Below are 57,142 nucleotides of genomic sequence, written 5' to 3'. Positions count from 1 at the left end.
TTCTCAAGGAACGGACGCTTCCTTTGTACTCACCCGAGAGACTCTCTCAGGCTTTCCTCCGGGCGCTTCCCTTCGGTGTTTCCAACACTATCAGGCTTTCCCGGTGCCTCATGACCACCGTCCTGCGAGCACGCAGAAGGCGATCCAGCGATAGGATCTGATGAGTTGGGTCTGCCGGGGCGAGGGCGTCTGCTTCACATCGCTCAGCCCCGTGCAGGAATAACGACTGTACACGGAGTCGCGGAACGGGTGCAAATCCGTGGGGACTGTGGTCTAGACCTCTAATCGGAACACTCATGCGGAACCGGTACTTCCTATGACATACCCTGCTCGTCAGTGCGCCGTCCGGGACAGGCAGTGACGGCCCGTACACACCACCGCCCCGGGAGGCTTCCCATGACCACCGTCTCGTCCCCGCTCGCAGGACGTGCCATCGGACTGGCCGCTGTGCCCGATCCCGTCTTCTCCGGCGCCATGGTCGGCCCGGGTACCGCCATCGATCCCGTTCGGGAGCCTTCCGAGGCGGTCGCCCCCGTGGACGGGGTCATCGTGTCCCTGCACCCGCACGCCTTCGTCGTGGTCGACGACAGCGGGCACGGTGTGCTGACTCATCTCGGCATCGACACCGTGCAGCTCAACGGTGAGGGTTTCGAGCTGCTGGTGAACAAGGGCGACACCGTCGTGCGTGGGCAGGGCGTGGTCCGCTGGGACCCGGCCGCCGTCGAGGCCGCGGGCAAGTCGCCGGTCTGTCCGGTCGTGGCCCTGGAGGCGACGGCCGAGGCCCTCACCGATCTCCGTGAGAACGGCGAAGTGAAGACCGGCGAGAGCCTCTTCCTCTGGAAGTGACATCGGCGCCGTCGTATGACGGCTGGTAGGACAACCACCGCGGCGGCGGGACCCGCCGCATTATCGGGACGGGTGAGATGGAGACAACGCTGCGAGGCGTCGGTGTGAGCCACGGTGTGGCGATCGGCGAGGTTCGGCACATGGGGACGGCGGTGCTCGAACCGCCGGCCAAGCAGATCCCGGCCGAGGACGCGGAGCGCGAGCAGGGGCGCGCCCGCAAGGCCGTGGAGGCTGTGGCGGCCGACCTGATGGCACGCGGCAATCTGGCGGGGGGCGAAGCCCAGGCGGTGCTCGAGGCGCAGGCCATGATGGCCCAGGACCCCGAGCTGATGTCGGACGTGGAGCGGCGGATCGCCGTCGGCAGCACGGCCGAGCGCGCGGTGTACGACGCCTTCGCCGCTTACCGCGCCCTGCTGGCCGGTGCCGGTGAGTACCTGGCCGGCCGCGTGGCCGACCTCGACGATGTGCGGAATCGTATCGTCGCCCGTCTGCTCGGGGTGCCGATGCCGGGCGTCCCGGACAGCGACGAGCCGTACGTTCTCATCGCGCGGGATCTGGCACCCGCGGACACGGCGCTGCTGGACCCGACGCTGGTCCTCGGTTTCGTCACCGAGGAGGGTGGGCCGACCAGTCACAGTGCGATTCTCGCGCGGGCACTCGGCGTGCCGGCCGTGGTGGCGCTGCCGGGCGCCGGGGAACTGCCCGAGGGCACGGTCGTCGCCGTGGACGGCAGCACCGGTGAGATCTTCGTGAATCCCAGCGAGGAGAAGAAGGCGCGGCTGCGGGAGGAGGCTGCCGCGCGCAAGGCCGCGCTGGCCGCGTCGACGGGGCCGGGTGCGACCTCGGACGGTCACAAGGTGCCGCTGCTCGCGAACATCGGCGGGCCCGCGGACGTGGCCGCGGCGGTCGAGGCCGGCGCGGAGGGTGTCGGTCTCTTCCGTACCGAGTTCCTCTTCCTCGACGACAGCGAGAAGGCGCCGTCGGAGGAGAAGCAGGTCGCCGCCTACCGGCAGGTGCTGGAGGCGTTCCCCGAGGGGCGCGTCGTCGTGCGGGTGCTGGACGCCGGCGCCGACAAGCCGCTGGACTTCCTGACCCCCGGCGACGAGCCGAATCCGGCATTGGGCGTGCGTGGTCTGCGGACGCTGCTCGACCACCCGGACGTGCTGCGCACGCAGCTGACGGCGCTGGCCAAGGCGGCGGAGGGACTGCCCGTCTACCTCGAGGTCATGGCCCCGATGGTGGCGGACCGGGCCGATGCCAAGGCGTTCGCGGACGCGTGCCGTGAGGCCGGGCTGCGGGCGAAGTTCGGCGCGATGGTGGAGATCCCGTCGGCCGCGCTGCGGGCGCGCTCGGTGCTGCAGGAGGTCGAGTTCCTGTCGCTGGGGACGAACGACCTCGCGCAGTACACCTTCGCGGCCGACCGTCAGGTGGGCGCGGTGTCCCGGTTGCAGGACCCGTGGCAGCCGGCGCTGCTCGACCTCGTGGCGTTGTCCGCCGAGGCGGCGAAGGCCGAGGGCAAGAGCTGTGGTGTCTGCGGTGAGGCCGCTTCGGACCCGCTGCTGGCGTGTGTGCTGACCGGTCTGGGCGTCACCTCGCTCTCCATGGGTGCGGCGTCTCTTCCCTACGTCCGCGCGACTCTGGCGAAGTTCACGTTGGCGCAGTGCGAGCGTGCCGCGGCGGCCGCCCGGGCGGCGGACAGCGCCGATGAGGCGCGCAACGCCGCCCAGGCGGTGCTGTCCGGCGAGTAGGTGCCGGACGAGGCTGTGGTGCGGGGCGTTCCACCTTCGGGTGGGGCGCCCCGCACGCGTTCAGTGGTGGTGTCCCGGTGGCAGGTGGTCGTCTCCGAGGTCGGGGGGCGCGCAGTAGTCGACGTTGGATTCCGGGGAGATGAGGTCCCCGGAGTCGGCGTCGGTGCAGTACGCGTCGAAGACCTCACCGGCGGTGAGGGGTTCGAGGCCGTATCCCCGCAGGCGCCAGCCGTGGATGCGGTCCGGGCCGCCCGGGGTGCTGATCCGCATGACGAGTCCGCCGGGGCTGTGGGTGGCGAGGCCGAGGGCGAGGACGCTGGTGAATTCCAGGGTTTCGGCCTCGTCGATGTGCGGGGTGCCGTCGATGTCCTCGTCGGCGTACAGGACGGCGACGAGGGTTTCCGGGGAGCCCGAGACGCTGCAGACCAGGTGCCGGTTGCCCGGTGGAGCCGTTTCGAGGATGCGGACGAGGAGGCGCGTGGCCCGGGTGAAGGCGGCCCGGCCGAGATCCTCGCCGCAGGTGGCGCAGTTGCCGAGGCGGGCGAGCAGGGTGGACGCGTACTCCCGGGTGGCCTGGCGGACGGCTTCGTCGACGAGGTCCGGCAGGAGGTCGGCGAGGGGCTGGCCCTCGTACGGGACGGTGGGTCCGCTGGCGGCGAGTTCGGCGGTGAACCGGGTACGGCTGGCGGCGGCGTCGGGGTCGAGTCCCGTCGCCGAGCAGAAGTCGGCGTATTCCTCCGGGTCGAACAGGGCGACGCTGGTGTGGGTGCCCTGTGAGGCGCGTGACCTGAGCAGGGCTTCCACCTGGTGGAGATAGGCGGCGTGGTCGTCGAAGGTGAAGCTGCGGTAGCGCCGCATGGCGCGGAAGTCGTGTTCGTCGGTGAGCAGTCCGATGGTGCCGGCGATTTCGCGGCGCAGGACGCGTCGCCCGGTCTGGTCGGTGTGCGCCATGTTTCCCCCTGTGCGCAGTCGATCAATGCTCACTCACAGTAACTGGCGGCACTGACAACGGCCTCGGGGCGGCGTCGTGGGCCGGCCGCCGTTCTGGGCGGCCGGCCCGTCGAGGGGCTCTCAGGCGCGCTTGCGGGCGAGGTCCTCGTAGAAGCGGAGCAGGTCCGGGTTGTCGATGGAGCCGGGGTTGACGGCCTTCTCCAGCGGGGTGCCCTGGAGGAGGCGCTTGACCGGGACCTCGATGCGCTTGCCGGTCAGGGTGTGCGGGATACCGGGCACCTCGATGACCTCGTCGGGGACATGACGCGGAGAGAGCTGTTCACGAATGGTCTGTGTGATGCGGTTCAGCAGGGTCTCGTCGAGCAAGGCGCCGGAGGCCAGGTGCACGAACAGGGGCATCCAGTAGCCGCCGTCGGGCTGCTCGACGCCGATGACGAGGGATTCGGTGATTTCGGGAAGGCGCTCGACGGCCTCGTAGATGTCGGCCGAGCCCATGCGGACGCCCTGCCGGTTGAGGGTGGAGTCGGAACGGCCGTGGATGACGACGGATCCACGGGAGGTGAGGGTGATCCAGTCGCCGTGCCGCCACACGCCGGGGTAGGTGTCGAAGTAGCTGTCGTGGTAGCGGCTGCCGTCCGGGTCGTTCCAGAAGCGGATCGGCATCGAGGGCATCGGGTTGGTGACGACCAGCTCGCCGACCTCGTCGGTCAGGGGTGCGCCCCCGGGGTCCCAGGACTGCAGGTCGGTCCCCAGGGCGGGGGCCTGGAGTTCGCCGATGTACACCGGCAGGGTGGGGACGGCGCCCGCGAAGCACGAGCACACGTCGGTGCCGCCGCTGACCGAGGCGATCCACAGGTCCGCGCCGCTCGCGGCGAACTCGTCGTGCAGCCAGCGGAAGCCGTCGGGCGGGAGCGGAGAGCCCGTGGTGGCGACGCACGTGACCCGGGAGAGGTCGTGGTCGCGGGCGGGGCGCACGCCGGCCTTGCGGCAGGCCATGACGTAGGCGGCGGAGGTGCCGAAGAGGGTGGCGCCGGTGCGTTCGGCGATACGCCACTGGGCGCCCGCGTCCGGGTAGCCCGGGCTGCCGTCGTAGAGGACGACCGTGGTGCCGGTGAGGAGGCCGGAGACGAGGAAGTTCCACATCATCCAGCCGGTCGAGGTGTACCAGAAGAAGCGGTCCTCGGGGCCGAGGTCGCAGTGCAGGCCGAGCTGTTTGAGGTGTTCGACCAGGATGCCGCCCTGGGACTGGACGATGGCCTTGGGCAGGCCGGTGGTGCCGGAGGAGTAGAGCACCCACAGGGGGTGGTCGAAGGGCACCTGCTCGAAGACGGGGTCCGCGTCCGCGGCCGTCAGGGTCTGCCAGTCCAGCGCGCCCTCGGGGGTCTCGGTGCCGAGGAGCGGGATGTGGACGACGGCGCGCAGGGTGGGCAGTTCGCGGCGGAGTTCGGTGACGGTGTCGCGGCGGTCGTGTTCCTTGCCGCCGTAGCGGTAGCCGTCGACGGTGAACAGGACGACCGGTTCGACCTGCTGGAAGCGGTCCAGGACGCTGCGGGCGCCGAAGTCGGGGGCGCAGGAGGTCCAGACGCCGCCCACGGCCGCGGTGGCGAGGAGGGCCACCACGGCCTGCGGGATGTTCGGCAGGTAACCGCTGACGCGGTCACCGGGGCGTACGCCGAGGGCGCGCAGTTCGGCGGCGAGCGAGCCGACCTGGCGGCGCAGCTCGGCCCAGGTGACGGGGCTCGGCTCGTGGGTCTCGTCGACGTACAGGAGGGCCGGTTCGTCCGCTCGGGTGGCCGCCGCGCGCAGGGCGTGCTCGGCGTAGTTGAGGGTGGCGCCGGGGAACCACTGGGCGCCGGGCATCGAGCGGTCGCCCAGTACGCGCGCGTAGGGGGTCGAGAAGCGTACGTCGAACCATTGCGTGACGGCCTTCCAGAAGGCGGTCGGCTCGTCGACGGACCAGCGGTGCAGGGCGGCGTATCCGCCCTCGGCGGGGGCGTCGTGGTGTTCTGCGGCCCAGGTCTGGAACCTGGTGATCCGTGCCTGGTCGATGCGGTGCGGATCTGGCTGCCAGAGCGGCTGGGGGTTCACGGTCGGCATGGGGCGGCTCCCGGACTGTGCGCGTCGTGTGCGTCCTCCGCGCACGGGCTGGGGTGTGCGCGTGACGCGGCTGACACGGACGATGCCACCTGATCGATTTCCGCACCAGGGCGCGCGCCACATAGTCGGCGCCGTGAAGATGTGGTCCCGTCACGGGTGAACGGCAGTTGAACGAGGCCCGCGCGGGAGGCCGTCGATGGCAGGGTGAGCGGCATGGACGGTCGTGACCTGGTGCGTTCGGTGAAAATGGTCGGCTCTGCGGGAGCGGCGCAGGGGTTGCGTACCGTACGGGCGGCGTGGCGCAGGCGGCGTGCCGACGCCGCGGGGCTGCCGCCGCGGGGGGCGGAGCGTGCGCGGGTGCCGGGGCCGATGCAGGAGGTGGAGCCCGGGCCCGGGGGCGGTGTCGTCCGGTTCAGCCGCTCGGAGCTGCGCGTCCTCGTCGCGGTGAACGGGGCCGTGTTCTGGGGCTGGGACGGGGCCGGGCCGGAGCCGTCGTACGCGTTGGCGGGCCGGTGTCCGGAGCCGGATCCGCGGGCGGTGCTGGAGCCGGACAAGGACGGCGGCTGGCGGGTGGTGGCCGAGCGGGCGACCGTGGCCGTGTCCCGGCACGGCGCGATCGAGGTGCGTACGCCGGGGGGCGTGGTGCTGCGCCGTGAGCTGCCGCCCCGCTGGTGGGAACCGGTCGGCGGTGGTGCGGCGCGCTGGACGCAGCGTTCGGAGGTGGCGGCGGACGCCCGGTTCTTCGGGCTCGGCGGGCGGGCCACGGGTCTCCGGCTGGGGCACGGCACGTACCGGCTGTGGAACACGGCGGTGGGACCGGCCTTCTCCCCGGTGGAGGATGCGTCGTCCGTCACGATGCCGGTGCAGTTGGTGGTGGCCGACGCGGGGACGCATCTGGTGTTCCACGACAGTTCGTGGGACGGCACGGTGGCGTTGCGGGAGGGCGAGGAGGGGTCGGGGTCCGGGCACGACCGGCCGGGGCGGAGTGTGCTGCGGATGGAGGGCGGTCCGCTGCGGTGCTGGGTGATGGTCGGTACCCCCGCGCGCGTGCTGCTCGCCTGGGCGTCGCTCACCGGGGCGCCGGCGCTGCCTCCGGCGTGGGCGCTCGGTCACCATCACCTGCGGTCGGGTCTCGGTGACGAGCAGGAGGTGCGGCGGATCGTCGCCGGCTACCAGGAGCGTGACCTGCCGCTCGACGCCGTGCATCTGGACGTCGGCCATCTCGATGCCCGGCAGGTGTTCACCGTGGACGAGGAGCGGTTTCCCAAGCTGCCCGTCCTCGCCGACGAGCTGCGGCGGGACGGTGTCCGGCTGGTGTCGGTCGTGGGGCCCGTGGTCCCCGCCGCGCCCGGCAACGCCGTGTACGACAGCGGGACGGGCGAGGACGTGTTCGTACGGGACGCCTCGGGGCCGGTCGTCCGGGGGGTGGCGTGGCCCGGGGACGTGGTCTTCCCGGATTTCACGCACGCGCGTGTGCGCGAGTGGTGGGGCAGGCTCTACGAGGAGGGGCTGAGGCAGGGGTTCACCGGGTTCTGGCACGATCTGGACGCGCCCACCTCGTTGGCCGCGTTCGGGGAGCCGACGCTGCCCCGTTCGGCCCGGCACTCGCTGGAGGGCGGGGGCGGCGATCACCGGGAGGCGCACAACGTGTACGCGCTGTGCATGGCCCGGGCCGGATACGAGGGGCTGCGGAGCCTGGTGCCCGAGGAGCGGCCGTTCGTGCTCTCGCGGTCCGGCTGGGCCGGGATGCAGCGTTACGGCGGCACGTGGTCCGGTGACGTCGCCGCGGGCTGGCCCGGACTGCGCGCGTCGCTGGCGCTGGTGATGGGGCTCGGGCTGTGCGGAGTGCCGTACGCGGGGCCGGATGTGGGCGAGGCCGGCGGGAGCCGGTCGCCCGAGCTGTACCTGCGGTGGTTCCAGCTGGCTGCCTATCTGCCGCTGTTCCGCACGCGCGGCGGTGCGCGGGCGGGCCGCGGGGAACCGTGGGCGCTGGGTGCCGAGGTGCTGGAGCACACGCGGACGGCGCTCGTCGAACGGCGGCGGTTGCTGCCCTACTTCATGACACTGGCGCATCTGGCCCGGCGTACGGGCGCGCCGTACGTGCGTCCGCTGTGGTGGTCGGCGCCGGAGGAGCGGGCGCTGCGGGACTGCGAGGACGCCTTTCTGCTGGGTGACTGTCTGCTGGTGGCTCCGGTGCTTGATCCGGGGGCGGACCGGCGGGCCGTGCAACTGCCGCGGGGACGCTGGTACGACGTGGTGACGGAGCAGGCGTACGAAGGGCCCGCGCAGGTTCTCGTCGATGCTCCTCTGGCGCGGATTCCGGTGTTCGCGCGCGCAGGAGCCGTGCTTCCGGTGCGCGGGGAGGACGGCGGGACGGAGCTGGAGGTGTGGGCGCCCGCGCGGGGGCGGACCGGCGGCGGGCTGGTCGTGCCGGACGCGGGCGACGGCTGGGCGGAACCGGAGATCGAACGGTACGTGTCCCGTTGGAGGGCGCGGCGGGTCGTCGTGGAGAGGGAGGGCGAGGACGGCGTGAGCGAACCGTCCCGACCGGTGCGCGTCCGTGGGCTCGAGGAGCGCTCGGCTCAGATGTAGCGGCCCTCGAACCAGGCGCGCACCGCCCGGGTGTGGAGGGGGAAGGCGAGCTCCTCCGCCCTGCGCAGCAGGTGCCATCCCTCGGTCTCGTCCGTGGTGACGGACGTGGGGAGGTTCTCGGCCGGCCGCTCGGGGAGGAGCCCGAAGAGGAGCAGGTGGCCGTCGGGCGAGCTCATGGCGTCGGCGAGTCGTACGTCGCGGCTCGCCGCGTCGATGCCCGTCTCCTCCTTGAGCTCACGGACGACCGCCTGCCGCCAGTCCTCCCGGTCGTCGACGTAGCCGCCGGGCAGTGCGACGCCCCCGCGCGCGGGGTGCACGGTGCGGGTGATGACGACCAGGGCGGTGCCCCGCGTGTCGTACACGGGCTGGAGGGCGACCGCGACCGGCAGCGGGTTGCGGTAGGCCGTGGTGTCGCAGGCGGGGCAGGTACGGGGCCAGCCGGAGACGCCCGCTCCGAAGGGTGTGCCGCAGCTCGAACAGTGGGAGCCCGGTGCGGAGTTGGGAACAGAGGTTTCGGTTTCGGACACGCGGCGGACTGTATCCGATCGTGGAGGGGGCGGCTCCGGCGGGCGGCTCAGTGGCGGCCGGCGAGCGACTTCGCGGAGACCGGGAAGTCGAAGTAGGTGTCCGGGTACGGCTCGGGCTTGTAGGTGAAGTGCCACCACTCCTCGGGGAGGTTCACCAGGCCGACGTCCTCCAAGGTGTTCTTGAGCAGCAGCCGGTTGGCCCGCTGGGCGCCCTGGACGCGGGGGTCGAGGGTGTGTGAGCGGGTGTCGAAGCAGTCGTAGCCGGTGCCCATGTCGACGGAGTTGTCGGGGAAGCGTTCGTCCTGGGGGGCGAAGCAGGGGACCAGGGGCTGTCCGGGGTGGTACGGCCGGGTGGGCTTCGCCGGGAGCTTCACGATCGTGAGGTCGACGGTGGAGCCGCGGCTGTGGCCGGACTTCTCCGCGATGTAACCGTCCGCGAACAGACGGGTCTTGTCGACGTCCGGGTAGAACTCGGCCTTCATGTCCTGGTCGTCGAGGTCCTCGGCCCAGCGGACGAAGTGGTCGACGGCGCGCTGCGGCCGGTAGCAGTCGTACACCTTGAGGGAATAGCCCTGGCGCAGCAGCCGGGTCTGGGCGTCGCGGAGGGCTTCGGCCGCGGGGCGGGTGAGGATGCACAGGGGCTGCCGGTAGCCGTCGATGCGCTCGCCGACGAAGTTGTGCGGGGTGACGTAGCGCATCTCCTGGATGATCGTCGGGTCGACGCTCCTGAGGGCGACGAAGTCCTCCGGGGCCCTCGGTCCGGGGGCTGCCGCCCGGGCGGCGGCGGGAACGGTCGTGGCGGCGAGCAGGGCGGCGAGGGTGGTGGCCAGACCGCGGAGCGCGGTGGAGAGTCGTGTCATGTTCCCTGCATCTATCAGGTGCGCGTTCCGTGGGGGAAGGGGGCGGGCCGGCGACTCGTCGTTCGTACGCTTCGCGGGCGTGCCGGAATCCTGCGTGAACGTCACGTGAACTGGGCCCGTGGGGCTGCCCGCGGCGCCATCCTGCTCCCGTGCGCTCCTGGACGGACACTCTCCGCTTCGCCTTCCAACCGGTGGTCAACCTGATGACCGGCGGGGTCACGGCGCTGGAGATACTCGTCCGCCCGGAGACCGGCGACGTCCTGGCCGAGGCCCGGCGCGACCCGGAACTCGACGGCCGGCTGGCGGTGGCGGCGTTCCGCGCGGCGGTCCGCAAGGAGACGCTGCTGCCGCTGCACGTGAACGTGTTCGCGGGCACGCTCGCCGACCTCGGTGGCCTGGAGGAGCTGCACGGCGCCGTACGCGAGGCGGGACGGATGCCGTGGGAGGTGACGGTCGACGTCTGTCCTCCGTACACGCATGTTCCGCGTCGGGCCCTGCTGGAGGCGGTGACCGCGTTGCGGGGCCAGGGGTTCCGGGTGTGCGCGGACGGCGTCGGCGACGGGGACGCGCCGCTGCGGCTGCTCACGGACCTGGCGCCGGAGCTGGTGAAGCTCGACGCGTCGCTGCTGGCTCGGCCGGCGGCCGTACGGGCGATGCGGGTGCTGTGCGACGAGTTGGGGGCACTGCTGTCCGTGGAGGGCGTGGAGACGGAGTCGCAGTGCGCTGCCGCGCGGTCGGCCGGGGCGCAGTTGGCGCAGGGTGAGCTGTTCGGGCCGCCGACGCGGTTGCCCGCGGCGGACGTGTATGTTCCGGCCGGTTCCGCCGGCGTCGTACCGGCACCGCGCTCGGGGCCGTCGGTACGGCAGTTCGTGCGGCCGGCCGCGCTGCTGCCCGCGACGGCTTCGGCGGGGCAGGTGCGGGCGCTGCTGACCGGGTCGCCCGACGTGTCCGGGGTGCTGCTCGTGGACCGGGAGGGGGTTCCGGTGCGGTCGGTGCACCGCTCCCGCTTCCTGCTGTCGATGTCGGGGCGCTACGGGCATGCCCTGTACGCCGACCGGCCCGCCGCGAAGCTCGGTGACCTGCCGCGGACGGTGGGGGTCGACGCGACGGCCTGGGAGGTGCTGGACGTGGTGGCGGTCGGCGGCCCGGGCCGTACGTCGGACGACGTGGCCGTGGTCGACGCGTGCGGCCGGTGCGTGGGCGTCGTGCGGCTTGCGGATCTTGTGCGGGCGCTGGCCGAGAGCCGGGTCGAGGAGGCGGCCGGGCTCAATCCGCTGACGCGGCTGCCCGGTTCGGACGCGATCACGGGCGAGGTGGACCGGCGGATCGCGGACGGGCGGGCGTTCGCGCTGAGCTGGCTCGACGTGGATCACTTCAAGCAGGTCAACGACGGGGCCGGCTTCGCGGCGGGTGACGAACTGATCCGGGCGATCGGGCGCGCGCTGCTGCAGAAGGCGGCGGGCTCCACGCGCGTGGGGCACATCGGCGGTGACGACTTCCTGGTGCTCACCGACCCGGAAGGGCTGGATCCGCTGGCCACCTCCGTGCTGGACGTGCAGTGGTCGGCCGGCGGGCGGCCCGTGACGCTCTCCTTGGCGACGGTTCTGTGCCCGCCGGGCGGCGTGCCGGACCACCGGCAGGCGGCGGCCTGCCTGGCCCCGCTGAAGAAGGCCGCGAAGGCGCTGCACGGGGCGAGTTGGGTGCTGGGCCGGGCGGGCGTGCCGGGGTACGAGGTCCGGCGCGGCTCGGACCGGGCGGCGGCACCTGCCGGGTGAACCAGGCCGGCCCCGGGGGCACCGATGCGCGACCGTGCGGCCGTCGTCGGCCAGGTCGGCGTGTACGCCGGGAGGGCCGGTGTCCACGCGCGTCGGTGGCCGTCGGCCCGCGCTCGCGGTGCCGTGGCGGTCGGTACTCGTCCCGCGGGCCGCGAACCGTTGCGGCCGGTGCTCGTCCCCTCGGGTTGCGAACCCGTGCGGTCGGCGGGTGTCGTCTCCGTGTCCCCGGCCGTCACGTCATGACGACCCGGCGGCGGTCCGCCGCCTGGACCATGGCGTGCTGGACCACACCGACGAGTGTCTCCTTGACCGACTCCCGGTCACGGGCGTCGCACATCACCAAGGGCACGTCGGCGTCGAGGTCGAGGGCCTGGCGTACGGTTTCCGCCGGGTAGCGGGCCGCCCCCTCGAAGCAGTTGACCCCGACCACGAACGGGATGGAACGGCGTTCGAAGTAGTCGACGGCGGCGAAGCAGTCCTCCAGACGGCGGGTGTCGGCCAGCACGACGGCACCGAGCGCGCCCTCGGAGAGCTCGTCCCACATGAACCAGAACCGCTCCTGGCCGGGCGTGCCGAAGAGGTACAGCACCAGGTCCTCGCGGAGCGTGATCCGCCCGAAGTCCATGGCCACCGTGGTGGTGTGCTTGCCCTCCACACCGCTGACGTCGTCGACGGGCCGCCCTGCCTCGGTGAGCAGTTCCTCGGTACGCAGCGGCCGGATCTCACTGACCGCGCCGACGAGGGTGGTCTTGCCGACGCCGAAGCCGCCGGCCACCAGGATCTTGAGCGTGACGGGCTCGACCGGCGGCTTGCCGCGCTGAGAACGCCCGAAGATCATCGATCTCTTCTCCTTAACGTGCCGCTTGACGTGCCGCTTGCCGTGCGCCTTACCCTGCCCCGAGGCCGCTTCACAGTGCCCTCAGCCCGCTGATCACGTCGCGCAGGATGCTCTCGTCCGGCAGCTCGGCCGGGGGCACGGGCCGGTTCACGTGGACGAGTTCGGCGTCCACGAGGTCTCCGACCAGTACCCGTACCACGCCGACGGGCAGGTCGAGTTCGGCGGCGAGTTCGGCGACCGACTGCGGGGTGTCCCGGCACAGTCCGACGATGTCCACGTGCTCCGGGGAGAGCGTGACGTCCGCCTCCGGATCGTCCGCGTGGGGTTCCGTGACCACCACCGCGATCAGGTCGAGGCGGTGCTGGGCCGCACTGGTGGTGCGGCCGCGCGTCATGGCGTACGGACGGACGACGGGCCCGGCCTCGTCGTCGAACCAGTGGTCTCTTGCCTGACCGTCTGCGCTCATGTCATCCCACTTACCCGCCCGAGGGCAGATCGGTGCGCGGAGCGGTGCCGAGATGCACGCCGACCCGCTTGACGAGCAAGGTCATCTCGTAGGCGACCTGGCCGACGTCGGAGTCGGCGTCCGACAGGACGGCGAGGCAGCTGCCGTCGCCGGCGGCGGTGACGAACAGGAAGGCGTCGTCGAGCTCGACGACCGTCTGCCGGACGCTGCCCGCCTCGAAGTGCCGGCCCACGCCCTTGGCGAGACTGTGGAAACCGGACGCCACGGCGGCCAGGTGTTCGCTGTCCTCCCTGGTCAGGTCCTTGGAGGCCCCGGTCGCCAGACCGTCGCCGGACAGGACGACGGCCTTGCGGATGCTCGCGACACGGTCCACCAGGTCGTCGAGGAGCCAGTTGAGCTCCCCGGCCTGGGTCGTGGTGTGGCCGGTCGCCTTCGGTGCGGTCATCGACCGTCCCCCTTAGTCGTTCCTTGTGGTGCTTGTGGTGCTTGTGGTGCCGTGCCACCGGGGACGTCGTCCCCCGCGGCGTTCTCCTCGCGGCCGCGCTGCCAGCCGCGTTGGAGCGAGGCCATACGGCTGCGCACTTCCTCGGCGTCCCGGTCGGCGGGATCCGAGCGGTCCTCGGCGGGCGGTCCGGAACTCTGTCTGAGCTGGGGTGCCAGGTTCGCCTGCCGCACGCGCCGGGGCAGCGTGCCCGTACCGGGTGCGGAGGCGTCCGGGATTCCTCTCTGGACGCCGGGGGCGCGGTCGGCGTGCCGCGTGCGGTCCTCGCCGTTGCCGGACACGGAGCCCCTGCCCGCGGCGGACGCGACGCGGCGGCGAGCGGGGAGGGACGGCAGCGCGTCGGGCTCCGGGCGGGCGGTGTCACGACCGCTGGTGCCTCCGTCGCCGCGGTCGTCGGTGCGGTCGTCGCGACGGCGGCGGGCCGGCAGCGCGGGCGGCTCACCCGTTCGTGCCTGGGGCCCTGTCCGGGCTCCCGTGTGCTCCGGGTCGGCCGGCACCGGCTCGTCCGCGTTCCGGGCGGCCCGTTCGGAGACGGGGCGCCCGTGTGAACTGACCAGCTTGGGGGTCCGGCGGCGGGGCAGCGCGACCGGCGCGCTCGTCCCGTCCTCGCCCCGGGGCGGCTCGCCTTCGACGGCGGGCTCCTGGCGTCGCCGTTCGGCGCGGCGGGCCACCCGGTCGTCGTCCGCCGCGACGAGCGAGCGGTGCGGGCGGAACAGGCCGCCCTGCGCGCTGTCCCGGTCGTCGAGGGCGTCCAGGTCGACGGGCGCCTCCAGTTCGACCGGGCCGTCCAGCAGCGGGGCCGACCGGTCCGGCAGCCGTGCGGGCACGTGGGAGAGGGCTGACCGGCGGCTCTCCGCCCCCTCCTTCTTCTTGACGTGCTGGGGACGGTCGAGACGGAAACCGACGCCGTTGGTGTCCGGGGCGTCGTCCGTGAGCAGCGCGTCGGGCATGAAGACGACCGCGGTGGTACCGCCGTACGGCGAGGGCTGCAGGGACACCCGGACGTTCTGCCGCTGGGCGAGCCGGCTGACGACGAAGAGACCGAGCCGGTCGGTGTCGGACAGCTCGAACTCCGGTGTCTCGGCGAGCCTGAGATTGGCGTCGAGAAGGGTGTCGGCCGCCATGCCGAGGCCTCGGTCGTGGATCTCCAGGGTGAAACCGTTGGCGACGCGCTCGCCGAGGACCTGCACCGCGGTGTGCGGCGGCGAGAACACCGTGGCGTTCTCGAGGAGTTCGGCCACCAGGTGGGTGAGGTCGGCGACCGCCGGTCCGGTGACGGCGATGCGGGGCAGCCGGCGGACCTCGATGCGCTCGTAGTCCTCGACCTCGGCGACGGCGGCACGCACGACGTCCATGAGCTGGACGGGCTTGCGCCACTGCCTGGACGGGGCGGCGCCGGACAGGATGACCAGGCCCTCGGCGTGCCGGCGCATACGGGTGGTCAGGTGGTCCAGGCGGAACAGGTCGGCGAGTTCCTCGGTGTCCTCGGTACGGCGCTCCATGGTGTCGAGCAGGGTGAGCTGCTTGTGCAGCAGCACCTGGCTGCGGCGCGCGAGGTTGACGAACACCTCGGAGACGCCGGCGCGGAGTTCGGCCTGTTTGACGGCTGCTTCCACCGCGGCCCGCTGGAGGGTGTTCAGTGCCTGGCCGACCTCGCCCATCTCATTCCTGTCGTACTCCAGGAGCGGCACCTCGGTCTCCACGTCCACCTCCTCGCCGGCCGAGAGGCGGCGCATCACGCTGGGCAGGCGTACGCCGGACGCCTCGTGGGCCTCCATGCGCAGCTGCCTGAGGTCGCGGATGAGGGAACGGCCGACGCGTACGGACAGGAAGAGGGAGTACAGCAGGGCGATCAGGCCGAGCGCTCCGGCGATCACCACCTTGGCGATGACGTTCGTCGCGACCGGGTCGACGCGGTCCTGGTAGCGGTCGGCGGCGTGATCGTCGAGGGCGCCGAGTTCGTCGAGCACGCGGCCCGCGGCGGTGTCCCAGCTCTTGGCGGTGACGCCGCGTGGCATGCCGGCCTCGGTGGAGACGGCCGCCTCCTCGGCGACGCGCAGGGGTGCGGAGGAGGCGTTCTTCCAGAAGCGCTGGTACCGCCCTCGTTCGGCTGCGGGCAGCAGCGGCAGGTTGATGTCGTACATCATGGTGCGCTGGGCCACGAGGTCGGAGACGTCCCGCGTCTCGCCGCGGGTGAGCCGGCCGGTGACCAGGGCGGAGCCGAGGAGGGCGTCCTCGCGGGAGAGCAGTTCGCGGGCGCGGGAGACGTTGACGAGGGCTCGGTACTGCTTGTCCAGGCCCACGTTGTCGACGACGTGCAGGTTGGCGAGCAGTTCGTGGCAGGAGTCGACCAGCCGGTTGTAGAGGCCGAGCGCCTGCGCGCGCTCGACGGTGCCGTCCTCCACGCTGCGGCGCAGCGAGCCGATGCCGTCGAGGGCGTCCAGTACGGCGGTGAGCCGTTCCTCCTCGGCCTCGCGCAGCGCGTCGCGTACGTCGGCGTCCGCGGCGTTGCGGCGGATCTCGCCGAGGGCCTCGTCGGTGGCGGCGCGGCTGCGCCGCAGGGCGGAGAGCCCGTCGGAGGCGCGCGGGTCGGCGAGGTGTACCAGGGTCTGGCGGCGTTCCTGCTGGAGGACGCGGACGGCGTCCTCGACCGGGTAGCCGATCTCCTCGACGACGGTCGAGACACTGAACAGCCGGCTCGCCTCACGTCCCGTGAGCACCGTGGCGAAGGCCCAGATCGCGGTCAGGGACACCAGCGGCACGAGAAGCAGCGCCACGATCTTCCGGCGGATCGACTTCCCGCGAAAGCGCATGGCCTCCCCCAGCTCGACCCCCACCGGCAGGGGGTGCACATGTACGTCAACAAACGGCGCGAGCCTACTACTGACGCGCAGGCAACTCGAAGACCCGTCCGGAGCGCGAATCTCCGCGCCCGCGGCCGGTGATGGTCAGTTGTCCGGTCATTGGGGGAGATTGCCTCCCGGGATCCGGTGGCGGTCGGGGAGGGGCTTCCTCGGGGCATGGCGGGCGGATTGGCCGAAATTCTTCGACTGCGCGGGATTTCCGGGAATCTTGGAGGCTTCTCGTTCGTCCTTCATTACGGGAAATCGAGGCGGAATCGGCCGCGGGGGCCGCATCCCGCCCCCGAGCGGCGTAAAGCAGCACGAGCAGGGCAGCCAGAGGGGAGCCGTGCTTCGTACACGGGAGAGCTGTCTGCTGGCGGTGGGGAGTGACATGTCGATGGGCACGGCTGAGCGGCGCAAGGGGCCGGAGGGCGGCAGTGCGGCCGAGTTGACGGCCCGCTCGGTCCCCGAGGTGCCGGATGACGGCATCCCGGCGGCGGGGCCGGACGCGACGGCGCGTGAGCGGTCGGGCCGGCCGGAGGCACGGGAGCAGCAGTCGGCCTACCGGCCGTTGTGGACCGAGGAGCCCGCGCGGCGGCGTCGCCTGCCGGACCCGGTGCGTACGGCGGCCGTCCGCGCGGTGCTGGTCGTCGCCGTCACGTTGATCATGGCCATGGTGGCCTTCCTGTGCACGATGGCGGAGTCCTGGCTCGCGTTCCCCATGGTGATCGGCAGTGTGGCGGGTACGGTGGTGGCCACCTGGGGCGTGCTGGACGTATGGGTGACGAGGCAGGTCTGGCACCAGCGGCACGGCGTGGTGTCGATGCCGAGCAGCACCGCGCGGGCCATGCGGCGCGAGCGTCGCCGTGCCAGGCGGCAGGCCCGGTCGGCGGAGCGGGCCCAGGAACGGATACGCCGGCAGGGCGGCGCGGGGCGGTTGTCGCACGGATGAACGGCCGGGTTCCGGAACATCCCTGAGTGAACGGGCTACGGCGGGGGCGGTGTCTCACGGCGCGGCCGGCCGCACGCGGTCGGCCGTCGGTCGGACTCGGCCGGCCGCGGGCCGGTGCTCCCCGGCCTCACGGGCGATGTCGCGTCGGGCCCGCATGAAGGGGCGTGGCCGGTCCACGGCGAGCACCGCGGTCGTACGACCGTCGCGCTCGTACCGGACGAGAAGGCCGCCCTCGGCCGGCGCTCCGTCGGCGACCTCGCCTTCGGCGACGCGGGCGGTGTCGCCCTCCAGGCGTCGGCCGGCGAACTGAAGGCGGGCACCGTACTGGTCGGACCAGAAGTACGGCAGCGTTCTCGCGCTCTCCACGGTGCGTCCGGCGAGCAGGTTGGCCACGGCGGCCCGCGGCTGTCGCGTGGCGGAGGTCCAGTGCTCCGCGCGCGTGCCGCCGACGCGGGCGACATCGCCGACGGCGACCACCTGCGGCAGGGACGTCACGCAGCCCTCGTCGCACAGGACGCCGTCGTTCAGGTCCAGTGCCGACCCCGCCAGCCAGGCGGTGTTGGGCGTGGCCCCGATACCGACGACCACGACGTCCGCGGGCAGGGTACGGCCGTCGGCGAGTGCCACCGAGGTGACGGCGGCCGTGCCGTGCAGTGCGGCCACCGACGCGCCGGTGAGCAGTTCCACACCACTGCGGCGGTGCAGCGCGGCGCAGACGGCGGCCGTCTCGGCGCCGAGTTGGGGCACGAGCGGGAGCGGAGCGGCCTCGACGACGGTGACCGTGTGACCGAGGGCGGCGCACGAGGAGGCGGTCTCCGCGCCGATGAAGCCGCCACCGATGACGACGACTCTGCGGGGGCCCCGGGTGAGTTCCGCGCGCAGGGCACGGGCGTCGTCCAGCGTACGCAGGGTGTGGACGCCGTCCAGGCCGCCGCCGGTCAGGCGCCGGGCCGAGGCGCCGGTGGCCACGACGACGCCGTCGGTGGGCACCCTGCGGCCGTCGCCGAGCACCACCGTACGGCCGCGGGCGTCCAGGCCGAGGGCGCGGACGCCGAGCAGCCACTCGGCGTCCAGTTCGGCGGTCTCCTCCGCATCGGTGAGGGCCAGTCGGTCCTCGTCCGCCCGGCCGGTGAGGAAGTCCTTGGAGAGGGGAGGACGGTCGTAGGGGCGGTGGGGTTCGTCGCCGACCACCACCAGCCGGCCGTCGAAACCCTGGGCACGCAGTTCCCGGACGGCGTACAGACCGGACAGCGAGGCGCCGACGACCGTCACGGTCCTCATGCGGCACTTCCCTCCTCCACGGCGAGGCGCACGTGGACGATGCCGTCGCGGACGGTGACGTGGTGGGTGCGGACGGGCCTGCGGGCCGGAAGGCAGGTCGGCCGGCCCGTACGGAGATCGAACGAGGCGGCGTGCAGCGGGCATTCGACGAGGCAGCCCTCCAGCCAGCCCTCGGACAGGGAGGCGTCCTGGTGGGTGCATGTGTCGTCGATGGCGTAGAGATCGCCGTCGTCGGTGTGGAAGACGGCGATCGGCGGGCTCGTCCCCACGCGGGCGGACTCCCCCTTGGGGAGGTCTTCGAGGCGGCAGACGGGAATCACGGGTCCCCCTCTCGGTCCGGAGCGCGTGTCCCCGGCGGTGCGGGCGCGTACTCTTCCGGGATCCGGACGCTTCGGTAACATGATGTTTCACATGGCGCATTGAATAGCGCCATGCGCAACAGAATCCGGGCGGGCGCCCGTGGCGTCAAGGGCTTCCCGCAGATGCGGTCCGAACGGGGCCGCCAGGTGGTGGGAGTTGAGCCATGACCCGCACACAGAACCAGCCCGACCGTGGTGAGGAGCACGTGGAGAACGCGGAGGACGCGACGCACTCGGCCCCCTCGGGCAGGCAGACCGGCAGAGGGACGGCGAGCGCCGTGCAGTCGGTCGACCGCGCGGTGAGCGTGCTGGAGATCCTCGCCCGGCACGGGGAGGCGGGCGTCACCGAGATCGCCGACGAGCTGGACGTGCACAAGTCCACCGCGTTCCGGCTGCTCGGCGTGCTGGAGAACCGCGGCCTGGTGGCCCAGGAGAAGGAGCGGGGCAAGTACTACCTGGGTGCCGGCGTACTGCGCCTCGCGGGGGCGGCGGCAGTGCGCCTGGACATCTCGCAGGAAGGCGTGCCCGTATGCCGCGAACTCGCCGACGAACTCGGGGAGACGTCGAACATCGCGGTGCTGGACGACGACGCGGCGGTCAACGTCATGCAGGCCCGCGGCACCGCCTCCGTGACCGCGCAGAACTGGCTCGGCCGGCGCACTCCGCTGCACGCCACCGCCAGCGGCAAGGTGCTGCTCGCCCACCTGCCGCCCACCCTGCGCGAGGGCCTGCTGGCCCGCCCGCTGCACCGGTTCACCGAGCACACCGTCACCGGCGCGGCGGTGCTGCGGGGCGAGTTGGAGGCCGTGGCCGGGCAGGGTTACGCGATCACGCAGGAGGAACTGGAGATCGGGCTCGCCGCCGTGGCGGCGCCCGTCCGTTCCCACGACGGCAAGGTGATCGCCTCGATCAGCGTCTCGGGGCCGGTGTACCGGCTGACGCCGGACCGGCTGCCCGGCCTCGCGAAGCGTGTCCTGGCCGCGGGGGTCGAGCTGTCCCGCCGCATGGGGTACGGCTCCTGAGCCGACGACGGGAGGCACCGGGCGGGCCGGGCCCGGCCGACGGGGCTGGCCCGGCCGAAGCAGACAACCGCGGCGCGGGACCGGATCCCCCGAGGGTTCCTCCGGCCTCGCGCCGTGGCCGGTCCGATGTGTTCCGGCCCTGGTTCGTCTGACCATCCGGCATGCGTTCCGGCCCCCGTTCCTCTCGCCAAGGGTCGCCCGGTCCTCTTGACGGCCACTCGATGCCCTTCTCACTATGTTCCTCAGCGCGCAACCCATCGTGCAATGCGCAACAGCAGAGGAGCTTGTCGTGCCACACGAGGTCCGTGCCGTAGTCGCTGTGAAGAAGGGCGCACCGGTGGAGGTGCAGACGATCGTCGTCCCGGATCCGGGACCCGGCGAGGTTCTCGTCGCGGTACAGGCCTGCGGGGTCTGCCACACCGACCTGCACTACCGGGAGGGCGCGATCACGGACGGCTTCCCGTTCCTGCTGGGCCATGAGGCGGCCGGCACGATCGAGGCCGTCGGAACGGATGTCCACGGTCTGCGGCGGGGCGACTACGTGGTCCTCGCCTGGCGGGCGCCCTGCGGCGGCTGCCGCTCCTGCCGGCGGGGCCGCCCCTGGTACTGCTTCGACTCCCGCAACGCCGCCCAGCCGATGACCCTGCTCGACGGCACCGCGCTGACCGCCGCCCTCGGCATCGGTGCCTTCGCCGAATTGACGCTGGTCGCGGCGGGTCAGGCGGTGAGGGTCGACCCGGCCGCCCGGCCCGAGGCGGCCGGCCTGATCGGCTGCGGGGTGATGGCCGGTTACGGAGCCGCGGTCCACACCGGCGGCGTCGAACGCGGCGACTCGGTCGCCGTCATCGGCTGCGGTGGCGTCGGCAACGCGGCGATCGCGGGCGCCGCCCTCAACGGCGCCACGAAGATCATCGCGGTGGACGTGGACAGCGGGAAACTGGACCGGGCGGAACGGTTCGGCGCCACACACACCGTCGACTCCCGCGGCACGGACCCGGTGGAGGCGGTCCGCGCCCTCACCGACGGCCACGGCGTGGACCTCGCGATCGACGCGGTGGGGCGTCCGGAGACGTTCCGCCAGGCCTTCTACATGCGCGACCACGCGGGCGTACTGGTCCAGGTCGGTGTGCCCGCACCGGAGACGACGGTCGAACTCCCGCTCATCGACGTGTTCTCGCGCGGTGGCGCGGTCAAGTCGTCCTGGTACGGCGACTGCCTGCCGAGCCGGGATTTCCCGTTCCTCGTCGACCAGTACCTGCACGGGCTGCTGGACCTGGGTGCCTTCGTGTCGGAGACGACCTCGATGGACCGGGTGGAGGAAGCGTTCGCCACGATGCGGCGCGGTGAGGTGCTGCGCTCGGTGGTGGTCCTGTGAGCGCCCGCGGCACCCGCCCCGGGAGCCCCCGCGTGGTCGTCATCGGCGCCGGCGTCGTCGGCTGCTCCCTCGCCGACGAGCTGACCGCCCGCGGGTGGCGGGACGTCACCGTCCTCGAACAGGGGCCGCTGCCGGCCCCCGGCGGTTCCACCTCCCACGCGCCCGGCCTCGTCTTCCGGACCAGCCCGTCCCGGACCCTGACGGCCTTCGCCCAGTACACGGTCGACAAGTTCAGCTCCCTCGAAGCGGACGGGTCGCGGTGCTTCGTCCCGGTCGGCGGTCTGGAGCTCGCCACCACCTCGGAACGCCTCGCCGACCTGCACCGCAGGGCCGGTCATGCCGCCGCCTGGGGGGTGCGCGGCGAGGTCGTCGACACCGCCCGCTGCAAGGAACTCTGGCCGCTCCTCGACGCGTCGGTGGTGCTCGGCGGCTTCCACACCCCCGAGGACGGCCTGGCCCGCGCCCTGCACGCGTCCCGTGCCCAGCTCGACCGGGCCACCGCGCGGGGTGCCCGCTTCCTCGACCGGCACACGGTCACCGGCATCGAGCGGCGGGACGGCAGGGTCACCGGTGTCGTCACCGACCGGGGCGCGTTCCCCGCCGACCACGTCGTCTCCGCCGCCGGTTTCTGGGGGCCGGTCGTCGGCCGCATGGCCGGCGTCGACGTCCCCCTGCAACCGCTCGCGCACCAGTACGCGAGGACCGGGCCGCTGCCCCAGCTGAGCGGCGCCACGGCGGAGGCCTCGAAGCCGATCCTCCGCTTCCAGGACCGCGACCTGTACGTCCGGGAGCACACCGACCGGCTCGGCATCGGCTCCTACGCCCACCGCCCGCTGCCCGTGGACCCCTTCGCCGTCCTCGCCTACGACGAGGCCCGCGCCCGAAACATGGACATGCCCTCGTCCTACCCCTTCACCCCCGGCGACTGGGCGCCGAGCTGGGAGGACTGCCGCCGGCTGATGCCCGCCCTGCGCGAGACGGAGATCGAGTCGGGGTTCAACGGCGTCTTCTCCTTCACCCCGGACGGCATGCCCGTCCTCGGCGAGTCGCGCACGCTGCGGGGATTCTGGCTGGCGGAGGCCGTCTGGGTCACCCACTCGGCCGGTGCCGCCAAGGCCGTCGCCGAGTGGATGGTGAACGGGCGGCCGTCGCTCGACGTGCACGAGTGCGACCTCACGCGTTTCGAGGAAGCGCAGCGTTCACCGGCGTACATCCGTGAGCGCGGTTCACAGCAGTTCGTCGAGGTGTACGACGTCGTCCACCCGCTTCAGCCGACGGGGCGGCCGCGCCCCCTGAGGGTCAGCCCCTTCCACGCCCGGCAGCAGCAACTCGGCGCGTACTTCCTGGAGGGCGGAGGCTGGGAACGTCCGCACTGGTACGAGGCCAACGCCGGCCTCGCCGCGGAGCTGCGACTCCCCGCCCGCGACGCCTGGTCGGCCCGGCACTGGTCCCCCATCGCCGCGGCGGAGGCCCGGGCGACCCGCCGGAAGGCCGCCCTGTACGACATGACCCCGCTGCGCCGCCTGGAGGTCACCGGCCCCCGAGCCCTGGACTTCCTGGACCGCATGACCACCAACAACCTCCGCAGGAAGCCGGGCGCGGTCACCTACACCCTGCTCCTCGACGAGACCGGAGGCATCCGCTCCGACCTCACCGTCGCCCGCCTCGCCCCCGACCGCTTCCAGGTCGGCGCCAACTCCCCCGCCGATCTCGACCACCTCCTGCGCCACGCACCCGACGGAGTGCACATCAGGGACATCACCTCCGGCACCTGCTGCATCGGCGTCTGGGGCCCGCTCGCCCGCGACCTCGTCCAGCCACTGGTCCCGGACGACTTCTCGCACGAGGCGTTCGGTTACTTCCGCGCGAAGGAGACGTACGTCGGCCATGTCCCGGTCACGGCCATGCGCCTGAGTTACGTCGGTGAACTCGGCTGGGAGCTCTACACCACCGCCGACCTGGGGCTCAGGCTCTGGGACACGCTGTGGGAGGCCGGCCGGAGCCTGGGGGTGGTCGCGGCCGGGCGTTCCGCCTTCGACTCCCTGCGCCTGGAGAAGGGGTACCGGGCCTGGGGCACGGACATGACCGACGAGCACAACCCGTACGAGGCGGGCGTCGGCTTCGCGGTCCGGATGGACAAGGCGGACTTCGTCGGCAGGGCAGCGCTGGAGCGCGCGGGCGCGCCGGCCCGGCGTCTGACGCCCCTCCTCCTCGACGACCCGGCCGCCGTGGTCATGGGCAAGGAGCCCGTCCACGTGGACGGCACGCCCGCCGGATACGTGACCAGCGCCTCGTACGGCTACACGCTCGGCCGCTGCGTCGCCTACGCCTGGCTCCCCGCCGGTCTGACCACCGGCACCGGTGTGCACGTGGAGTACTTCGGACAGAAGGTGCCCGCCACGGTCGCCGACGAGCCGCTGTTCGACCCGCAGATGTCCCGTATCCGCCGCTGAGGTTCCAGGAGGCTCGCCTTTGTCCCCCACCCACGACGTGATCGTCATCGGTCTCGGCGGCATGGGCAGCGCCGCCGCCCACCACCTGTCCGCGCGGGGCGCCCGTGTGCTGGGCCTGGAGAAGTTCGGCCCGGTGCACAACCGCGGCTCCAGCCACGGCGGTTCCCGGATCACCCGGCAGTCGTACTTCGAGGACCCGGCGTACGTCCCCCTGCTGCTGCGCGCCTACGAGCTGTACGAGGAGTTGGAGCGGGCCACCGGCCGGGACATCGCCCTGCTGTGCGGCGGGGTGATGATCGGCCGCCCCGACTCCCGGACCGTCTCCGGATCGCTGCGCTCGGCACGCGAGTGGGACCTGCCGCACGAGATGCTGGACGCCCGGGAGATCCGCCGCCGGTTCCCCACGCTCGCCCCGCAGGACGACGAGGTCGCGCTGTACGAGGCCAGGGCCGGTCTCCTGCGTCCGGAGAACACCGTCGCCGCCCACCTCCAGCTCGCCACCCGGCAGGGCGCCGAGCTGCACTTCGACGAGCCGATGACCCGCTGGGAGCCGTACCGGGACGGCGTGCGGGTGCACACCGCCGAGAACACCTACACCGCCTCCCGGCTGGTGGTCTGCCCGGGCGCGTGGGCACCGCGGCTGCTCACCGACCTGGAGGTGCCGTTCACGGTCGAACGGCAGGTCATGTACTGGTTCCGGCCGCGGAACGGCACCCGGCCCTTCCACCCCGACACCCACCCGATCTACGTCTGGGAGGACGCGGCCGGCGTCCAGATCTACGGCTTCCCCGCCATCGACGGCCCCGGCCACGGTGCCAAGGTCGCCTTCTTCCGCAAGGGGCGGGCCACCACCCCGGAGACCATCGACCGGACGGTCCACGACCACGAGGTGGAGGCGATGGCCGCCCACCTGTCCGGTTGCGTCCCCGACCTGCCCGGAACCCTCCTCAAGGCCGCGACCTGCATGTACACCACCACGGCGGACGAGCACTTCGTGATCGCCCGGCATCCCGCGCACCCCGACTTGGTGGTTGTGGCCTGCGGCTTCTCGGGGCACGGCTTCAAGTTCGTGCCCGTGGTGGGCGAGATCCTCGCCGACCTGGCCCTGACCGGCACCACCGCCCACCCCATCGGTCTGTTCGACCCCGCCCGCCTCCGCTCCCGGCTTCGCCCGAGCGGGGGGCCCCACACCGCCGCCCCGCCCGCCCGAGGAGCACGCACATGACGACGACTCCCCCGTCCCCCAGTCTCCTCCCGACCCTGCCGGGCCCCTACTACACCGACCCGGAGATCTTCCGTCAGGAGCAGCGGCACGTCTTCGAGTCGATGTGGTTCTGCGCCGTCCGCGGGGCCGACCTCGACCGGCCCGGCACCTTCCGCACCGTGCAGGTCGGCCGCGAGAACGTCGTCGTCACCCGCACCCGCGCGGGCGAACTGCGCGCCTTCCTCAACATCTGCCGGCACCGCGGGGCCCGGCTGTGCCTGGAGGAGTCCGGCCAGGTACGCCGCGGCCTCCAGTGTCCGTACCACGCGTGGACGTACGACCTCGACGGCAGGCTGGTCGCGGCGCCCGGCCTGACGAAGATGCCGGACGTCGACCGGACCGCGTACGGCCTGGTCGCGGTCGCCCTGCGCGAGTGGCTCGGCTACGCGTGGGTGTGCCTGGCCGAAGCGCCGCCCTCCTTCGAGGAAACGGTGCGGGGCGCGGCCGTCGAACGGCTCGGCGACCCGGCCGCGATCGAGCGGTACACAACCGAGGACCTCGCACTCGGGCGACGCGTCAGGTACGACGTGCGGGCCAACTGGAAGCTGATCGTCGAGAACTTCATGGAGTGCTACCACTGCGCGACCATCCACCCCGAACTGACCGACGTCCTGCCGGAGTTTGCCGACGGGTACGCGGCCCAGTACTACGTGGGCCACGGCGCCGAGTTCGGCGAGGAGGTGAAGGGCTTCACGGTCGACGGCGGCGAGGGCTTCGGCACGCTGCCCGAGTTGTCACAGGGCCAGGACCGTCGTTACTACGCCATCACCGTCAAGCCGACGGTGTTCGTCAACCTCGTACCGGACCATGTGATCCTGCACCGCATGTTCCCGCTCGCCGAGGACCGCACGGTCGTCGAGTGCGACTGGCTGTACGCCCCGGACGTCGTGGCGTCCGGGGCGGACCTGTCCCGGTCGGTGGAGCTGTTCCACCGGGTCAACACGCAGGACTTCGCGGCCTGCGAGCGGACCCAGCCGGCCATGTCGTCCCGGGCGTACCGTGCGGGCGGGGTGCTGGTCCCGACCGAGCACCACATCGGGGTGTTCCACGCGTGGCTGCTGGAGCGGCTAGGCGGGTGACTGGGCCGGCCGTTTGAACATCCGGGTCGCCGTGATCTCGCTGTGCACCGCCTCGCCGCCGCCCTCACCGGCCGGGGCCGGCTGGGGCAGTCCCGGCCGCAGGTGCTCCTCCACGCTGATGTACTTCAGGCCCGCCCGGAGGTCGGCGTCGTTGCGCAACCGGATGACCAGGGGGAACTCCGCCAGCGCGGTCGTGTCGAACAGGCCGGTGGTGTACAGGAGCTGGACGCCGAGCGCGTCGGACACGGCCCGCTGAAGCTCCAGCAGATAGGTGGCGTTGGCGCGGCCGATGGGATTGTCGAGGAACAGGGTGCCGGCGTGGCGGTGCCGGTCGCGGCCCCGGTCGTTGCTGCGGAGCGCGGCCATCGTGCAGTAGAGGGCGATGGCCGCGGTGAGCAGCTGCCCGCCGGAGAAGACGTCGCCCATCTGGCCGACGGGGACGCGCTCGGCGCGCAGTACGGCGTCGGGCTTGAGGATCTCGACGGCCACGCCCTTGGGCTGGAGTGCGGCGGCCACACCGCGCAGCAGCAGGGACATGCCGTCGCGGCGCAGGTCGGAGTTCTTCTTCACGGCCGCGCGGGTGGCCTCGTCGACGACCTCGCCGAGCCGCTCGGTGAGCGTGGCCTGATCGGGTTCCTCGAAGCGGATGCGCAGGAACTCCTGCCCGGACCACTCGCCGAGGCCCTCCGGGAGCCGGGAGAGCCGCTGGGCGGAGCGGAGCGTGGCGAGAGAGGACTCGACCAGGCCGCGCAGCCGGTCCACGATCGAGTCGCGGTTGCGCTCCAGCTGGGCCAGCTCGTCGGTCAGGACGCGCAGGCGGGGTGCGAAGGCGTCCGCCCACGAGGCGGCGTGCTCGGGCAGCGCGGAGGCGGGCAGCTCGCGGATCTGCTGGCGCGCGGGGGTGCGGACCTGCTCGTAGCGGGTGGAGTTGGCGTGGCGGACGAGGGCGTCGCTCGCCTCGCGCACGGCGGCCTCGGCGGCGGACAGGTCGGCGGCGCAGCCGCGCAGCGAGCGGCGGGCCTCGGCGGCGGACCGGCGGGCGTCCTCCAGGCCGCCCGGGTAGGGCTCGGGCTCTTCCTGTTCCTCGTCGGCCGGGTGCTCGCGGATCAGGTCGCGGAGCATGGCGGCGATCTCGTCGAAGCCGCCGGCCGCGTCCTCGGCGGCACGGTGGGCATCGAGCAGTTCGGCGTGCGCCTCGCGGGCCTGGGTGAGCGCCTCGGTGCGGGAGGCGAGTTCGGCGGTCGCCGTGCGCAGCAGCGTCTGGGCGTGCCCGGCGTCGCGCGGGAGGAGTTCCCCGGGGAGTTCGGTGTGGGCGTCGCCGTCCTCGGGTGCGTGCCGTTCGGCCTCGCCGCGCAGCCGGCCGAGCTGCTCGCTCGCGCTGGACATGCGGGTCTCCAGGAGCTGCACCAGCTCCTCGGCGCGGGCGGCGGCGGCCTGCCGGGACGGTCCGTCGGAGCCGTCGGGCGACTCCAACAGCTGCCCTGCCCGGGTGCGGACCTTGTTGCTGAGCCGGTCCAGGTCCGCGCGTGCCGCGCTCTCGTCGCTCTCCGCGCGGGCCTGTTCGGCGCGCAGGTCGGCGCCGACGCCCACCTTCTCGTAGAGCTGGGAGGCGGCTCGGTAGGCCTCGCGGAGGGCGGGCAGGGACGACTGCGGCGTGTCCGTGCCGTCCTCGGGTACGTCGTCGGGGGCGCCGGCGATCTCGGACCGCTCGGCGCGCAGTGCGCGTGCGGTGCGGCGGGCGTCGTCGGCGGCGCGCTGGGCGGCGCGCCGGTCCTCGTCGGCGGCGCGGGCCCGCTCCAGGCAGGCCTGCGCGCGGGCCTCGGCCTCGGCTCCCTCGTCGGCCAGTTCACGGAGCCTGACCTGCCAGCCGGCGCGCTCGCGCAGCCGGAAGGCCAGCCCGGCGAGAGCGTCGGCGGCCCGGCGGGCCTTCTGCGCGGCCTCCTGCCGCTCGTCCCGCAGCCGTACGGCCTCGGCGGCGCTCTCGTCGGCCTCGGCCCGCACCGTGCGCGCCTCGGTCAGTTCGGCCTCGGTCTCCTCGGCGAAGGCGTGCGCTTCCTCGGCGGTCCGCGCCAGCTCGGCGAGGCGTCCGGCGGGGCAGCCGGTGCGCCAGGAGGCGAGCCGGGCCGCCAGTTCCCGGTCCTTGCCGAGCCGGGCGGCAAGGGTGCGGATCTCCTCGTCCCGCTCCGTCGCCCGCGCGCGCAGGGCGTGCCGCTCCTCGTCGGCGGCGTGCTCGTCGTGCATGGCCGGGTTCGGCGGTACGAGGAAGACGCCGTCGGCGTCGGAGCCCGGCGCGGGGGTGGGTGCGAGCAGGGCGGCGGCCGTGCCGACGGCGACGGCGGAGCGCGGCAGCAGCGCCGCGTCGCCGAGAACCTCGCGGGCGCGGGTGTGCGAGTCGGGGTCGGTGATGATCACGCCGTCGACCAGCTCGGGGCGGGCGGCCAGCACGCGCGCGTGGTCGGCGGGGTCGACGGCCTGCGCGAGGTAGCGCCAGCCGGGCAGGGCGGGGATGCCGTGCTCGCCCAGGAACTCCACAGTGGCCAGCACGTCCGGCCCGGGCGGCAGCAGTCCGCCGTCGCCGAGCGCACCGAGGATGCGGGAGTCGTCGGCGGCGGCCGTGCGCAGCTCGAACAGCTGGCGTTCGGCGGAGGAGACGGTGTCGTCGAGGAGCTCGCGCAGCTCGTCGGCGAAACGGTCGAGTTCCTCGGGGGTGAGAACGCCGTCGGTGGCCTCGGCCGCAGCGGCCGGGTCCCGGTCCGCCTCCTGGCGGGGCCGCGGGACACCGGGGCGGGTCTCGGCGGCCAGGCCGAGCAGCTCCGCCAGCCGTTCCTCGGCTGCCAGTGCCCCGGCCGTGCGGCGCTCGGCCTCGTGGGCGCGTCCGGCCGCGGTGGCCGCGTCCGCCGCGCGGGCCGCCGTCAGTTCGGCGCGGCTCTCGGCGGCGGCCGCCTCACGCGCGTGCTCCGTGGCCCGGTGTGCCGCCTCCCGGGCGGTGTCCCAGGCCGCGACCGTCGTCTTCTCCGCGTCGCTGGCGGCGAGGGCCGCGCGGGCGGGGTCGGCGTCGGGCGCGCTGTCGTCGAGCCAGCCGGCGCGGACCGCCTCGTCGGTCTCCTGCTCGACCTCGGCGAGTCGCTGGCGCAGATGCCCGGCCTCGCTGCGGGCCCGCTGCGCCTCGGTGGCCGCGGTGGTGGAGTCCCGGTGTGCGGCGTCGCTGACCTCCTGGAGGGAGGCCGACCGCTCCTCCTCCTCGTTGGCGTGGTGTTCGACCTTCCCGGCCGCCGCGTGCAGGGCGCGGACGAGGTCGACGGCGGCCTTGGAGCGGGCGGCGAGCGCGGGTGCGGCGTCCCGCTCGGCCTCCTGGATCGCGGCGGACACGCGGGCGACGCGGTCGGCGGCGGCGCGGTGGCGCAGGACGGCCTCGGCGGCCTGCCAGGCGGAGTGCAGGGTGCGCGCGTCGGCGAGTTCACGCTTCTGCGCGGCGGCCGACTTCTCGGCCGCGGTCAGGGCCAGCGAGGCGTGCCGGTAGGCGAGTTCGGCGGCGATGAGGCCGCTGCGGTCCCGGGCCGACTCGGCGTGCGTGACGGCGTACGCGGCGGCGGTGACCCGCTGGGCGAGGTCGCCGGCCCGGCTCCGCTCCTGGGCGCCGCGGGCGGTGAGCCGGCGGGCCAGGGTCCTGGTCCGGCGTTCGGCGGCGCTGTGGATGTCCCGCGCGCGCGTGCGGGCGTCGGCGGCCTCGACGATCCGGCCGAGGAGGTCGACGGACCCGGCGGTGAAGTCGCGTTCGGCGATCAGCTCGGCACGCCGGCCCAGTTTGCTGCCGAAGCCGCCGACCAGGTCGGCGAGTCCGTCGGTGTCGCGGGTGTCGGTGACGGCGCGCAGCAGCAGGTCGGTGAAGTCGGAGTCCTTCTTGACCGCGAAGAGACCGGCGGCCTCGCCCTCGTCGGCGTTCATCTCGCGCTGGTAGCGGAAGAGTTCGGGGTCGAGGCCGAGGTCCGTGAGGTGCTCGATCCAGCGGTCGTGGATCTCCTCCCAGTGCACTTCCAGGTGCGGGTAGGCCTTGCCGGCCTCGGTGAGCGCGTCCCGGAAGCCCTTCATGGTGCGTCGTCGGCCCTGGGCGCCGGAAACGCCCTCGACGGGCGGGCGGACGGCGGTGGCCTCGGCGACGGGCAGGTTGTCCAGGGTGAGTCCGGGGCCGGGCCGGAAGGAGTACCAGGCCTCGGCGAACTTGCGCGGGTCACCGGAGACCTGGCGCCCGCGCCACTCGCTGACCTTGCCGACGACGACGCACTCGCCGGTCTGCACGTGCTGCCACTCCAGCGCGACGTGTCCGCAGTCGTCGGCGAGCAGGAACTTGCGCAGCACTCCGGAGCTGGCGCCGCCCAGGGTGTTGCGGTGGCCCGGCAGCATCACCGAGAAGATCAGCTTGAGCAGGACGGACTTGCCGCCGCCATTCTCCAGGAACAGCACGCCGGCCGGCGCGGGCCGGCGCGGGGGGCCGACCGGCTCCTCCTCGAAGAACTCCGCCTGCGTGGGCGCGGGGTCGGGCACGGGCCGGCCCACACCGCGCAGGTCAAGCACGGTGTCGGCGTAGCGCGCACCGGCGGGTCCGATGGAGTAGAGGCGGACCCGGGACAGCTCGTACATGGCGGACTCTCGTAAGTCTTCGTGAAAAGTGGGGTGCGGGGGGGCTGGTTCGGGCGGTGTCAGGAGGAGTGGAACGGCAGGCCGGCGTCGGCCACCAGCTCCAGGTCGTCCGTCTCCTCGGCGGGCAGCAGCGTCGCGGTGCCGTCGGTCACCGGGACGATGCCCAGGTCCAGCAGCTCGGCCATGGCGGCGCTGCCCGCCATGTCGCGCACCTGGAGCTGGTAGCGGGCCGTCGTGCGGTACGTGCCGCCGTTGTCGTCGCCGGTGCGCTGGAGGAAGCCGGACTCGGTGAGGAAGGCGGCGGCCTTCCCGACGATGCCGGTGGTGGACCCGGGGAGTCTGCGCGCGTCCTTGGTGGCGCCCGTCGCGCTGCGTCTGACCCAGATCCGCCAGGCGGCCTCCAGGCCCGGGGCGTCGGTCGCCGGGTCGGTGTTCTCGCCCTGCTCCTGCGCCCGTTCCTCCAGCCGGCGGCAGGCCTGGCGGACGAAGGCGTCCACGCCGTTGACCGTGACGCGGCCGATGTAGCCGTCGTCGGCGAGGTCCTCGGGGCGCGGGTAGGCCATGGCGGCCACGGCGAGGTGGGCGAGGCCGTGCAGGAAGCGGTCGCCGGAGTCGGTGGCGGCACGCCGCGCGTAGTCGCCCATGCGGACGGCGAAGACCGAGTCCTCGGCGGCGGTCACGGCCATCCCCGCGCGCGGGGACACCTCCAGGACGATCAGTCCGAGGCCGGCGGCGACGGCGTCGGCGAGCCGTGCGAACGGCGGGTCCTCGCGGTACCGGCGCAGCAGGTCGGCGTACTCCTGGTCGCGCGCGGGCAGCAGTTTGGGCTGGAGGCCGAAGGCGACGAGCCGCGCCGCGTCGGCGGCGTCGGCGGGCGTGACGGCCGTGGCGGCCGACGCGGCACCCGCCTCCGGTTCGCTCCGGTCGACGTGCTCGGTCACGGTCGGTACTCCTCGCTGTGCTGGTGCTGGTGCTGGTGCTGGTGCTGCTCGAGTCGGTGTGGATGCCGCTCGAGATGCTGACGGTGCTCCAGGGGCTGCCGCCGGTGCCGCCGACGCGTCCTCATGCCGCCTCCGTGCGGTCCGCGGCCATCCCCGCCGCGTCCAGCAGTGCCGTGCCGACGATGAGGTCGGCACCGCCGAACTCGGGGTCGTCCAGCTCGGTGCCGTCGTCCACGGCGAACAGCAGTTTCGGCTCGCCCTGCCGGTAGGCGGTGCCGACGGGCGGGCTGGCCGCGTGGACGGCCAGCAGGGCGACGAGGTACGGCAGTTCGGCGTCGCGGGTGCGGGCGTCGGCCAGCAGCCCCGACAGCCGGCGCGGCGCGTCGTGCGGCAGGTCGAGCAGTTCCATGGCCGCGGCCAGCTGTTCCTCGCTGAAGCGGCTGTCGTCCGGGGTGGCGATCAGGTCGGGTTCCGGCATCTCGGCGCCGAGGTGCTCCCGCTCCACCGGCGGGGTCAGCAGTATGTCGACGAGGTCGCCGACCCGGACGGAGACGGGCGTACGCAGACCGGTGCCGCGCGCGAAGAAGGCGTCGGTGACCCGGAGCGCCCGCTCCAGGGGCAGCGGCAGGACGGGGGCGAGGAGATGGCCGTACAGGTCCAGGCCCGAGGTCGTCAGAGGGGTGGCGAAGGCCTGCCGGTCCTGTTCGGCGCGGAAGAGCGGGCCGGCCTCCAGCAGCCGGGACTGGAGCTGGGTGTGGCGGCGGATGCAGTCCTTGACGATGTCGACGAGCTCGGCGGCGCGACGCTTGTGCTCGGGGTCCTCGGACTCGTCACGGGCCTTGCGGATGTTGGTGAGGATCGCGTTCTCGTGGCGGTACCTGTCGGCGACGTGGTCCAGGGCCTCGGCGATCATGTCGGGGACGGCGCTCAGCCAGTCCACCGCGCGGACGTTGCGCCGGGTGGCGTCCAGGGCCCGGCGCAGGGTCTCCGAGTACTGAACGGTCCGGTACCGGGCCTGTTCGGCGGCGAGCTGGGCGTCGGCGAGGCGGCCCCGGCTGATCAGCACCTCCAGCTTGACCTCGGCGGCGATCTGGGCGCTGGTGACGTCGGTGTCCAGGGCGCCGACGAGGACGTTGACCGCCTCGTCCGTGGTGCGCAGGTAGACGGTGCCGCCCGGGCCGGGGACCTCTTCGAGCAGCTTGAAGCCGTAGTCGCGGCGCACATAGGTGCCGTCCGGCCCGAACGTGCCGTACACCGCGCGGAAGCCGCGGTCGACGCTGCCGACGTTGATCAGGTTCTCCAGGACCCAGCGGGCCACCCGCTCGTGCTCGGCGGCGGGCCGTGCCGGGGCCTGGGCGGCGACGCGCGGGATCAGCCGGGCCACTATCTGGTCGTGGTCGGCGCCCGTGTCGAAGTCCATGTTCAGCGTGACGAGGTCGATGGCGGCGAGGGCGACCTCGGCCATGCCGTACACCGAGTACTCACCCGCGAGGTTCGCCTTGCGTACGTCGAGGTCGTGCAGCGGCGCCGTGCAGGCGAGCGCGCGCAGCCGCCGCGCCAGTCCCTCGTCGGCGGCCGGGCCCGGGGCAGGGCGCGGCCCCGCGCTGAGCTGGGGCGGAACGCTGTCCGTCGATGCAGGCGAAGTCACGGTGCACAGACTAGGTCCTCGGTCTGACAACAACCCAAACGACGCAGATGGGCCCCGACGCGACGGGCTCCGCGGGCGCTCCGGGGGACTCCCGGGCGCTCTGGGCGGGGGCCGCTCTGGGGGGCCCTCTGGGGGGGGGCCGCTCTGGGGGGTGCGCTCCGGGGGCGCCCCGGGGGGGACGCTCCGGGGTACGTGGGCTATCCCTCGTCCCCGACCCTCCGCAGGTAGACCTCCACGACCCGCTCCAGCGAGTTCTCCAGGTAGACCGCGAGAAGCCGCTCCGCCGCCTCCCGCTCGCCGGACTCCAGGACTTCGAGGATCTCCGCGTTGCGCGCGATGTACGGCTCGTGCAGGCGGCGCGGGTCGTCCACGACGTGGAAGGCGAGGCGCAGTTCGGCGAAGACGCTGCGCATCAGTTCGTCCGTGCGTTCGCTGCCGGCCAGGGCCACCAGTTCCCGGTGGAAGTGGATGTTGGCGGTACCCACACCTTTCCAGTCACCTTCACGGGCCGACCGGCGCCCGTCCTCGACGGCCCCGGCGAGTCCGTCCAGGGCGTACGGCGGCTCTCCGAGGCCCCTGACGACGGCGCACTCGACGAGGGCGCGGGTGCGGTAGATGTCCTCGACGTCCTCGACGGTCAGGACCCGGACGAAGACGCCCCGGTTCAGCTCGTGGACGAGCAGGCGTTCATGGGTGAGCAGCCGGAACGACTCGCGCAGCGTGTTGCGCGAGACCCCGAGCGCGCCGCCGATGCTGTCCTCCGACAGCCGGGTCCCGGGCGGGAAGTAGCCTTCGGCGATCCGGCTTCTGAGGATGTCGGAGACCCGCTCGGCGGTGCTGGTACGCCCGAGGAGGGCACGGTCGTCCGCGAGTCCCGTCAACTGCTCTGCCATGCCCGGAATTCAATCGCAGATACCAGAACGAAACAACAGGGGTATTGAGGGATCGTTGAACGATCCCCTACGGTGCCCTCACGTGTCGGCACGGCGCCCGCTCCGCGCACCGCGCCGCCGTACCGACCGGCTCACTCTCGGCAAGCACCCTCCGTCCTCCCACTGCGAGGTGCACCATGAGCACACCCCCTCGACCACAGGCACTGCCCGTCGCAACCCGTCCTTCCGGCACGGGTGAACACGTCCCGGACGACGGCCCGTTCGGCTGGCTGCGCGCCCTCGGTCCACAAGGCCGCCGCGCCTTCGGCGGCGCGTTCGGCGGCTACGCGCTCGACTCGTACGACTACTTCACCCTGCCGCTGACCATGGTCGCGCTGGCCGCGTACTTCGGCCTGGACAGCGGCCAGACCGGTCTGCTCACGACGGTCACGCTGGTCGTCTCGGCGGTCGGCGGCGCCCTCGCGGGCGTCCTGGCGGACCGCGTCGGCCGGGTCAAGGCACTACTGCTCACCGTGATCACCTACGCCGTGTTCACGGTGGCCTGCGGCTTCGCGCCCAACTACGAGACGCTGCTGGTCTTCCGCGCACTGCAGGGCCTCGGTTTCGGCGGCGAGTGGGCGGTCGGCGCGATCCTGGTCGCCGAGTACGCGAGCGCCAAGCACCGCGGTCGCACGCTCGGCGCCATCCAGAGCTCCTGGGCCGTGGGCTGGGGACTGGCGGTGGTCGTGTACACGCTGGTGTTCTCGCTGGCCGGTGACGACCTCGCGTGGCGCATCATGTTCTGGACGGGTGCGCTGCCCGCGGTGCTCGTGGTGTGGGTGCGGCGCAGCGTCCACGACGCCCCCGAGGCCGCCGCGGCCCGCCGGAAGGACCCGGCGAAGGGCTCGTTCGCGGCGATCTTCAGGCCGGGCACGGCCGGCTCGCCGGGACTGCTGCGGATCACGCTCTTCGCCAGTCTGCTCTCGACCGGCGTCCAGGGCGGCTACTACACCCTCGCCACCTGGGTCCCGACCTATCTGAAGGACGAGCGCGACCTGTCGGTCGTGGGCACCGGCGGTTACCTGACGTTCCTGATCTCGGGCGCCTTCATCGGGTACCTCACGGGCGGCGTCCTCACCGACCTGCTGGGCCGCAAGCGCAACATCTGGCTCTTCGCGCTGCTGTCGGCGCTGTGCATCCTGGCGTACGCGAACATCCCGAGCGGCGCCAACACCCTGCTGCTGGTGCTCGGTTTCCCGCTCGGTTTCTGCATGTCGGCGATCTTCAGCGGCTTCGGTTCCTACCTGAGCGAGCTGTACCCGACGGCGGTACGGGGCGCGGGACAGGGCTTCACGTACAACACCGGACGCGCCGTGGGCGCCGTCTTCCCGACCACGGTCGGCTTCCTGGCCGACAGCTGGGGCGTGGGCGGCGCGCTGGTGTTCGGCGCCATCGGTTACGGCATCGCGGCGCTGGCTCTGCTGGGGCTGCCGGAGACGCGTGGAAAGGAACTGACGTGAAACGCTCGCACCACCCGGCCGACGACCGGCCGATCGTCCTCGCCCACGAGCACGCGCGCGCGTGGAGCCCGAAAACGGCCCGCTCCCGCTTCCGGGAAGGGCTGGCCGGCCCCACGGCCGGGATCGCCGCCGGCCACACCCAGGCCAACCTGATCTCGGTGCCCGCCGACTGGGCGTACGACATGCTGCTGTTCTGCACCCGCAACCCGAAGCCCTGCCCCGTGCTCGACGTCACGGACCCCGGGTCCTGGACCACCGCGCTCGCCGACGGCGCGGACCTGCGCACCGATCTGCCGCGCTACCGGGTGTGGCGGGACGGCGAGCTGGTGGACGAGCCGACGGACGTACGCGCCCACTGGCGGGACGACCTGGTGTCGTTCCTGATCGGCTGCAGCTTCACCTTCGAGTGGGCGCTCACCGCGGCCGGAGTCCCGGTCCGCCATGTCGAGCAGGGCCGCAACGTCCCCATGTACGTCACCACCCGGCAGTGCCGTCCCGCCGGGCGGCTGCGCGGGCCGACGGTGGTGTCCATGCGCCCGGTGCCACCCGCGCACCTGTCGGCGGCGATCCACGAGACCAGCCTGCTCCCCGCGGTGCACGGCGGCCCGGTGCACTGCGGCGACCCGTCGGCGCTGGGCATCGACGACCTGGACCGGCCGGACTTCGGCGACCCGGTGGACATCGCGCCGGACGACATCCCGGTGTTCTGGGCCTGCGGAGTGACCCCGCAGGCGGCGGTCATGGCCTCGCGTCCGCCGTTCGCCCTCACCCACGCGCCGGGGCAGATGTTCCTCACGGACGCCCGTGACGAGCAGTACCGCGTGACCTGACGGCGGAGCCGGGGAGACCCGTCCCGGAACGGAAACGGAAACGGAAGCAGAAGCAGAAGCGGAAGCGGAAGCGGAAACCCCCGGAGACAGCGGAGACACTGGAGACATGACCTCGATCGACCTCAACGCCGACCTCGGCGAGGGCTTCGGCCGCTGGCGGCTCACCGACGACGAGGGCCTGCTCCCGGTCGTCACCAGTGCCAACGTGGCCTGCGGCTTCCACGCCGGGGACCCGGCGACCATGCGGCGGGTGTGCGAGTCGGCGGCCGAGCGGGGCGTGCGTGTCGGCGCACAGGTCTCCTACCGGGATCTGGCCGGTTTCGGGCGGCGCGCGATGGACGTGCCGCCCGGCGAGCTGGCGGCCGAGGTGGCCTACCAGATCGGCGCCCTGGAGGTCTTCGCCCGGGCCGCGGGCACGCGCGTGGCGTACGTCAAGCCGCACGGCGCCCTGTACAACCGGGTGGTACGGGACGAGGAGCAGGCCGCGGCGGTCGTCGACGGGGTGGTCCTCGCGGGCGGCGCCCTGCCCGTGCTGGGGCTGCCCGGCTCGCGTGTGCTGGAACTGGCCGGCCGGGCCGGGCTCCCCGTCGTCACGGAGGCGTTCGCGGACCGCGCGTACACCGACGAGGGCACGCTCGTGCCACGCGGGCAGGAGGGCGCCGTGGTCGCCGACCCGGACGCCGTCGTGGAACGCTCGGCGGGACTGGCCGTCTCCGGCGCCGTCACCGCCCTCTCGGGGGCGCGGATCGGCGTCCGCGCACGTTCCCTGTGCGTGCACGGCGACACACCGGGCTCGGTGGAGCTGGCGCGCCGGGTGCGGGAGCGGCTGGAGGCCTCCGGCGTGCGCGTGGAGGCCTTCGCATGAACGTCCTGCCCGTCGGTGACGACGCCCTGCTCGTCGAGGTCGCCTCGGGCGAGGAGGCCGAGGCGCTGCACGCGGAGCTGCTGCGGCGCCGCGCGGAGGGCACGCTCGCGGCCCGGGAGATCGTCCCTGCGGCCCGCACCGTCCTCCTCGACGGCCTCACCGATCCGGCCCGCCTCGCGTCCGAACTGACCGCCGCCGAGGTGCCGCCCGCTCCCCCGCGCACGGGGCCCGTCGTCGAGATCCCGGTCCGCTACGACGGTCCGGACCTGGCCGACGTCGCCGCGCACTGGGGAGTGCCGGAGGAGGAGGTGGCGCGCATCCACGCGGGCACCGAGTTCCGGGTCGCCTTCTGCGGTTTCGCGCCCGGCTTCGGCTATCTGACCGGTCTGCCCGCGCGGTACGACGCCCCGCGCCGGGGCACCCCGCGCACCGCCGTCCCGGCGGGTTCGGTGGCGCTGGCGGGGCCGTACACGGGCGTGTACCCGCGCTCGTCGCCGGGCGGCTGGCAGTTGATCGGTACCACGGACGCCGTGCTGTGGGACCACAGGCGCGTGCCGGCGGCGCTGCTGTCGCCGGGCACGCGCGTGCGCTTCGTGTCCCGCGGACGCCAGGCGGGTTCATGACGGACCGTGCGATCGCCGTCGTCCGGGCCGGGGCCCTGACCACCGTGCAGGACCGGGGACGCCCCGGCCACGCGCACCTCGGTGTCCCCCGCTCCGGAGCACTCGACGCGCCGGCGGCGGCGCTGGTGAACCGGCTGGTCGGCAACCCGCCCGACGCCGCCGTCCTGGAGACCACACTGACCGGCTGTGCCCTGCGCCCGCGGTGCGCGGTGACGGTGGCGGCCGGCGGCGCTCCCTGCCCGGTGACGGTGGAGGGCCGGCCGGCGCCCTGGGGCGCGCCTGTCGCCGTGCCGGCCGGTGCGCTGCTGGACGTCGGGGCGGCCGACTCCGGCGTCCGCACCTATGTGGCCGTTACGGGCGGCGTCCTCGTCGAGGCGGTTCTCGGCAGCCGCTCCACCGACCTGCTGTCCGGCCTCGGGCCGCCGCCCCTCACGGACGGCATGGTGCTGCCCCTGGGGCGACCGCACGGGCCGCACGCGCGCGTGGACGTCACCCCGCAGCCGGCGCCCCCTACGGAGCTGGTCCTGCACGTCGCGCCGGGTCCGCGGGCCGACTGGTTCACGCCGGAGGCGGTACGGACGTTCGTCTCGCGCACCTATCGGGTGTCGCCCGCGGGCAACCGCATCGGACTGCGCATGGACGGACCCGCCCTGCACCGCTCCCGCACGGGCGAACTGCCCAGCGAGGGCATGGTGCTGGGGGCGGTGCAGGTGCCGCCCGACGGCAGACCGGTCGTGTTCCTGGCCGACCATCCGACGACCGGCGGCTACCCGGTGATCGGCGTCGCCCGCGCCACCGACCTCCCGGCGGCGGCCCAGGCGGTACCGGGGACACCGGTGCGCTTCGTGTCCGTGCGCGGGGGCTGACCCCGCCGGACCCGCGGGCGGGAGGACGGCGCGCCGTCGGCGTCCGGACACGCCCGGCATTGCGCTGCCTCCGGCCGGGCGGGCACGGCCCGTCACGCCGCCTCCGGCCGCTCCGGCGTCGCCAGGGCCGCCAGGGCGGCGGAGACCGCGGCGGACGTGCGCAGGTCGAGCCGGGCGCTCGTCCCGCGCGCGTGGTGCCGCAGTTCGTCGGCGGCCAGGGTCACCAGTTGGGGCAGCAGGTCGGTGCAGCGCCTGGCCACCCAGCCGGTGCCGGCGGTGGCCAGCCACCACAGGTTCGCCGACCGGGACGGGGCGGGGAACTCGTTGTCCGGCGAGGGCGCGGGGCCGGTGGCGTCGCCGCGCTCGGCGAGCAGTGCGTGGAAGCGCAGGGCCAGCTGCCGGTGGCCCAGCTCGCCGGGGTGCAGCCGGTCCGCGCTCCACATCGCGCGGTCCCTGATCCAGTCGCCCTCGCGCGCGTGCAGGTGCACGGCCCCGTACCGGTCGGACAGGGCGTGCACCACGGCGTTGACCGCCCGTTGCCGCCGGGCCAGCGGGCGGGCCAGCACGCCGGGCAGCCCCAGCATCGCCCCGGGGTCCGGCAGGCACGCCGTGAGCAGCAGCGCGCCCCGCCCGGTGAAGGCGCCGTACACCGTGTCGAGCCGGGCGGCGACGGCGCCGAGGTCGAAGGTGCGGCGGAGGGTGTCGTTGACGCCGACGACGACGGACACGACGTCGGGGCGCAGGGCGATGCCGGCCGGCAGTTGCCGCTCGGCCACGTCACGGGTCTGCGCTCCGCTGCGGGCGAGGTTGGTGAACTCCACGGGCTCCTCGGCGAGCCCGGCGGCGAGCAGCGCCGCCCAGCCGCGCCACTCCTTCCCCAGCGGGTCGCCCACGCCCTCGGTCAGCGAGTCGCCGAGGGCCACGAACCGGACGCGTCTCATGACACGGCCTCCGGCGACACCGGTGGTGCGGGAGCCGTCGCGTCGTGCGCGGCCAGGAACGCGTCGACCGCCGAGTCCCAGCCGAAACACTCCGCACGCGCGCGTGCCGCCTCCCGCCGGTCCGCCTCCAGGCGTTCGAGGAGCAGGTCCACGGCGTCCGCGAAGGCCTCCCCGTGGTCGGCGGCGACCGCCCCGGCGGAGCCGATCACCTCCGGCAGCGCCGACGACAGGCTCGCCACCACGGGCGTGCCGCACGCCATCGCCTCCAGCGCGGCGAGTCCGAAGGTCTCGGCCGGTCCGGGCGCCAGGCACACGTCGGCGGACGCCTGGAGCGCGCCGAGCAGCCCGCGGTCGGCGACATGCCCGAGGAAGGTCACCGGCAACCCGCGCTCCCGCGCCCGCTGTTCGAGCCGCGGGCGCAACGGCCCGTCCCCGGCCACCACCAGTACCGCCCGGTCGCCGCGCCGCCGGAGCGCCGCCAGCGCGTCCAGTGCCGTGCCGGGCCGCTTCTCCACGGACAGCCGGGAGCACATCACCAGCAGGGTCTCGTCCACGCGCGCGTGCCGGGCGCGCAGCCCCGGATCGCGCAGCGCCGGGTGCCGCCCGGCCAGATCGACGCCCAGGGGCGCCCGTACGACGTTGCGGGCCCCGATGCGGACGAACTCCCGCTCGGCGAACTCCGTGGTGCACACCACGCGCGCGTAGGTGTGCGCCGTACGGGTGTTGAGTGCGTCGGCGGTGCGCCGGGCGGTCCGCTCGGGCAGGCCCCAGGCGCGCAGCACCCCGTCGGTGGTCTCGTGGGAGACCATCATGGCGGGGACCCTGGCCCGCCGGGCCCACTTGCCGGTCCAGCGCAGCGTCGTGCGGTCGGACACCTCCAGTCGGTCGGGTGCCAGTTCCTCCAGCAGCGCGGCCACGCGCCGGCTGTCGGTCAGGACCCGGTATCCGCCGGTGCCCGGCAGCAGCGGTCCCGGGAGGGTGATGACGCGGCCCTGTTCGGTCTCCCGGTCGTCGGCGCGCTCGCCGGGGACGATGAGGACGGGGTCGTGTCCGGCCTCCCGGAAGCCCTTGCCCAGCTCGCGCAGGGCGGTGCGCAGTCCGCCGGACGCGGGGGCGACGAAGTTGGCGAGCCGGACGATCCGCAGCCCGTTCATGCCGCCAGCACCGCCTTCCGCGAGGCCAGCACGTCCGAGTAGTGCCCGATCAGCCGGTCGCCGACGGCCGCCCAGGTCCGCCCCTCGACGGCCGCCCGCCCGGCCGCCCCGTACGCGGCCCGCAGCGCGGGGTCGGCGGCCAGGGACCACACCGCGTCCCGTACGGCGGCGGCGTCGCCGGGCGGCACGAGCACCCCGGTGTGCCCGTGGGTGACGAGGTCCAGCGGGCCGCCGGCCGCGGGCGCGACGACGGGCACCCCGCTCGCCATGGCCTCCTGCACGGTCTGGCAGAAGGTCTCGAAGGGGCCGGTGTGCGCGAAGACGTCGAGTGAGGCGAAGACCCGGGCGAGTTCGTCGCCGGTGCGGCGGCCGAGGAACGCCGCGCCCGGCAGGGCCCGCTCCAGGCCGCTCCGGCTGGGTCCGTCGCCGACGACCACGACGCGCACGCCGTCCAGGCCGCAGACGCCGGACAGCAGCTCCACCTGCTTCTCGGGGGCGAGCCGCCCGACGTAGCCGACGATCAGCTCACCGTCCGGGGCCAGTTCGCGGCGGAGTGACTCGTCCCGCCGGCCGGGCCGGAAGCGGGCGGTGTCCACCCCGCGCGGCCACAGCGCGGCCCGGGGCACACCGTGCGCCCGAAGGTCGCCCAGGGCCGCACTGGACGGGGCGAGAGTGAGGTCGGCGGCGGCGTGCACGGAGCGGATGCGCCGCCAGGCCGCGGCCTCGCCCGTCCCCATGTACGTACGGGCGTATCCGGCGAGGTCGGTCTGGTAGACGGCCACGGCGGGGACGCCGAGCCGGGTCGCGGCGGCCATGCCCCGGACGCCGAGGACGAACGGGCTGGCCAGGTGGACGAGGTCGGCACGGTGCTCGGCGATCGCGGCGGCCACGCGCCGGCTGGGCAGGGCGACGCGGACCTGGGGGTAGCCGGGGAGCGGGAGGGAGGGGACCCGGACGAGGGGGCACGGGGCGGAGGTGTCCGGCTCGCCGCCGGGAGCGGTGGCCGGAGCGACGACGACGCAGTCGTGACCGCGGTCGACGAGGTGCCGGGCGGTCTGGAGCGCACAGTGGGCGACGCCGTTCACATCGGGGGGAAAGGATTCGGTCACGATGACGACACGCATACCGGTGTTGTCGCCGGATTGGACGTGCTCGCGTCAACGTCGATCTTTCCTGGCGAGGAACGTCCCATGAGCGTTGACCTGCCCACCCGAGCGGGTCGGTCCGCGGCCATGCCCGCCTGCCCCGCGGGTCACCCGTCGTTCACTTGGAGGGCCGCCGGCCGCCGGGCGGGCCGCCACCGGCGGGCGGGCGCGACGGCAGCGCTCACTCGCCGGCGGTGGCCGACCCGCTCGGCAGCGGTCCCCGCCCCCCGCTCCACCACGGCCCTCGCCACCCGCTCCGCCACGGGCCCCGTCCCTCGCGCGGGGACGGGTCGCCGCCCGCTCACACGGCGGGCGCGTCCGGCCCGAAGCGGCTGCGCACGGCCGTCTGGACCTCGTCCTCCTCGGCCGGGTCGGCGGCGAGCCTGCGCAGCCGTTCGACGACGCGGTTGTCGCCGGTCTCGGCATGGCGGGCGGCGAGTTCGCGAGTCGTCTCCTCGCAGTCCCACAGGCACTCGATGGCGAAGCCCGCGGCGAAGGAGGGGTCGGTGGCGGCCAGCGCGCGAGCCGCCCGGCCGCGCAGGTGGGAGGAGGCCGTCTCACGGTAGATGTGCCGCAGTACGGGGGCGGCGCAGGCGATGCCGAGCCGGCCGGTGCCGTCGACGAGGGTCCACAGGGTCGACGCGTCGGGGCCTTCACCGCGTACCGCCTCCCGCAGTGCGGCGAGGACGAGGTCGCGGTCCTGCGCTCCACCCCGGCAGGCGAGTACGCGTCCGGCGGCGGCGCCCAGGGCGTCGGGCCGGTGCACCCAGCGGCGCGCGAGGTCGACGGCGGCGAGGCTGCGCATCCGCTCGAAAGCGGCGACGGCCGCCTCCACGACCGGCGTCGAGCCGGTGCTCACGGCGCCCTGGATCAGGTCGAGGGCGTCCGGGTCGTTGCCGTCGGCGAGATAGCGCAGGGCGGTACAGCGGGCACCCTCGTCGCCGGAGCGCGCGGCCTCGACGATCTCGGGCCGGTCCTCGGGGCCGGCGACGGCCGTGAGACACCGGGCGGCCGGCACATGGAGCGCGGCGCCGCGCTCGACGCCCTGCTGGGCCCACTCGAACACGGCCCGCACACTCCAGCCCGGACGCGGTCCGGTGGGACTCATCTGCCGCTGCCAGCGGTCGAAGGAGCCCGCCTCGTGGGCGGCACGCACGCGCGTGGCGATCGATTCGCGTGGATCGTCGGCCCACAGTCGCCAGGGCCGGGGTTCGAAGGCGTCCCGCACGGCGACGGCCAGCTCGGCGTCGCCCTCGGCGTCGCGCGGGAAGCGTGCCAGGACGGGGGCGGCGAGGGCGCGAAGTCCGGCGTCGTCGTCGCGCAGGGCCAGTTCGTCGAGGGCCCACGCCCAGTTGACGCCGTGGGCGGCGTACCCGCGCAACAGCTCGAGCGCGTCCAGCCTGCCGTAGGAGGCGAGGTGACCGAGGACCGCGAGGGCGAGCCCGGTGCGTGACTCGTCACCGTCGAGGATGTCCTCGGGGTCGAAGAGATGGGCCTCGATCGCGTCCAGCTCGCCGTTCAGGTCGAGGTAGAGGCGGGCGTAGTAGAGGGAGCGGTTCTCGACCTGCCAGTCGTGGCGGGGGTCGTGCAGCACACAGTGGTTCAGTGCCGCGAGCGCTTCGGCGCGCGGAGCGGTGAGCGCGTGCAGCGTGCCGTCGCCGCGACCCCGCTGAAGCAGGCCGAGCAGCGTACCGCTGGGCGCTATGACCGGATCGAACATGGGAAACAGCCTCACATCAAGCGTCGACGCAACCGGGGAACACGCGTTACCTGGCCGTGCGCCAACACGTCGGAGCGCCCGCCGTCTCTTGCTTGCTGAAGACCATGTTCCTCTGCCTCTCGTCGATGGCCCGTGCGGGCCGTGTCACGGCCCGCGCGGTGCGGCAACACCTGCCCAGCCATCGCGTCCGTGAACCACGTCGTCATGATGACCCGGCGGTCACATCTGCCGCGACCGAAATTTCGGCGGCCCGGTACCGCCTCCCCCGTTTTTCGTGTTTTCCCTGGTCAGGATATGCGGAGCGGCCCCGGAGCGGTTCCGGGACGGCGTCCGGTCACTGGGCGCCGAACAGCTCCAGCAGCTCCGTCCGGGCGAACATCCGCGCCGTGTCGACGGCCGACGGGGTGCCCGCGGACGGGTCCGCGCCGGCCTCCAGAAGCACCCTGGTCACGTCCGTCTCACCCTTGAAGGCGGCTCCGGCGAGTGGGGTCTGACCCCGGTCGTTGACGCGGTCGGCCTCGGCGCCACGGGCCAGCAGCGCGCGCACCGCGTCGGCGTGACCGTGGTAGGCGGCGAGCATGACGAGGGAGTCACCGCGGTCGTTGGTGAGATTGGCGGGAACGCCGGCGTCCACATACGCCACCAGTTCCTCGGTCCGCCCCTGCCGGGCCAGATCGAAGATCTTGGTCGCCAGCTCCACGACCTCCGGGTCGGGGGCTTCACTCATCGGCCGGACCACCTCTCACTACGTACGTTGCGGACGTCTCGAACGTGACGAACGTCGGGGACTGTGTGTGCGTACGGCCGCGAGCGGCGCGGCCGTACGAGTGAATCGCCAGGGTACTGGCTCGTGCGGCACATGAGCCGAAGTGCCCGAGGTAAAGATCAGCACGGACCCCGCCGGGCGCAACAGCGCTGCTCAACCGGCCCAGGGGAGCACTCCGCCACCTGGGGTAATTCTGCCGAATTTCCCCCAATTGCACCTTTTATCGTATGGATACATCCTGTGAGCCTGGAAGTACTCATGGTGACTGTCCCCGCGAACCAGGAGAACTCACATGATCCTCTCGATCTCAGGCGTGGTCCTGCTCGGCATCGTCGTCTTCATCTTCTTCCGCAAGGACGGCCTCAAGGCCTCGCACGCGCTGGTCGCCGTCCTGTTCGGGTTCTATCTGGCGAGTACGGCCATCGCCCCGAGCATCAAGGCAGGCGGCGAGAGCCTGGCGGGCCTCCTCGGCGGAATCAAGTTCTGAGGCCCGTCTCCCCCGTCCGAACACCCGCACGTACGTACGTACGCGATTCCAGGAGGCAGCAGTGGCCCGGCGGCCCCTCCCCCGCATTCTGAGCAACGGCGGCGCACAGCTCGCCCGGAGCCGGGAGCTGGCCCGGACGGCGGCCGACAGCGCCACCGACGTCCTCCAGCCGCTGATCACGATCGCCCGCGGCCTGCGCCGCCTGGCCGCGGCCGCGCGGCGCAGATGGTGCGAGACCCCCAAGGACCGGCGCGGCGCGCTGCTGTTCCTGGCGGCCTCGGTGGTCCTGGTCGTGGCACTCGTGCCGTACGGCCCGCTGCTCGCCGTCATCGCTCTGATGGCGGCGGCAGCCTGGCAGGGCAGGGACCGCACCCCGCCGGAGCCGGAAGGCCCCGACGCCTCCCAGACCAGGCGCCTGATGTCGCTCTACGAGGCGCTCGTCCCGTACTTCTCCGTCGCCGAGGACCCCGACCCCCTGTACGCCCACGGCGGCGCGTGGGAGAAGGCGTTCCCGGCGTACGAGTTCGACGACACCGGCCGCTTCGCCCACCTTGTCATCCGCTACCCGGCGTACTTCACCGACGGGGAGGCCGAGGCCCGCGCCCGGATCGAGCACCTGCTCGCCGCGAAGTCCGGCCGGGGCCGGGAGTACCACTTCACGTGGGACGAGGAGGCCAACCACCTCTGCGTCGACGTGCTCGCGGCGCTCCCCACCGACATCGCCGCCCAGCGCTTCGTGACGGCGCCCGGCGAGACCGTCCTCGGTTTCACCGACCCGACCCGGGTCCAGCGCACCCTCCCGCTCACCCACGGCGAGGAGCGGCGCGACGTGCCGCCGGTCGTCTGGCGTACCGGAGTCCGCTCGACCGAGCCCCACCTGCTGGTCCTGGGACAGCCCGGAACCGGCACGTCCACCCTGCTGCGCTCGGTCGCGCTGCAGGCCCTGCACCACGGCGACCTGCTGATCGTCGACGGCGGCGGCACCGGTGAGTACGCCTGCCTGGTCGGCCGGGACGGCGTCCTGGCCGTCGAGTGCGGCCTCACCGGGGCACTGACCAGCCTGGAGTGGGCCGCCGCCGAGACGGAACGCCGGCTGATCTCCGTCAACCGCGCCCGCCAGGAGGGCCGGCCGGCACCCGACGACACCAGGCGGCCGCTGTGGGTCTTCGTGGACCGGCCGAGCGCGTTCGCGCACCTGGCCGCCGCGGACGGCCGCCGGGACCCGCAGTCCCTGCTCCAGATCCCGCTGCGGCACGGCCGCGCCGCACACGTGACCGTGGTCGTCGCCGATCAGCTGGACGCCCTGGACAGCCTCAGCGATGCCGTACGGCAGCACACGCGCGCGCGTGTCGTCCTCGGCCCGGCCACGGCGGACGAGCTGACGGCCGTGCTGGGCGCTCCCCCGCACACCACCCCCGTCGACCAGGTCCCGCCCGGCCGGGGTTACGCCCGTCTGGGCACCGGCCCGGTGCACCGCCTCCAGGTCCCGGCCACGCCGGACCCCTACGACGACGCGACGAGCGAGGCCCACCGGCAGGCGGTGCTGGACCTGCTCCCACCGCGCACGACGCCGGCGGACGGGGAGCGGGCGCCGATCCCCGCGGAGGCGGCGGAACCGGAACCGGAGCCCGTGTCCACCGACAAGAAGGACCCCCCGGCCAGGCCCGAGGCCGGGACCGGGCCGAAGAAGCCGGCGACGGACGCCGAGCCGGCCCCGGCAGCGAGGGAGACGACGGCGGTGAAGGCGATGGCGGATCCGGTTCCGTCGAAGCCCGTTCCGTCAGAGCCCGTTCCGTCGGAGTGCGTTCCCTCGGAGACGGTCGCGGCCAAGGCGGTCGCGGCGGAGGCTTCCTGACACCCGGCACCTGACGCCTGTCACCGGGCACCCGACGGGGCCGGCCGGGCCGGAGCCGTCCCACCGCCGCCCCGGCTTCGCCACCGGCGCCGCGCCCCCTTCTCTCAGCGCCTCCTTCCCCGCCCTGCTCCACACCTCGTCACGCCACGAACGTCCGCGGTGCCTCGCCGCCTCCGGCGGCGCCCCCGTTCGCCACCAGCCGGGCCGCCGCGGCCAGGCGCACCGCCGCCTCCTCGGCCACCGCGCCGCCTACGGTGAACGGCAGCCGGACGTAGCCCTCGAAGGCCCCGTCGACCCCGAAACGCGGTCCGGACGGAACCCGGACCCCCACCCGTTCCCCCGCCTCGGCCAGCCGCGAGCCCGACAGGCCACCGGTCCGCACCCACAGGGTGAGCCCGCCCCGCGGCACCTCGAACTCCCAGTCGGGCAGCTCCCGTCGTACCGCGGTCACCAGCGCGTCCCGGTTCTGGCGGGCCTGCTCGCGCCGCACCTGGACGGCCTGTTCCCAGCCGCCGGTGCTGAAGAGCCAGTTCACGGCCAGCTGCTCCAGTACGGGCGTGCCCAGGTCGGCGTACGCGCGCGCGGCGACCAGGCTGCGGATCACGTCGGGCGCGGCGCGGACCCAGCCGATGCGCATCCCGGCCCAGAAGGCCTTGCTGGCGGAGCCGACGGTGACGACCGTGGACCCGGCCGGGTCGAAGGCGCACACGGGGCGCGGCATCTCGACCTCGTCGTCCAGCCACAGCTCGCTCATCGTCTCGTCGGCGACGAGCACCGTCCCCGCCGAGCGGGCGGCGTCCACCAGCCGCCGCCGCTGGTCCTCGTCGGCGAGCGCGCCGGTGGGGTTGTGGAAGTCGGCGACGACGTAGGCGATGCGGGGCGCCGCCTCGCGCAGCACCTGGCGCCAGCGGTCCACGTCCCAGCCGGTGAGCCCCTCCGCCATCGCGACGGGAACGAGCCGGGCCCCGGCCTCGCGCATCAGCTGGAGGATGTTGGCGTACGAGGGCGACTCCACCGCGATGCGCTCACCGCGCCCCCCGAAGAGGTGGCAGATGGCGTCGATGGCGCCCATCGCCCCCGTGGTCACCATGATCTGCTCGGGCATGGTCGGGATCCCGCGCGCGGTGTAGCGCTCGGCGATCATCGCGCGCAGTGCGGGCAGTCCGGCCGGATAGTCGCCGTGGGTGTGCGCGTAGGGGGGAAGCTCCTCCAGGGCTCCCCGCACGGCACGGGTGAGCCAGGGCTCGGGCGCGGGCAGCGCCGCGCAGCCGAGGTCGATCACCGAGCCGAGCGCCTCGGGCGGCAGCGGCTCCAGACCGCGCGCCGGCAAGGGGTTCCCGGCCGGTACGGCGGTCCAGCTGCCCGCGCCGCGCCGGGACTCCAGGAAGCCTTCGGCACGCAGTGCCTCGTAGGCGGCGGCGACCGTGGTGCGGCTGACGGTCAGGGCCAGGGCCAGTTCGCGTTCGGCGGGCAGCCGGGCGGCGACCGGTACGCGCCCTTCGAGCACCAGTAGCCGGATGCCGTCGGCGAGAGCACGATAGGCGGGCGGACGGCGGGAGCCGGGCCCGGCCGGGCGGTCCTGCTGGGAGCCGAGCAGCCGGGCCAGCTGACCCGCCCCCACGGCCGAGGTCCACTGCGCCATGGAAATCAGTCCACCTTCCCCGAATTGGCCATGGTTGGCTCTCCTTGTCAAGCCACAGAGTGTCATGAAGCAGGCCACTACCACCACCCAAGGGGCACTCCTTGTCCAAGCAGTCCAGGCAACCCGGGCACCGGCAACTCACACGGCGGCTGACACAGCTCTACGGTGGCCTGCTGCTGTACGGCGCGAGTTCGGCGCTGCTGGTCAGGTCCGGGCTCGGCCTGGAACCGTGGAACGTGCTGCACCAGGGCCTCGCTCAGCGCACGGGCCTGTCGATGGGTGTGGTGCTGACCCTGCTCGGCGCGGCGGTGCTGCTGCTGTGGATACCGCTGCGCCAGCGGCCGGGCCTCGGCACGGTCTCCAACGTGCTGGTGATCGGCGCCGCGATGGACGCGACGCTGGCCGTCGTGCCCGACGCCCACGGCTGGACGCCGCGGATCGCCATGATGGTGGCGGGAATCGTCCTGAACGGCGCGGCGACCGGACTGTACATCGCCGCCCGGTTCGGTCCGGGCCCGCGCGACGGCCTGATGACCGGGCTGAACCAGCGCACGGGACTGTCGGTGCGCCTGGTGCGGACCGCCGTCGAGATCACCGTCGTGGTGACGGGCTTCGCCCTCGGCGGCACGGTCGGCGCCGGCACCCTGCTGTACGCCGTGTCCATCGGCCCGCTCGCCCAGGTGTTCCTCCGCGCGTTCGCCGTTCCCCCGGCACCGGGCGGCAGCACGGTGGTTGCCGCCGGCCCGCCCCGGCGCGCGATACTGCGTCGGTGACCACCGCGATACGCCACCCCTATCTGGACCACCCCGGCCCGATCGCCTTCGCCCACCGGGGCGGTGCCGCGGACGGCCTGGAGAACACGCTGCGGCAGTTCCGGCGCGCGGTCGAGACGGGCTACCGGTACATCGAGACGGACGTCCACGCCACGCGGGACGGCAAGCTCGTCGCCTTCCACGACGCGACCCTGGACCGGGTGACGGACGGGACCGGCCGCATCGCCGACCTCACGTGGGAGAAGGTGCGCCGCGCGCGCGTGGCGGGCGTGGAACCGGTGCCTCTCTTCGAGGAACTCCTGGAGACCTTCCCCCGGGTGCGCTGGAACATCGACGTGAAGGCGGAGCCGGCGCTGCTGCCGCTCCTGGAGCTGATCGAGCGGACGGACACCTGGGACCGGATCTGCGTCGGCTCCTTCTCCGAGGCCCGTGTCGTCCGCGCCCAGCGTCTGGCCGGCCCGCGCCTGGCCACCTCGTACGGCACCCGGGGCGTCCTCAACCTGCGGCTGCGCTCCTGGGGCGTCCCGGCCGCGCTGCGCCGCTCGGCGGTGGCCGCACAGGTACCCGAGGCCCAGTCGGGCATCCAGGTGGTGGATCACCGCTTCGTGCGCACCGCCCACGCGCGCGGGTTGCAGGTGCACGTCTGGACGGTGAACGACCCCGCTCGCATGCACCGGCTCCTCGACCTGGGCGTGGATGGCATCATGACCGATCACATCGACACACTGCGCAAGGTCATGGAGGACCGCGGCGTCTGGGTCTGAGACCGTCCGGGACCCACCGAGCGGACCCCCCGGGACGTCGCGCGTTCACGGGGAAGCGAGGGCACGGGTGGGCACCGACACCCTGCGGACGGACGAGGCCGACGGCGCCGGCGACCGGCGACGCGAGCAGCGCGGCTGGTACTTCTACGACTGGGCGTGCTCCGTCTACTCGACGAGCGTGCTCACCGTGTTCCTGGGCCCCTATCTGACGTCGGTCGCCGAGTCGGCCGCGGATGCGGACGGGTACGTCCACCCGCTGGGCATACCCGTGCGGGCCGGATCGTTCTTCGCGTACTCCGTGTCCCTCTCGGTGATCGCGGCGGTCCTGGTGATGCCCCTGGTGGGTGCCGCGGCCGACCGCTCGGGCCGCAAGAAGCCGCTGCTGGCCGCCGCCGCGTACACCGGAGCCACGGCCACGACCTGCATGTTCTTCCTCGACGGCGACCGCTACCTGCTCGGCGGGCTGCTCCTGGTCGTCGCCAACGCCGCGCAGTCCGTCGCGATGATGCTCTACAACTCCTACCTGCCCCAGATCGCCCCGCCCGAGGAACGCGACGCGGTCTCCTCCCGCGGCTGGGCCTTCGGGTACGCGGCCGGGGCACTGGTCCTGATCGCGAACCTGGTCCTGTACACGGCCCACGACTCCTTCGGGCTGAGCGAGAGCGCGGCGGTCCGGGTCTGTCTGGCGTCGGCCGGCCTGTGGTGGGGCGCCTTCGCGCTCATCCCGCTGAGACGGCTGCGGGACCGCCGTGCTCCCGCGCGGGAGACCACCCTGCCCGGGTTCCGGCAGCTCGCGGCGACCGTCCGCGACATGCGGCGCCGCCCGCTGACCCTGGCCTTCCTGCTGGCGTACCTCGTCTACAACGACGGCATCCAGACGGTGATCTCCCAGGCCTCGGTCTACGGCTCCGAGGAGCTGGGCCTCGGACAGTCCACACTCATCGTGGCCGTCCTCCTGGTCCAGCTGCTGGCGGTCGCGGGCGCACTGGCGCTGGGCCGGCTGGCCCGGACGTACGGGGCGAAGCGCACGATCCTCGGGTCGCTGGTCGCCTGGACGGTCACCCTCGCGGCCGGGTACTTCCTGCCGGCCGGGGAGCCGGTGTGGTTCTTCGTGCTGGCCGCCGGCATCGGGCTCGTCCTGGGCGGCAGCCAGGCGCTGTCCCGCTCCCTGTTCTCGCACCTGGTGCCGCCCGGGAAGGAGGCCGAGTACTTCTCGGCGTACGAGCTGAGCGACCGCGGGATGAGCTGGCTCGGGCCGCTGCTGTTCGGGCTCACCTACCAGCTGACCGGGAGCTACCGGGACGCGATCATCTCGCTGGTGGCGTTCTTCGTCATCGGTTTCGTGCTGCTCGCGCGGGTCCCGGTACGGCGGGCCATCGGCGACGCGGGCAACCCGGTACCCGAGAGGATTTAGCACTTGGCGCGAAAGGCTGTAGTGTACGCGTTTGGCCTGCCAGGCGTACCGTTACTGCGCGTCAAAGGTGCCGAAACGCTATGCCACATCTGCTAGCAGAGGTGACAAACCGGACGTCGGCGGGTACTGCACTGGTTGCAAGGCTGCGACTGCGACGGCGACGCAGACGCCCGGAACGGGAGTCGGGACGGGAATCTTTACCGCCGCCCGGACGTTGACCGGATGACGACGACAGCGACACCTGTCCTGTGGGCGACAAGCCCGGGAGGCACGATTCATGAGTGAGCGAGCTCTTCGCGGCACGCGCCTCGTGGTGACCAGCTACGAGACGGACCGCGGCATCGACCTGGCCCCGCGCCAGGCCGTGGAGTACGCATGCGAGAAGGGGCATCGATTCGAGATGCCCTTCTCGGTCGAGGCGGAGATCCCGCCGGAGTGGGAGTGCAAGGTCTGCGGGGCCCAGGCACTCCTTGTGGACGGCGACGGCCCTGAGGAGAAGAAGGCCAAGCCCGCGCGTACGCACTGGGACATGCTGATGGAGCGGCGCACCCGCGAGGAACTCGAAGAGGTCCTCGAGGAGCGACTGGCCGTTCTGCGCTCCGGCGCGATGAACATCGCGGTGCATCCGCGAGACAGTCGCAAGAGTGCGTAGCGGGAAACCGTAAGCAGCACCACCGAACACCGCGGGTGCCGTACGTGAACTTCACGTACGGCACCCGCGGTTTTTGGGCGGGCGAATGCACGCACGGCCACACCCGTGGTTTCGGGGGCAGGTCCGCCGGTGTGTCCGGAGCCGGGGGCCGGCCGGCCCGGTTGCCGTCCGGCCCGTTCCGGCCCGGGCGCGCGCCGTCGCCCGTCGGCGGGTCCGGGCCGGCGGGAGTTCAGCGCGTCAGCGGAGGACGCGGGTCCTGCGGTGCGCCGTCCGGGTCGTCCCGTATGACCTCGCCCTGGACGACCTTGCCGCCCGGCTGGTGCATGCGGGCCTGGCGGAACGCGTCGCCCAGGGTGCCGGGGCCGGCCTCGCGGAGCTTGCGTTCCACCGTCCGCTCCGCGTAGCGGCTCACGGCCTTCTGCACCGGGGGCAGCAGCATGAGCAGGCCCAGCGCGTCGGAGATCAGGCCGGGGAGTATCAGGAGGAGTCCGCCCAGCATCATCAGGCCGTTGCCCTCGCTGTTCGGTCGGGCGGCCTCGGGCATCACGCCTGCCTGCTGCTGTTGCAGGGTCTCCGTGAGGTTCCTGAAGGCCCGGCGTCCCGCGCTCTTGATCACCACGGATCCGAGGACGATGCCCGCCACCAGCAGCAGGAAGACCACGAACCCGCTGGAGGCGCCCGCGACCACGGTCAGCAGCCAGATCTCCAGCACGAGCCACGCGGCGATGCCCAGCGGCAGGAACGTGCGCAGCCGGGAGCGTGGGGGCCGGGCGGGGGACCTGGGGGTCTGAGCGCCAGTCGTCATACCCCTAGTGTGCCTGGCCCCGGCTCAGCACGGCATAAGGGGACGATCAGCCGTTCTTGCCGGGCGTCTGTGTCGGCTTGTCGCCCGTCTCGGCCGCCTTCTCGGCAGACTCCGCAGCCGTCCCGGCTGAGCCCTCAGCCACCGCTCCGGCGGAGCCCTCGGCCGTCTCGGCAGACCCCTCAGCCGCCTTCTCGGCCGGCGTGACGCCCGGCACGTCGTCCGGCGGCACCTCGGCCGATGCTCCGGCCGGCCTGCCGACCGCCCCGCCCGGCTCTCTGCCGGACTGCCTGTCGCGGCCCAGCACCTTGCCGACCCGCTCCCCCACACCCCAGGTGGTGACCCGCCAGAGCGCCTCCACCAGGATGTCGCGGCTCATCTTGGAGTCGCCGAATTCGCGCTCGACGAACGTGATCGGCACCTCGACGACGTGGTATCCCGCCTTGATCGCCCGGCGGGCGAGGTCGACCTGGAAGCAGTAGCCCTGCGAGGAGACCTCGTCCAGGCCGAGCCCCTCCAGGGTCTCCCGGCGGAAGGCGCGGTAGCCACCCGTGATGTCGCGCAGCGGCAGGTCGAGCGCGAGGCGGGAGTACATGCTGCCGCCGCGGGAGATGAACTCGCGGGACCTGGGCCAGTTCACCACCCGCCCGCCGGGCACCCAGCGGGAGCCGAGCACCAGGTCGGCGCCCTTGAGGGCGGTCAGCAGGCGGGGCAGTTCCTCGGGCTGGTGGGAGCCGTCGGCGTCCATCTCGATCAGTACGCCGTAGCCGTGCTCCAGGCCCCAGCGGAAGCCCGCGAGGTAGGCGGCGCCCAGGCCCTCCTTGCCCTTGCGGTGCAGGACCTGGACGTGGTCGTCCTCGGCGGCCAGTTCGTCGGCGAGCTTGCCGGTGCCGTCGGGGCTGTTGTCGTCGGCCACGAGAACGTGCGCCTGAGGGACCGCCTCGCGCACGCGCGCGACGATCGCCTTGATGTTCTCCGCCTCGTTGTAGGTCGGAACGATCACCAAGGCCGTGCCCAGGGGGCCGAACCGCCTCCCCCGCCCCGCTTCCGCGGGCGTCCCGTCGCCGTCGTTCACCGCTGCCCCTTCATGTCCGTACGCAGAGGACCACCATAATGGCCGCGGCCTGCGATGACGTGACAGGACGTTCGTATGGCGGTGTCATTTCCCCAGCACCGGGGTAGGGATGCGCGGTTAAGGACCGTTTCCGCTGCGGATGGGGGCCCGGCGCCCTTCGGGCCGACCTGGGGCCCGCTGGCTGCGGGTCGACCGAAAGCCGTTGTCTACTGAGCGCCCGGGCCCCACCCGGGTCACACCTCCCGACCGGCCGGAATGTTCCCTCGTCGCGTCGCGAGCGCTGAGCCTGGCTCCCAGTGACGGTGCGCCGGTACGGCACACCGTCCCTGACCCAGCGGCGCCGCGACGCGTGCGCGGAAGATTCCCCGGTCGGGCGTCCGGTGGTGGACCCGGCCGAACCTACCGGCCCCCCGCCGTCGCCTGTCAACAGTCGTTCGACCTGCGGCTTCCATGTCAACGCGCAGGTCAGAGCCCAGGACGTGCAGGTGGCAGACGGAAGAAGATCATCGCTCCGTCGGCCGTGGAGATCACTCGCCCGGCCGTACGAACACCGTCCGTCCGCCCACCACGGTGCGCAGGCAGACGGGCAGGTCCCGGCCCGGAGTCAGATCGGGCAGGCCGGGGGTGCCGGAGCGCGGGTCGGTGGACCAGCGCGCGACCCGGTCGTCGGGGGCCTGGACGACGAGCTCGCCGGTGCGCCACACGGCGTAGTCAGCGGGTGCGCCCGGCACCAGGACGCCCGCGTCGTCGCGTCCGATCGCCCGCCAGCCGCCGCGCGTGTGCGCGGTGAAGGCCGCGCGTACGGAGACCCGGTGCTCGGCCGTACGGTGGAAGGCCGCGGCCCGGACGGTACCCCACGGGTCGAGGGGCGTGACCGGGCTGTCGGAGCCGAAGGCGAGCGGGACGCCGGCCCGCAGCAGGGCCGCGAAGGGGTTGAGGGTGCGGGCCCGCTCGCCGCCCAGACGCTGGGCGTACATGCCGTCCTCGCCGCCCCACAGGGCGTCGAAGGCCGGCTGGACGGAGGCGGTCAGGCCCAGCTCGGCGAAGGCCGCGACGGTCTCGGGGGTGAGCATCTCGGCGTGCTCGACGCGGTGGCGGGCGGCGCGGAGCCGGGCGAGGCCGAGCTTGCCGGCGGCGGCGCGCACTCCCTCCACCACGGCCGTCACGGCGGCGTCGCCGATGGCGTGGAAGCCCGCCTGGAGGCCGGCCTCGGTGCAGGCGACGACGTGGGCGCCGACGGCGGCGGCGTCCAGGAACCCGGTGCCGGTGTGGCCTGCGTCGGCGTACGGCTGGTGCAGGCAGGCGGTGTGCGAGCCGAGGGAGCCGTCGACGAAGAGGTCGCCCGCGGCACCCACGGCGCCCAGTTCCCTCGCCTTGTCGACGTCCTGCTCGGCCCAGTAGCCGATCACTCGCGGGCCGCGCTCCTCGGCCGCGAGGCGCAGCAGGCCGGTGAGGTCGTCCTCGGAGGAGATCTCCGGGCCTGCGCACTCGTGAACGGTTCCGATGCCGAGGGAGGCCGCGTGCGCGAGGGCGGCGCGCTGGGCCTCGGCGCGCTGGGCGGGGGCGACGGCCCCGAGTGCGGCGGCGCGTGCGGCGTGGTGGGCGTCGGCGGTGAGCGGGCCGTCCGGCCGGCCGGCGCCCCGCGGGACCAGGTCGAGCAGGGCGGTGGTGACGACGGCCGAGTGGACGTCGATACGGCTGAGGTAGAGGGGCCGGCCGCCGGTGGCCTCGTCCAGTTCGGCGCGCGTCGGGGGCAGTCCGTCGGGCCAGCGGGAGGCGTCCCAGCCGTGGCCGAGGAGGACGCGGTCGTCCGGGCGGGCCGCGGCGAAGTCCCGTACGAGGGAGAGGGCCGCCTCGCGGGTGGGGGCGCCGGACAGGTCGAGGCCGGTGAGGGCGAGGCCCGTGGACGTGGTGTGCACGTGTGCGTCGGTGAACGCCGGGGTCACCAGGGCGCCGTCCAGGTCGATCACCTCGTCCACGCCGTCCGCGAAGGCGTCCGCGGCACCCTCGGAGCCGACCCAGGCGACCTGGCCGCGTTCGACGACCATCGCCGTCGCGAAGGGGTCGGCGGGACTGTGGACCTCGCCGCGGCGCAGCAGGACGGTCGTGGACGGGGTGGTGGACTCACTCATGAACACCAGTCTCGCCCCTTGCCCGGACCACACGGCAGCCGGGGGCGGCCGCGCCGGGCTTACGGGCGGCCCGTGGGCGCGCTCCCGACCCGGGCCTGCGCCCCCGGTGGCCGGCCGTGGCACCGCACGTCCCGACGTCCCGGGCCGCCCGGGTGCCCGGCCGCCGGTCAGATCCGCGGCGGCCGGGACTCGTACGGCGTCGACAGCACCACGGTGGTCCGGGTCGACACCCCGGCGAGGGAACGGACCCGGGCGAGCAGTTCCTCGAGCTCGTGCGGTGTGGACACGCGCACCTTGAGGATGTAGTTCTCGTCGCCGGCCACGCTGTGACAGGCTTCGATCTCGGGGACGACGGCCAAGCGGTCGGCGATGTCGTCGGGGGCGCTGGGATCGAACGGTTTCACCGAGATGAAAGCGGTCATCGGCAGTCCGACGGCTTCCGGGTCGACCACCGCGGCGTAACCGCGGATGACGCCACGCTGCTCCAGCCGCCGCACCCGCTGGTGCACGGCCGACGTGGACAGGCCCGTGGCCTTGCCCAGGTCTGTGTAGCTCATCCGCCCGTCCTTGACGAGCAGCTGCACGATCTGTCGGTCCAGCTCCTCCATGGCGCAAGAACCTACAGGGCGGTTGATCCCCTCGGATACCTGAGCAGTCCAGGTCATGCCCGGTTCGTGATGTGACGGGGAGCCGTCCGACGGCCGAGAGGGGACAAATCCGCCGCACGGGGCACCTGCGAACGGCATGTGACGAAGACCACATGCCTCGGACGGTCTCCGTGATGTTCTCGTGATTACCCCGGAGGGGGGACGGGAAGTGCTTGCTGTGGTCGAGGCCGCAGTGCCGTCACGACCCAGCCCGAGGGGGAGAACCCAATGCAGAGTCTTAAGCGCCCTGGACGTACCACGCCCAAGCGGCAGCAGCCGGTCGTCGAGCTCGTATCGGAGGGTGTCGAACCCGACGCCTTCGACGAGGAGGAACTCGACACCTACGACACCTTCGAGATGTACCGGGTGATCTGCCCGGACTGCACGCAGCCCATCGCCCTGCTGGCGGACGAGGAGGTGCTGCCGGAGCACGCGCTGTGCGCCTCGCCGTGGGACCCGTTCGGCCTCTCGGTCTGCGCGGGCACCGGCCGCAGGGCCACCGAGGCCCGCCCCGCGGACGAGTCGTTCCAGCCCCTCGAG

The 57,142-nt window shown here is 73.4% G+C and carries 46 protein-coding genes (1 of these 46 running past the window's edge); 22 read left to right on the top strand and 24 right to left on the bottom strand.

The genetic code is table 11. The features are described from left to right. Positions 1-396 precede the first annotated feature (396 nt). Together ACP4IX_RS25980 and ptsP are read left to right on the top strand one after the other, a co-directional pair. On the top strand, positions 397-846 hold the full coding sequence (locus tag ACP4IX_RS25980; RefSeq protein ID WP_426523058.1) for a PTS sugar transporter subunit IIA: 450 nt from the start codon (positions 397-399) through the stop codon (positions 844-846). A gap of 77 nt (positions 847-923) precedes the next feature. Further along, a complete protein-coding gene (gene ptsP / locus ACP4IX_RS25975; RefSeq protein WP_426523059.1) occupies positions 924-2,594 on the top strand; it encodes a phosphoenolpyruvate--protein phosphotransferase in 1,671 nt (556 codons plus the stop codon). A 60-nt stretch (positions 2,595-2,654) separates the two neighbouring features. On the opposite strand, the gene ACP4IX_RS25970 is transcribed toward ptsP, so the two are convergent. Beyond that, positions 2,655-3,545: a hypothetical protein gene (locus ACP4IX_RS25970; RefSeq protein WP_426556842.1), complete on the bottom strand. Its 891-nt coding sequence runs from the start codon at positions 3,543-3,545 to the stop codon at positions 2,655-2,657. 120 nt (positions 3,546-3,665) lie between these two features. Further along, entirely contained in the window at positions 3,666-5,642 is a 1,977-nt protein-coding gene (locus tag ACP4IX_RS25965) for an acetoacetate--CoA ligase (RefSeq protein ID WP_426556840.1), read from the bottom strand. A gap of 213 nt (positions 5,643-5,855) precedes the next feature. Here ACP4IX_RS25965 and ACP4IX_RS25960 point away from each other — a divergent pair, with 213 nt between their 5' ends. Next, entirely contained in the window at positions 5,856-8,234 is a 2,379-nt protein-coding gene (locus ACP4IX_RS25960; RefSeq protein WP_426556838.1) for a glycoside hydrolase family 31 protein, read from the top strand. Here the strand turns inward: ACP4IX_RS25960 and ACP4IX_RS25955 are convergent. After that, positions 8,225-8,761 (bottom strand): NUDIX domain-containing protein, encoded by a 537-nt coding sequence (locus ACP4IX_RS25955; protein ID WP_426523063.1) that lies wholly within the window; start codon positions 8,759-8,761, stop codon positions 8,225-8,227. The genes ACP4IX_RS25960 and ACP4IX_RS25955 overlap by 10 nt on opposite strands. A gap of 47 nt (positions 8,762-8,808) precedes the next feature. Further along, positions 8,809-9,621 (bottom strand): M15 family metallopeptidase, encoded by an 813-nt coding sequence (locus tag ACP4IX_RS25950; protein ID WP_426523064.1) that lies wholly within the window; start codon positions 9,619-9,621, stop codon positions 8,809-8,811. A 149-nt stretch (positions 9,622-9,770) separates the two neighbouring features. On the opposite strand from ACP4IX_RS25950, the gene ACP4IX_RS25945 reads away from it, so the two are divergent. Beyond that, a complete protein-coding gene (locus ACP4IX_RS25945) occupies positions 9,771-11,396 on the top strand; it encodes a GGDEF domain-containing protein (RefSeq protein ID WP_426556836.1) in 1,626 nt (541 codons plus the stop codon). A 232-nt stretch (positions 11,397-11,628) separates the two neighbouring features. On the opposite strand, the gene ACP4IX_RS25940 is transcribed toward ACP4IX_RS25945, so the two are convergent. From ACP4IX_RS25940 to ACP4IX_RS25925, 4 genes are all read right to left on the bottom strand, one after another. Then, on the bottom strand, positions 11,629-12,234 hold the full coding sequence (locus ACP4IX_RS25940) for a GTP-binding protein (protein WP_426556834.1): 606 nt from the start codon (positions 12,232-12,234) through the stop codon (positions 11,629-11,631). Between the two features lie 70 nt (positions 12,235-12,304). Next, on the bottom strand, positions 12,305-12,700 hold the full coding sequence (locus ACP4IX_RS25935) for a DUF742 domain-containing protein (protein WP_426523067.1): 396 nt from the start codon (positions 12,698-12,700) through the stop codon (positions 12,305-12,307). 10 nt (positions 12,701-12,710) lie between these two features. Further along, positions 12,711-13,145: a roadblock/LC7 domain-containing protein gene (locus ACP4IX_RS25930; protein ID WP_426523068.1), complete on the bottom strand. Its 435-nt coding sequence runs from the start codon at positions 13,143-13,145 to the stop codon at positions 12,711-12,713. Further along, entirely contained in the window at positions 13,142-16,015 is a 2,874-nt protein-coding gene (locus tag ACP4IX_RS25925) for a nitrate- and nitrite sensing domain-containing protein (RefSeq protein ID WP_426556832.1), read from the bottom strand. The genes ACP4IX_RS25930 and ACP4IX_RS25925 overlap by 4 nt, the downstream gene beginning before the upstream one ends. Before the next feature lie 421 nt (positions 16,016-16,436). On the opposite strand from ACP4IX_RS25925, the gene ACP4IX_RS25920 reads away from it, so the two are divergent. Then, positions 16,437-16,997 (top strand): hypothetical protein, encoded by a 561-nt coding sequence (locus ACP4IX_RS25920; protein ID WP_426523141.1) that lies wholly within the window; start codon positions 16,437-16,439, stop codon positions 16,995-16,997. A 54-nt stretch (positions 16,998-17,051) separates the two neighbouring features. On the opposite strand, the gene ACP4IX_RS25915 is transcribed toward ACP4IX_RS25920, so the two are convergent. Both ACP4IX_RS25915 and ACP4IX_RS25910 read right to left on the bottom strand, forming a co-directional pair. After that, a complete protein-coding gene (locus ACP4IX_RS25915) occupies positions 17,052-18,278 on the bottom strand; it encodes an NAD(P)/FAD-dependent oxidoreductase (RefSeq protein WP_426556830.1) in 1,227 nt (408 codons plus the stop codon). Beyond that, positions 18,275-18,598, bottom strand: coding sequence for a bifunctional 3-phenylpropionate/cinnamic acid dioxygenase ferredoxin subunit (locus ACP4IX_RS25910; protein ID WP_426556828.1), 324 nt, complete (start codon positions 18,596-18,598; stop codon positions 18,275-18,277). Before ACP4IX_RS25910 ends, ACP4IX_RS25915 begins: the two co-directional genes overlap by 4 nt. 317 nt (positions 18,599-18,915) lie before the next feature. On the opposite strand from ACP4IX_RS25910, the gene ACP4IX_RS25905 reads away from it, so the two are divergent. The 5 genes from ACP4IX_RS25905 to ACP4IX_RS25885 all read left to right on the top strand — a co-directional run bounded on the left by ACP4IX_RS25905 (position 18,916) and on the right by ACP4IX_RS25885 (position 25,830). Beyond that, the gene (locus tag ACP4IX_RS25905) at positions 18,916-19,659 is read left to right on the top strand and encodes an IclR family transcriptional regulator (protein WP_426556850.1); all 744 of its coding nucleotides are present in this window, start codon (positions 18,916-18,918) and stop codon (positions 19,657-19,659) included. Between the two features lie 289 nt (positions 19,660-19,948). Continuing rightward, positions 19,949-21,034 carry an S-(hydroxymethyl)mycothiol dehydrogenase gene (locus tag ACP4IX_RS25900; protein WP_426556826.1) on the top strand — a complete coding sequence of 362 codons (1,086 nt, stop codon included), beginning with the start codon at positions 19,949-19,951 and terminating at the stop codon, positions 21,032-21,034. Beyond that, entirely contained in the window at positions 21,031-23,487 is a 2,457-nt protein-coding gene (locus ACP4IX_RS25895; protein ID WP_426556824.1) for a GcvT family protein, read from the top strand. The genes ACP4IX_RS25900 and ACP4IX_RS25895 overlap by 4 nt, the downstream gene beginning before the upstream one ends. A gap of 19 nt (positions 23,488-23,506) precedes the next feature. Then, positions 23,507-24,712 (top strand): N-methyl-L-tryptophan oxidase, encoded by a 1,206-nt coding sequence (gene solA, locus ACP4IX_RS25890; RefSeq protein WP_426556823.1) that lies wholly within the window; start codon positions 23,507-23,509, stop codon positions 24,710-24,712. Continuing rightward, positions 24,709-25,830 (top strand): aromatic ring-hydroxylating oxygenase subunit alpha, encoded by a 1,122-nt coding sequence (locus tag ACP4IX_RS25885; RefSeq protein ID WP_426556821.1) that lies wholly within the window; start codon positions 24,709-24,711, stop codon positions 25,828-25,830. Before solA ends, ACP4IX_RS25885 begins: the two co-directional genes overlap by 4 nt. On the opposite strand, the gene ACP4IX_RS25880 is transcribed toward ACP4IX_RS25885, so the two are convergent. From ACP4IX_RS25880 to ACP4IX_RS25865, 4 genes are all read right to left on the bottom strand, one after another. Continuing rightward, entirely contained in the window at positions 25,819-30,468 is a 4,650-nt protein-coding gene (locus ACP4IX_RS25880; RefSeq protein ID WP_426556819.1) for a hypothetical protein, read from the bottom strand. The genes ACP4IX_RS25885 and ACP4IX_RS25880 overlap by 12 nt on opposite strands. Before the next feature lie 59 nt (positions 30,469-30,527). Then, on the bottom strand, positions 30,528-31,409 hold the full coding sequence (locus tag ACP4IX_RS25875; protein WP_426523078.1) for a hypothetical protein: 882 nt from the start codon (positions 31,407-31,409) through the stop codon (positions 30,528-30,530). Positions 31,410-31,530: 121 nt separating this feature from the next. After that, on the bottom strand, positions 31,531-33,057 hold the full coding sequence (locus ACP4IX_RS25870) for a hypothetical protein (RefSeq protein WP_426556817.1): 1,527 nt from the start codon (positions 33,055-33,057) through the stop codon (positions 31,531-31,533). A gap of 197 nt (positions 33,058-33,254) precedes the next feature. After that, positions 33,255-33,950, bottom strand: a complete 696-nt coding sequence (locus ACP4IX_RS25865) for a GntR family transcriptional regulator (RefSeq protein WP_426523080.1) — start codon at positions 33,948-33,950, stop codon at positions 33,255-33,257. 176 nt (positions 33,951-34,126) lie between these two features. Here ACP4IX_RS25865 and ACP4IX_RS25860 point away from each other — a divergent pair, with 176 nt between their 5' ends. From ACP4IX_RS25860 to ACP4IX_RS25840, 5 genes are all read left to right on the top strand, one after another. After that, the gene (locus ACP4IX_RS25860; protein ID WP_426556815.1) at positions 34,127-35,449 is read left to right on the top strand and encodes an MFS transporter; all 1,323 of its coding nucleotides are present in this window, start codon (positions 34,127-34,129) and stop codon (positions 35,447-35,449) included. Continuing rightward, a complete protein-coding gene (locus tag ACP4IX_RS25855) occupies positions 35,446-36,279 on the top strand; it encodes a putative hydro-lyase (protein WP_426556813.1) in 834 nt (277 codons plus the stop codon). Before ACP4IX_RS25860 ends, ACP4IX_RS25855 begins: the two co-directional genes overlap by 4 nt. A gap of 106 nt (positions 36,280-36,385) precedes the next feature. Continuing rightward, positions 36,386-37,144: a LamB/YcsF family protein gene (locus ACP4IX_RS25850; RefSeq protein WP_426556811.1), complete on the top strand. Its 759-nt coding sequence runs from the start codon at positions 36,386-36,388 to the stop codon at positions 37,142-37,144. Next, positions 37,141-37,767, top strand: a complete 627-nt coding sequence (locus tag ACP4IX_RS25845; RefSeq protein WP_426523084.1) for a 5-oxoprolinase subunit B family protein — start codon at positions 37,141-37,143, stop codon at positions 37,765-37,767. The genes ACP4IX_RS25850 and ACP4IX_RS25845 overlap by 4 nt, the downstream gene beginning before the upstream one ends. Then, positions 37,764-38,633, top strand: a complete 870-nt coding sequence (locus tag ACP4IX_RS25840; protein WP_426556809.1) for a biotin-dependent carboxyltransferase family protein — start codon at positions 37,764-37,766, stop codon at positions 38,631-38,633. Before ACP4IX_RS25845 ends, ACP4IX_RS25840 begins: the two co-directional genes overlap by 4 nt. 92 nt (positions 38,634-38,725) lie before the next feature. On the opposite strand, the gene ACP4IX_RS25835 is transcribed toward ACP4IX_RS25840, so the two are convergent. The 5 genes from ACP4IX_RS25835 to ACP4IX_RS25815 all read right to left on the bottom strand — a co-directional run bounded on the left by ACP4IX_RS25835 (position 38,726) and on the right by ACP4IX_RS25815 (position 44,320). Then, positions 38,726-39,574, bottom strand: a complete 849-nt coding sequence (locus ACP4IX_RS25835; RefSeq protein ID WP_426556807.1) for an SGNH/GDSL hydrolase family protein — start codon at positions 39,572-39,574, stop codon at positions 38,726-38,728. After that, the gene (locus tag ACP4IX_RS25830; RefSeq protein ID WP_426556805.1) at positions 39,571-40,728 is read right to left on the bottom strand and encodes a glycosyltransferase; all 1,158 of its coding nucleotides are present in this window, start codon (positions 40,726-40,728) and stop codon (positions 39,571-39,573) included. The genes ACP4IX_RS25835 and ACP4IX_RS25830 overlap by 4 nt, the downstream gene beginning before the upstream one ends. Continuing rightward, complete coding sequence (locus ACP4IX_RS25825) at positions 40,725-41,852, bottom strand: glycosyltransferase family 4 protein (RefSeq protein ID WP_426556804.1); 1,128 nt, start codon at positions 41,850-41,852, stop codon at positions 40,725-40,727. Before ACP4IX_RS25825 ends, ACP4IX_RS25830 begins: the two co-directional genes overlap by 4 nt. 322 nt (positions 41,853-42,174) lie before the next feature. Beyond that, the gene (locus tag ACP4IX_RS25820) at positions 42,175-43,593 is read right to left on the bottom strand and encodes a HEAT repeat domain-containing protein (protein WP_426523089.1); all 1,419 of its coding nucleotides are present in this window, start codon (positions 43,591-43,593) and stop codon (positions 42,175-42,177) included. A 334-nt stretch (positions 43,594-43,927) separates the two neighbouring features. Continuing rightward, on the bottom strand, positions 43,928-44,320 hold the full coding sequence (locus ACP4IX_RS25815) for an ankyrin repeat domain-containing protein (RefSeq protein ID WP_426523090.1): 393 nt from the start codon (positions 44,318-44,320) through the stop codon (positions 43,928-43,930). Positions 44,321-44,651: 331 nt separating this feature from the next. Between ACP4IX_RS25815 and ACP4IX_RS25810 the strand changes: the two genes are divergently transcribed. Further along, complete coding sequence (locus ACP4IX_RS25810) at positions 44,652-44,846, top strand: hypothetical protein (RefSeq protein WP_003977410.1); 195 nt, start codon at positions 44,652-44,654, stop codon at positions 44,844-44,846. Positions 44,847-44,907: 61 nt separating this feature from the next. Continuing rightward, complete coding sequence (locus ACP4IX_RS25805; RefSeq protein ID WP_426556802.1) at positions 44,908-46,701, top strand: hypothetical protein; 1,794 nt, start codon at positions 44,908-44,910, stop codon at positions 46,699-46,701. A 139-nt stretch (positions 46,702-46,840) separates the two neighbouring features. On the opposite strand, the gene ACP4IX_RS25800 is transcribed toward ACP4IX_RS25805, so the two are convergent. Then, positions 46,841-48,343, bottom strand: coding sequence for a PLP-dependent aminotransferase family protein (locus tag ACP4IX_RS25800; RefSeq protein WP_426523092.1), 1,503 nt, complete (start codon positions 48,341-48,343; stop codon positions 46,841-46,843). A gap of 101 nt (positions 48,344-48,444) precedes the next feature. Between ACP4IX_RS25800 and ACP4IX_RS25795 the strand changes: the two genes are divergently transcribed. The 4 genes from ACP4IX_RS25795 (at position 48,445) to ACP4IX_RS25780 (ending at position 51,946) form a co-directional block, all read left to right on the top strand. Further along, positions 48,445-49,116, top strand: coding sequence for a YczE/YyaS/YitT family protein (locus ACP4IX_RS25795; protein ID WP_426556800.1), 672 nt, complete (start codon positions 48,445-48,447; stop codon positions 49,114-49,116). After that, the gene (locus ACP4IX_RS25790; RefSeq protein ID WP_426523094.1) at positions 49,113-49,880 is read left to right on the top strand and encodes a glycerophosphodiester phosphodiesterase; all 768 of its coding nucleotides are present in this window, start codon (positions 49,113-49,115) and stop codon (positions 49,878-49,880) included. Before ACP4IX_RS25795 ends, ACP4IX_RS25790 begins: the two co-directional genes overlap by 4 nt. 67 nt (positions 49,881-49,947) lie before the next feature. Beyond that, complete coding sequence (locus tag ACP4IX_RS25785) at positions 49,948-51,294, top strand: MFS transporter (RefSeq protein WP_426556798.1); 1,347 nt, start codon at positions 49,948-49,950, stop codon at positions 51,292-51,294. A gap of 277 nt (positions 51,295-51,571) precedes the next feature. Continuing rightward, the gene (locus ACP4IX_RS25780; protein ID WP_003977404.1) at positions 51,572-51,946 is read left to right on the top strand and encodes an RNA polymerase-binding protein RbpA; all 375 of its coding nucleotides are present in this window, start codon (positions 51,572-51,574) and stop codon (positions 51,944-51,946) included. A gap of 229 nt (positions 51,947-52,175) precedes the next feature. On the opposite strand, the gene fxsA is transcribed toward ACP4IX_RS25780, so the two are convergent. From fxsA to ACP4IX_RS25760, 4 genes are all read right to left on the bottom strand, one after another. Beyond that, a complete protein-coding gene (gene fxsA, locus ACP4IX_RS25775) occupies positions 52,176-52,751 on the bottom strand; it encodes an FxsA family membrane protein (protein ID WP_426523096.1) in 576 nt (191 codons plus the stop codon). Between the two features lie 46 nt (positions 52,752-52,797). After that, positions 52,798-53,823 (bottom strand): polyprenol monophosphomannose synthase, encoded by a 1,026-nt coding sequence (locus tag ACP4IX_RS25770; RefSeq protein ID WP_426556796.1) that lies wholly within the window; start codon positions 53,821-53,823, stop codon positions 52,798-52,800. Between the two features lie 527 nt (positions 53,824-54,350). Further along, positions 54,351-55,955: an amidohydrolase gene (locus ACP4IX_RS25765; RefSeq protein WP_426523099.1), complete on the bottom strand. Its 1,605-nt coding sequence runs from the start codon at positions 55,953-55,955 to the stop codon at positions 54,351-54,353. A 167-nt stretch (positions 55,956-56,122) separates the two neighbouring features. Beyond that, positions 56,123-56,563: an Lrp/AsnC family transcriptional regulator gene (locus tag ACP4IX_RS25760; RefSeq protein ID WP_426523101.1), complete on the bottom strand. Its 441-nt coding sequence runs from the start codon at positions 56,561-56,563 to the stop codon at positions 56,123-56,125. Between the two features lie 267 nt (positions 56,564-56,830). Here ACP4IX_RS25760 and ACP4IX_RS25755 point away from each other — a divergent pair, with 267 nt between their 5' ends. Beyond that, positions 56,831-57,142 carry the 5' portion of a hypothetical protein gene (locus tag ACP4IX_RS25755; protein ID WP_426556794.1) on the top strand. 126 nt of this gene lie beyond the right edge of the window, so only the first 312 of its 438 coding nucleotides appear in the window; it begins with the start codon at positions 56,831-56,833; its stop codon lies off the right edge, out of view.

It is taken from the genome of Streptomyces sp. WG5 (assembly GCF_049974565.1).
Taxonomy (GTDB): Bacteria; Actinomycetota; Actinomycetes; order Streptomycetales; family Streptomycetaceae; genus Streptomyces.
Note: the sequence above shows the minus strand (reverse complement) of the source record. Positions and strands in the feature narration are given on the sequence as shown.

What these genes read in the sequence shown, in the direction of transcription:
- ACP4IX_RS25980 (WP_426523058.1), top strand. Translation starts at nt 397, where the DNA reads ATGACCACCGTCTCGTCCCCGCTCGCAGGACGTGCCATCGGACTGGCC.
- ptsP (WP_426523059.1), top strand. Translation starts at nt 924, where the DNA reads ATGGAGACAACGCTGCGAGGCGTCGGTGTGAGCCACGGTGTGGCGATC.
- ACP4IX_RS25970 (WP_426556842.1), bottom strand. Translation starts at nt 3,545, where the DNA reads ATGGCGCACACCGACCAGACCGGGCGACGCGTCCTGCGCCGCGAAATC.
- ACP4IX_RS25965 (WP_426556840.1), bottom strand. Translation starts at nt 5,642, where the DNA reads ATGCCGACCGTGAACCCCCAGCCGCTCTGGCAGCCAGATCCGCACCGC.
- ACP4IX_RS25960 (WP_426556838.1), top strand. Translation starts at nt 5,856, where the DNA reads ATGGACGGTCGTGACCTGGTGCGTTCGGTGAAAATGGTCGGCTCTGCG.
- ACP4IX_RS25950 (WP_426523064.1), bottom strand. Translation starts at nt 9,621, where the DNA reads ATGACACGACTCTCCACCGCGCTCCGCGGTCTGGCCACCACCCTCGCC.
- ACP4IX_RS25940 (WP_426556834.1), bottom strand. Translation starts at nt 12,234, where the DNA reads ATGATCTTCGGGCGTTCTCAGCGCGGCAAGCCGCCGGTCGAGCCCGTC.
- ACP4IX_RS25935 (WP_426523067.1), bottom strand. Translation starts at nt 12,700, where the DNA reads ATGAGCGCAGACGGTCAGGCAAGAGACCACTGGTTCGACGACGAGGCC.
- ACP4IX_RS25930 (WP_426523068.1), bottom strand. Translation starts at nt 13,145, where the DNA reads ATGACCGCACCGAAGGCGACCGGCCACACCACGACCCAGGCCGGGGAG.
- ACP4IX_RS25925 (WP_426556832.1), bottom strand. Translation starts at nt 16,015, where the DNA reads ATGCGCTTTCGCGGGAAGTCGATCCGCCGGAAGATCGTGGCGCTGCTT.
- ACP4IX_RS25920 (WP_426523141.1), top strand. Translation starts at nt 16,437, where the DNA reads ATGTCGATGGGCACGGCTGAGCGGCGCAAGGGGCCGGAGGGCGGCAGT.
- ACP4IX_RS25915 (WP_426556830.1), bottom strand. Translation starts at nt 18,278, where the DNA reads ATGAGGACCGTGACGGTCGTCGGCGCCTCGCTGTCCGGTCTGTACGCC.
- ACP4IX_RS25885 (WP_426556821.1), top strand. Translation starts at nt 24,709, where the DNA reads ATGACGACGACTCCCCCGTCCCCCAGTCTCCTCCCGACCCTGCCGGGC.
- ACP4IX_RS25880 (WP_426556819.1), bottom strand. Translation starts at nt 30,468, where the DNA reads ATGTACGAGCTGTCCCGGGTCCGCCTCTACTCCATCGGACCCGCCGGT.
- ACP4IX_RS25865 (WP_426523080.1), bottom strand. Translation starts at nt 33,950, where the DNA reads ATGGCAGAGCAGTTGACGGGACTCGCGGACGACCGTGCCCTCCTCGGG.
- ACP4IX_RS25860 (WP_426556815.1), top strand. Translation starts at nt 34,127, where the DNA reads ATGAGCACACCCCCTCGACCACAGGCACTGCCCGTCGCAACCCGTCCT.
- ACP4IX_RS25850 (WP_426556811.1), top strand. Translation starts at nt 36,386, where the DNA reads ATGACCTCGATCGACCTCAACGCCGACCTCGGCGAGGGCTTCGGCCGC.
- ACP4IX_RS25845 (WP_426523084.1), top strand. Translation starts at nt 37,141, where the DNA reads ATGAACGTCCTGCCCGTCGGTGACGACGCCCTGCTCGTCGAGGTCGCC.
- ACP4IX_RS25840 (WP_426556809.1), top strand. Translation starts at nt 37,764, where the DNA reads ATGACGGACCGTGCGATCGCCGTCGTCCGGGCCGGGGCCCTGACCACC.
- ACP4IX_RS25835 (WP_426556807.1), bottom strand. Translation starts at nt 39,574, where the DNA reads ATGAGACGCGTCCGGTTCGTGGCCCTCGGCGACTCGCTGACCGAGGGC.
- ACP4IX_RS25830 (WP_426556805.1), bottom strand. Translation starts at nt 40,728, where the DNA reads ATGAACGGGCTGCGGATCGTCCGGCTCGCCAACTTCGTCGCCCCCGCG.
- ACP4IX_RS25825 (WP_426556804.1), bottom strand. Translation starts at nt 41,852, where the DNA reads ATGCGTGTCGTCATCGTGACCGAATCCTTTCCCCCCGATGTGAACGGC.
- ACP4IX_RS25820 (WP_426523089.1), bottom strand. Translation starts at nt 43,593, where the DNA reads ATGTTCGATCCGGTCATAGCGCCCAGCGGTACGCTGCTCGGCCTGCTT.
- ACP4IX_RS25815 (WP_426523090.1), bottom strand. Translation starts at nt 44,320, where the DNA reads ATGAGTGAAGCCCCCGACCCGGAGGTCGTGGAGCTGGCGACCAAGATC.
- ACP4IX_RS25810 (WP_003977410.1), top strand. Translation starts at nt 44,652, where the DNA reads ATGATCCTCTCGATCTCAGGCGTGGTCCTGCTCGGCATCGTCGTCTTC.
- ACP4IX_RS25800 (WP_426523092.1), bottom strand. Translation starts at nt 48,343, where the DNA reads ATGGCGCAGTGGACCTCGGCCGTGGGGGCGGGTCAGCTGGCCCGGCTG.
- ACP4IX_RS25780 (WP_003977404.1), top strand. Translation starts at nt 51,572, where the DNA reads ATGAGTGAGCGAGCTCTTCGCGGCACGCGCCTCGTGGTGACCAGCTAC.
- fxsA (WP_426523096.1), bottom strand. Translation starts at nt 52,751, where the DNA reads ATGACGACTGGCGCTCAGACCCCCAGGTCCCCCGCCCGGCCCCCACGC.
- ACP4IX_RS25765 (WP_426523099.1), bottom strand. Translation starts at nt 55,955, where the DNA reads ATGAGTGAGTCCACCACCCCGTCCACGACCGTCCTGCTGCGCCGCGGC.
- ACP4IX_RS25760 (WP_426523101.1), bottom strand. Translation starts at nt 56,563, where the DNA reads ATGGAGGAGCTGGACCGACAGATCGTGCAGCTGCTCGTCAAGGACGGG.